Below are 57,671 nucleotides of genomic sequence, written 5' to 3'. Positions count from 1 at the left end.
GTGACCGGCTCCGACCGCGGCACCCCGGCCCAGTCGGTGCGGTCGAGCAGCACCGGATCGGGTCCGGAGCCCTCGGGCAGCGAGCCGACCAGGCCGGCGTGGGTGATCGTGGTGACCGGCGCGGCGTCCCGGACGATCCGGCCGAGGCGCTGGGCCGGCTGCTCCGGGTCGAACGGCACGTAGACCGCGCCGGCCTTGAGGATGCCGAGGATCGCCACGATCAGGTCGGCGGTCCGGGGCAGCAGCACGCCCACGGCGCACTCCGGCCCGGCGCCACGGGCGGTCAGCAGGGTGGCCAGCCGGTCGCTGCGGTCGTCCAGCTCGGCGTAGCTGAGCGTGGCGTCCACGCCGACGACCGCGGCCCGGTCGGGGTGGGCCGCGACCGCCTCCCGGAACGCCGCCACCGCCGACCCGTGGAACTCGGGACGGCTGCGGCGGTCCGGCGCCGGCCCGGCCTCGACCGGGGTGGGGAGGATCTGCGTCATGACCCGACCGCCTCGGCCCGCTGCTCGGCCACCCGGTCCAGCAGCGCCTGGGTGTCCTGCAACGGCCCGGCCTCGGTCTGCAGCACCACCTTCCAGGTGCCGTGGTCGCGCAGCCAGCAGGTGGCGTGCACGAAGGTGATGGTCATCTCGGCCGAGTCGAAGCGGACGACCTCGAGGATCTGGCCGCTGACGCACTGCTGGACCACGGTCTTGATCGGGGTGACCGTCAGCGTCCAGGTCGGCTCCTCGAAGTACTCCCGGAGGATCCGGCCCCAGGCGTCGCGGTTCATGCCGACGGTGCCGTCGGCACCGAGGCCGGTGGCGTTGGGGCCGATGAAGTGACCGATGAACCGCTCGTAGTCACGCTTGGCGAACGCCCCGACGAAATCGTCGCCGGCCTCGGTCAGCTCGGCCACGCACCGCTCGCATCCGGCGTCGCCCGCGTGACCGGCGGTGAACGCCGCTCCGGTCACGTCCGGGTCGACGAGCGCCAGCTTCTCCCTCATCCTCAGTCCTCACTCTCGGTTGGAGCGGCGCGGTCGTCGCGCGCCCGCGTCATCAGCAGCAGCACCCCGCCGGGGTGCTGCGGATCCGGGATCGTGCCGTCCGGGCGGAACCCCTCGGAGGTGTAGAGCGCCTGCGCCCGGTGGTTGTACGGCTTGACGTCCAGCCAGACGGCCCGGGCGTCGTGCCGCTCGAAGGCGTGGGCCACCGCGGCCCGGAACATCGCCCGGCCGTGGCCCCGGCCCCGGAGCTCGTGGGCCAGCACGACCCGGCGCAGCTCGACCCGGCCACCGCCGTCGCGCAGCCCGGCCAGCAGGACGAACCCACCGACCGTCGTCCCGACCACGGCGACCAGGTGTTCCTGGTCGGCGTCCGCGAACGCCGCCAGGTGGTAGTCCCGGCCGGTGACGCCGAGGTACGACGTGGTGTCCGGCCCGACCTCCATCCGGGTGATCCCGTCCAGGTCGTCCGGGACCGCCGGGCGTACCACGAGCGCCGGGCCGACGGAGGTGGTCACGGCGTCCCGACCGCCGCGTCCGACGCCTCGGCCATGGCGATGGCGATCTTCCGGGCCCCGGTGTACGGCTCCCGACCGTGCGCGGTCAGCATGTTGTCGATGACGACCAGGTCGTCGCGCTGCCAGTCGAAGCGGGTGCTGGCGGCCCGGTACGCCTCCTGGAGGTGCTTGGTCACCTCGGCCGGGATCTCCCCGCCGTCGCCGTAGTAGCTGTTGGTCGGCAGGTTCTCCGACCCGAACATGTCCAGCATCTCCTCGCGGTAGACGGCCGGCAGCGTGTCCACGTGGAAGAAGGTGGCGTGGTTGAACCACACGTCGGCACCGGTGACCGGGTGCCGGCGTACGGCGTCGCGTACCGCCCGGGTGCGCAGCCCGTCCGCGCCGATCCACTCGACCTGGATGTTCTGCGCCGCGCAGTACCGCTCGACCTCGGCCCGGTCGTCGGTGTCGTAGAAGTACTGCCAGGTGCCGCCCATCGCGCCGAAGTTGCGCACGTACGACCACTTGCGGCGGGTGAACTCCTCGACCACCGCCGGGTCGATGTGGTCGAGGACCCGGCGGACGTCGGCGAACGGGGTGGCGCCCTGCGTCGCGGCCGGGGTGAGGCAGTAGAAGTAGACCTTCATCGGCCAGTTCTGCTGGTACGAGCACTCGTTGTGCAGGAAGATCTCCTCGTTCTCCGGGTAGTCCGTCGAGGTGAAGACGTTCCCGGAGAGGCTGCTGCGCGGCGAGGACCGCTCGGTGTAGTCCAGTGGCTCGCCGGACAGCGCCCGCACCACGCGGTGCAGCCCCTCGACACCGCCGACGTCGAAGCCGCGGAACAGCACCGCGCCCTGCTCGGTGATGAGCGACCGGATGGCGGCACGGTTGTCGCGTACCGTGTCGAGGATCGCGCCGTTGCCGTCGTACTCGATGACGGTCGGAAGACCGTCGGGAAGCGCGGAGATCCGCATCATCGTCCCTCTCGTCGAATGCCTGCCGGTCGTCACAGCCGCCCGGCGGCTGCGATCCCGGATTCCTTCCACAGGTGCGACACCTCACCGAAGTTCTGCCGGACCCAGGTGTCGGAATAGATCGTGTTGAGGTAGCGCTCCCCGCGGTCGGGGAAGATGAGCACGCAGGTGGCCCCGGCCGGGATCTGGTCGCGGTAGCGCTCCAGCGCCGACACCACCGCGCCGGAGGACCCGCCGGCCAGGATCGCCTCCCGCGCCATCAACCGGCGACAGCCGACCACGGCGTCCAGATCGGACACGTGCACGACCGGCCAGGTGCTGGCCGGGTCGAGCAGCGGCGGCGGGGCCGAGGCCCCGTGGCCCGGGATCAACCGGCGGCGGCTCTCGTCACCGAAGATGGCGCTGCCCACCGCGTCCACCGCGACGACGGTGGTGCCCATCCGGTGCTCCCGGACGTACTCGGTGACCCCGGTCAACGTGCCGCAGGTGCTGGTGGCACAGAAGATGAAGTCCGGGTCGCCGGGCAGCGCGTCGACGATCTCCCGCATGGTGCGGTGGTGCGCCTGCGGGTTGCGCGGGTTGGCGTACTGGTTCGGCCAGAAGCTGTGCGGCTCGCGCGCCACCAGCTCGCGGACCCGTTGCAGGCGGATCGGCAGGAACTCCCCGGTGACCGGGTCGGGCTCCTCGATCAGCTCGATCTCCGCCTGGAAGGCGCGCAGGATCGCGAGGTTCTGCGGGGTGGTCTTGGCGTCCACCACGCAGATGAACCGCAACCCGAAGTAGCGGCAGATCTGCGCGATACCGACCGCCAGGTTGCCCGAACTGGACTCGATCACCACCGACCGGTGCGGGACCAGTTCGCCGCTGCGGATGCCGTGCAGCAGCATGTTCAGCGCCGTGCGGTCCTTGATGCTGCCGCCCGGGTTGGCCAGTTCGAGCTTGCCGAACACCCGGGCCGGCCGGTCACGCAGCAGGCCGTCGAGTTCGACCAACGGGGTGCCACCGATGCACCCGAGGATGCCCTGCACCGTGTTGCGGGTCATGACTGCGCCTCCTGCCGTCGATGGGGCCGAGTCTGTCCGGGCCCCCTTGAGCGGCTCTTGACGCTCCGCGGCCGGCACGGACCTCAGGGGGTCTCAAGAACACGTCGGTACGGTCCGCCCTAGTCGTGCACCGGCGCCGCGAGGCCGTCAGCGAAAAGCGAGGAGCGACGTGGATTCCACACAGTTGCGCGCCCTGGTCGAGGAGCAGTTACGGCAGTCCCGTGCCCTGCGGGCCCGCATCCGCGAGTTGGAGCAGGAGCGGCACACCCCCCTGGCGGTGGTCGGCATGGCGCTGCGGTTCCCGGGCGGGATCAGCACCCCCGAGGCGTACTGGGACCTGCTCGACGGCACCGGGGAGGTGGCATGCGAGATCCCGGCCGACCGGCCGGGGCTGCGCGCCGCGTACCACCCGGAAGTCGGCCGGGTCGGGCGGTCGTACGTGCGGCGGGCCGGCTTCCTGCGGGACGTGGCCGGTTTCGACGCCGACTTCTTCGGCATCTCCAACCGGGAGGCCGAGTCACTGGACCCGCAGCAGCGGCTGCTGCTGGAGACCTCCTGGGAGGCGCTGGAGCGGGCCGGCATCGCGGTCCGCCGTGGCGGCCGGCTCGACGCGGGCGTCTACGTCGGCATCATGGCCTCCGAGTACGGCCAGCGGTTCACCGACGGTGACCCGGAGCGACTCGATCCGTACTACGGCACCGGCGGCGGGCACTGCTTCGCGGCCGGGCGGATCAGCTACGCGCTCGGGTTGCGCGGTCCGGCCGTCAGCATCGACACCGCCTGCTCGTCGTCGCTGGTGGCGCTGCACTCGGCGGCCCGTGCCCTGCGCGGCCGGGAGTGCCGGTACGCCCTGGTCGGTGGCGCGAACCTGCTGTTCTCACCGCAGCTGATGGTGTCGCTGTGCCAGAGCCGCGCGGTCGCCCCGGACGGCCGGTCCAAGCCGTTCCTGGACGGTGCCGACGGCTACGGCCGGGGCGAGGGTGTCGCCACCGTGGTCGTGATGCGCCTCGACGACGCCCTCGCCGAGGACCGCCCGGTGCTGGCGGTGCTGCGCGGCACCGCGGTCAACCACGACGGCGCCTCGTCCGGGCTCACCGTGCCCAACGGCCCCGCCCAGCAGGAGGTGATCCTGGCCGCGCTCCGGGACGCCGACGTCGCGCCGGCGCAGGTCTCCTACCTGGAGGCGCACGGGACCGGCACCTCGCTCGGCGACCCCATCGAGGCGGCGGCGCTGCACGGCGTGTTCGGACGCGACCGTCCGGCCGGCGACCCGCTGCGGGTAGGCAGCGTCAAGGCCCGGCTCGGCCACCTGGAGGCGGCGGCCGGGATGGCCGCGCTGATCAAGGTGGTGCTCATGCTCCGGCACGGTCGGCTGGTCGCCGACGTGCCGCCGGGCGAGGGTCCGCTCAACCCGCTCATCCCCTGGTCGCGGCAGTGCCTGGAGGTGGTCCGCGCACCGCGTGACTGGACCGGTGAACGGTTCGCCGGGATCAGCGCGTTCGGGCTCAGCGGCACGAACGCGCACGTCGTGCTCCAGTCCGCACCGGCTCCGGCCGAGCACGACGAGCCGGGCGGGCCGGGCGGGCGGGCCGAGCTGCTGGTGCTCTCCGCCCGGACCGAACCGGCGCTGCGCACGCTGGCCGCCACGGTCAGCACCCGGCTCTACCGGGCGGACGACCGGACGGCCGGGTCGATCTGCCACACCCTGCGGTCCGGGCGCACCCCGATGGGGTACCGGATCGCGGTGACCGGTGGCACCGCGCGGGAGCTGGCCCGCGCGCTGAGCAACGCCGTCGACCTGCCGGCCACCGCCGTCACCGAGGTGCCCCGCGAGGTGCTGCTGCACACCGGCGACCCGGTTACGCTGGCCGCCGCCGTACGGTCGCTGGCGGACCGCTTCCCCGGCCTCGGCGAACCCGGCGGCGACCCGGCCGCCTGGCTGACGGCCGCGCTGGCCGCGCTGGGCGTACCGGTGCGGTCCGCTGCCGGGCCGACCGGCGCGGACGCCGCGGTGGTGAGCATCGGAACCCGCCGCGTGGTGCTCGTCCCGGCCGACCCGCTCCGGGCGGAGCAGGTGTTCCTGGACGCACTGGCCCAGCTGTTCCGCGCCGGTGTCGACCTGCACGGGGATCCGCTGCGGACGCCGGGCGTCCGGTACCTGCCGGACCTGCCGACCTATCCGTTCCAGCGTCGCCGGCACTGGGTCGACGAGCCCCGGACCGGCAGGTTCGAGGCGACCGCCCCGGTGGTGCCGCCCCTGTCGGCGGCCGTGTCCCCGGCGGCCATGGCCCCACCGACGGTGTCCCCGGCGGTTGTGTCCCCGGCGGCCGGCACCGACGCGATCGTCGCCTTCCTCCGCGACGAGCTGGCCGCCGCCCTCAAGGCCGACGAGCTGGACCTCGCGGCCACCTTCGCCGACCTGGGCGGGGACTCGTTCACCGCGATGCTCTTCGTACGCAGCGTGGAGGACCGTTTCGCGACGCCGGACATGCAGGCGGAGTTCGCCGTCGACCGCCCGTTGACCGAGCTGCTCGGCGAGCTGGCGGCGGCGATCGCGGCCCGGTCCGCGGCGGATCCGGTCAGCGCCGCAGCGGGGGTGGCCGGCGTCCGGATGGCACCGGTCGGTGCCGGGGCGGGGGCGGACCGGTGAGGCCGTTCATCCGCCCGCGCCCGGTCGAGAACCCCGCCCTGCGGCTCGTCCTGCTGCACCACGCCGGCAGTTCCGCGATGGTCTACTACCCGCTGGTCCGGCTGTTGCCGGCCGACTGGGACGTGCTGCTGCTCGACCTGCCGGGCCGGGGCTCCCGGCACGGCGAGCAGCCGGACCGGGAGATGACCCGGGTCGTCGACCGGGTGCTGTCCGACGTCGCGCCGCAGGCGGACGGCCGTTACGCGCTCTTCGGCCACAGCATGGGCGCGATCGTGGCCAGCGAGGTGGCCCGCCGGCTGGCCGGGCAGGGTCGACCGCCGGTGTGGGTGGGCGTCTCGGGCCGGTGTGCGCCGGCCAGCCCGGTCGACCACCCCGCCCGGCTGGTGACGCTGGACGACGAGAGCCTGCTCACCACGCTGGTCGGGCTGGGCGGCCTGCCGGCCCTGATCGGTGAGGTCCCGGAGCTCCGCGAGCAGTTCCTGCGGATCGTCCGGCCCGACCTGGAGGCGGTGGCGTCCTACCGGCCCCGGGTCGACCGGTCGCCGCTGCCCTGCCCGATCACCGTCTTCGGCGGTATCGACGATCCGTTCGCGCCGCTGGGCAGCCTGCCGGCCTGGCAGGACGAGACCGTCGCACCGCTGCGGCAGTGCCTGTTCCCGGGCGGGCACTTCTACTTCGCCGACGACGCGCTGCCCGAGTTCGCCCGGCAGCTGCGTGCCGAGTTGCACGCCGAGCTCGGCACGCAGGCCGCCCGAGCAGCAGGTTGATCGACCGGAGGACGGACTCACGTGAGATTTTCACGTGAGTCGGTGATTCCGTCACTGGCCCGGGACTCCCGCCCTGGGCAGGCTCTTGCTCGACCGAAGGTGCGTTTGCGCAGATCGGGGGAGCCATGCGAATCGATTTGTTAGGTCCGTTGTCCGCATCTCACAACGGGCGGTCGATCATGCCGACCGCCGCCAAACCGTGCCAGATACTCACATTGCTGGCACTCAACCCGAACCGGTTGATGACGAAGGCGGATCTATTCGAAGAACTGTGGGAGAACAGCCCTCCGCAGAGCGCGACGACAACTATTCACACGTACATTCATCAGCTCCGTCGACTCATCGACAGGGCGGTCGGCGACCAGCCGACGGGATCCCGGGACATCCTGGTGACCCACCGCAGCGGCTACTCGCTGAGCCACGCGGTCACCGACGCCCAGGAGTTCCGCCGCCTCTGCGCGGCGGGCACCCGGGCGTCCGAGGCGGGCGACCACCGGCTGACCAGCCAACTGCTGGGCTCGGCCCTGGGCCTGTGGCGCGGGCCGATGCTGCCGGACATCCCCCTCGGTCCGCTGCTCGGCCTGGAGGTGATGGCGCTCCAGGACGCCCGGGAGGCGGCGCTCAGCCGGCGGATCGCCGCCGACCTGCGCCTGGGGCGGCATCACGAGATCATCGGTGAGCTGCGTACGCTCTCCAACCGGCACCCGATCAACGAGCAGTTCGCCGCGCACTACATGGTCTCGCTGTACGAGTCCGGCCGGATCACCGGCGCGCTGCAGGAGTTCCAGCGCATCCGCAAGCTGCTCATCGACGAGCTGGGCGTCGAGCCGGCCCCCCGGCTGCGCCGCCTCCAGGAGGTCATGCTCAGCGGTGGCCAGCCGCTGCGCGACCCGGTCCTGACGGCCATGGCCTGACCCTTCGGTCGATCTTCTGTCATCTGATCGACCCGCCAGGGCCACCGACGGGCGATCCGGGCGTAGTGTACTGACACCAATAGATATCAGAACGTGTGCGAGCGGGCCGGGCCGGGTGCCAGGCCCGTCTTCGCATCGCCTTCGTTCCGCTCATCGACGAGGCTGTTCGGTCCCGCCAGGGTCGATGACAGAAAGGGTGCGATGTTGTCATCGTCGCGGTTGAAGATATTGCTGGCCGAGGACGTCCACATGATTCGGGGCGCGCTCGTCGCCCTCCTGGAGTTGCAGCCGGATTTCCAGGTCGTCGTCGAATTGTCGCGCGGCGACAAGATCCTGTCGGCGGCGCTCACCCACCTTCCGCAGGTGGCCATCATCGACGTGAACCTGCCGGGCCTGGACGGGTTGAGCGCGGCCCGGCAGCTGCACCACCGGGTGCCGACCTGCCGCACCCTCATCCTGACCGGCATCGGACGGCCCGGCATGCTGGAACGCAGCATCGAGGCCGGGGTGACCGGCTTCATCCTCAAGGGATCACCGCCGACCAGCCTGGCGGCGGCCGTCCGCGAGGTGGCGGCGGGACGCCGGGTGGTCGACTCGCAGATCGCCCTCGCGGCGCTGAACGAACGCGACTTCAGCCCGCTGTCACCCCGCGAGGCGGAGATCCTCACCCAGACCGCGCACGGCCACTCGGCCGGCGAGATCGCCTCGATGCTGCACCTGTCGATCGGCACGATCCGCAACAACCTCACGTCGATCACGTCGAAACTCAGCGCCCGCACCCGGGTCGACGCGGTACGCATCGCCCGCGACGCCGGCTGGATCTGAGCCGCGGCGACGCGGTGGGCCACGATCGGCGGCCCGACCATCAGCCGGGCGACCAGCGGCGGCCCGACGATCAGCCGGGCGACGAGCGGCGGCCCGACCATCGGCCGGGCCGCCGTCCGTCGCCTGCCGTCGGTCAGCTGGCGACCTTGACCGAACGGCTACCGGTGTCCGCGCCCGGCGCGGCGTCCGCCGCCGCCCGCGGCGGCAGCCCACGGAAGCCGATGATGCCGGTGAGCAGGCTCAGCCCGACCCAGACGAAGAGGGTCGCGATGCCCGCCTGGAGCGCGTCGTTGAGCGCCTCCGGGCCGACCCGGCCGTCCGCTGCGTACTCGGTGATGCGGTTCTGGAGCACGGTGGCCGCGACCGCCAGGCCGAGCGCGCCGCCGACCTGGGTGGAGACGTTGAGCACGGCCGAGGTGGTGCCGGCGTCCTCCTCCGTCGCCTCGGAGGTGCCGACCGTCGGGGTCGGGATGAGGCAGAGCACCAGGCCGACCCCGAGCAGCGTGGTGATCGGGAACAGCACCGACCAGTACGACCCGTCGACCGGCGTCCGCAGCAGCAGGACCAGCATGCCGGCCAGCAGGACGGCACCGATGACGTACGGCACCCGGGCACCGATCTTCGGGATCGCCTTGGACAGCGGACCCGCGACGATCATCATGGCGAGCGTGGTCGGCAGGTAGGCCAGCCCGGTCTCCATCGGCGTGTAGCCCAGGACGCTCTGCATGTAGATCGGCAGCAGCATGAAGCACGGGATCATGATGCCGGCGGTGAACAGCTCGCCGAGGCTCCCGGCGACCACCCCGCGCAGGCGGAACAGCCGCAGCGGCAGCAGCGGCGCCTCGGCCCGCATCTCGATCATCACGAACGCCGGCAGCATCACCGCCGCGACCAGGAACGACACCACGGTGCGCGCACCGGTCCACCCGTGGTCGTTGACGCTCACGATGGCGAAGACCAGCGCGCCGAGGCCGAGCGTGCCGGTCAGGCCGCCGAGCACGTCGGCCCTGGGGCGCGGCCCGTTCGGCGCACCGCCGGGGATGAGCGCGAACGCGGCGAACAGCAGCACCACGGCGATCGGCAGGTTGATGTAGAACGCGAGCCGCCAGTTGACGTCGACGATGGCCCCGCCGAGCAGCGTGCCGAGGCCCGCGCCGACCCCGATGACCGCACCCCAGACACCGAACGCCTTGGTCCGCTCGGCGGGATCCCGGAAGGCGACGACCAGGATGGACAGGCAGGCCGGCGAGAGACCGGCCGCGGCGACGCCCTGGATCGCGCGGGCGGCCATGATCTGCGTGTCGGTGTTCGCCATCGCGGCCAGCAGCGAACCGGCCGCGAAGAGCACCAGCCCGCCGATGAACATCCGGCGGCGTCCGATGACGTCGTTGAGCCGGCCGCCGAGCAGCAACAGGCCGCCGAACAGCACGATGTAGTTGTTGAAGACCCATTGCAGGCCGGTGGCGGAGAGCCCGAGATCCTTCTGCAGTTGCGGGCCCATCACGCTGGCGACCGTGGTGTCGAGCGCGATCATCAGCTGACCGACCGACACCACGGACATGATCAGCCAGCGGCGGCGGTGCAACGCCGACTCCCGCCCGGCCGCGACCTGGACTTGCTCGCTCATGGCGCTTCCTTTCGCCCTGCCCAGACGGATATGTCATGCGGCGGTATCGGAACCGATCATTCAGTGAGCACTGCTCTTTGTCAAGAGCATTGATTTTTTCCCGTGCCACTGATCTAATTCAGGCACCCTGATCTTGCCGAGCACACGGAGGGGCGCCCGGCACAGCGGGTTGACAAATGTCGATCAGAGCCGTGGACGGCCGACCGACCCGACAGCCGCCTAGGAGACCACGTTGCGGATCATCGCCGCCGTCTGTTCCGCCATCCTCGTCATGGAGTTCGTCCTGCACGGGCTGGCCATGTTCATCGGCATGGAGGCCGGCATCGATCCGCTGACCCGGCACTTCGGCTTCCGACCGGAACGCTGGCTGGTCCTGCTCATCGGGATGCTCGACGCCGCCGCCGCGGCGGCGCTGGTCGCCGGGTGGTGGCACCCGTGGGCCGCCGCGACGGGTGCCGCGTACGCCCTGGCCTTCTTCGGCATGATGCTGGTCCTGCGCTTCCACCGGCACCTCGGCGGCATCCTGCCCCCGGACTTCCCCCTGTTCTTCACCCTGGCGGCGGTCGTACTCGTGCTGAGCCTGCTGCGCTGACCCGTCCGGGCCGCCCGAACGATCCGGACCGCCACTCCCCGGGTACGGCACGGACCCCACCGTGCCGTACCCGCCTGGAGCGTCGCTTGGGCGAAGCGCTCCAGCGCCGGTGCAGCGCGCTCAGGCAGCCTCACCGCATGGCACGGCTGTGGTCCACCCTGGGCAGCATGATCCGACGGTTCGTCGGCGGGATCGCCCGCGGACTGGTCAGCGTGGGCGAAGCGGCCTCCCCGGTACCCCTGACGGTGCGCGCGGTCCCCCGGGCACGGTCGGCCCGACCACAGCCCTGCCTGCTGCGGTACGGCTCACTGGCGTCGCCTCCCCGCCGGGCGGCCCGCCGGCCGCCCGGCCGTGGCCGGATCCGCTGACCCGCGCACACCCCACTCCCACCACGCCGGACCCGCCGGCCCGCGCACGCCCCACCGCACCTGCGCACGCCCCGCCGTCAGGACGGCCGTCGTCGGCCGACGGCCGCCGCTCAAGGGCCGGTCGAGTCCGGACGGCCATGCTCGGAGCAAATGGTGCGACCACAAGGAGGCGCTGTGCGTTGGGACAACATCTACCTGGCCGGACTCGGGGTGCACCTGCCGGAGGACGTGTACACCGCCGAGCAGGCCGTCGCCGACGGCGTCTACGACGCGACCGCCGCGGTGACCAACGGCATCCGCGCGGTCCGGGTGGCCGGACCCGACGAGTCCGGTCCGGTGATGGCGGCCTCGGCCGGACGGCAGGCGCTGGCACGGTCGGAGCACCGGCCCGAGGACGTCGACGCCGTGCTGCACGCCTACGTGGGGCACCAGGGCCGGGAGTTCTGGAGCCCGGCACACTACGTGCAGCAGGAGACCGTGGGCGCCAACGGCGCGTCGGTCACCATGGAGATCCGCCAGGGCAGCAACGGCCTCCTCGGTGGCATCGAACTCGCCGCCGCGCACCTGACCGCCCGCCCGTCGGCCACCGCCGCGTTGATCACCTCGGGTGACGCCTTCCACCTGCCGTTCATCGACCGGTGGACCAGCGACGACCAGACCGTCTTCGGCGACGGGGCCGCTGCCGCCGTGCTCTCCAAGCGCGGCGGGTTCGCCCGGGTGGTCAGCACGGTCAGCGCCACCGAGCCCAGCCTGGAGCCGCTCTACCGCGGTCCCGAGCCGTGGTCGCGGACGCCGTTCGACGACGGGAAGCCGGTCAACCTGACCGCCCGCAAGGACGACTGGCTGATGAAGAACGAGGACGCCTACGACGACGCCGTGGGGCTGGTCGGCCAGAAGGTCGCCGGGGTGCTCGAACAGCTCCTCGACGAGGCCGGGATGACCCTCAAGGACGCGCAGTGGTTCGTCCACGCGACGCTCATCCGCCCGATCGCCGAGTGGAGCTTCTACAAGACGCTCGACCTCGACCCGGCCACCACCACGTACGAGTGGGGCCTGGACTACGCCCACATGGGAAACTGCGACCAGTTCGCCGGGATCAACCACCTCTACGAGACCGGTCGCCTGAAGTCCGGCGACCGGCTGGTCACCATCGGCGCGGGCATCGGCTTCATGTGGACCGCCGCGGTACTCGAGATCGTCTGAACCGGGGGCCGGACACCACGACAGCGGCACGGCGCAGACGCGCCGTGCCGCTGTCGTCGCTGGCGGGCCGCACCCGCCCCCGGCGGGCTACCGCCGAGCGGTGGTCGTCACGGCCGCAGGGCCTGCGCCGCCGGCGTCCAGGTCGACTCGTCCCGGACGTCGGCGACGGTGATCCCCCGGGCGATCCGCTCCAGTTCGGTCAGCGGCAGCCGGTTGCCGAGGCCCACGCCGCTGACCTGGACGACGACGGTGCCGTCGGCGCTCCAGACGTTGCAGAAGCCGCCACCTGCGGCGTCGCCGCCCGGAACCTGCCGGTCGGGGCCGGGGTGGCACTTCGTCACACCGGGCTCCGGCGACTGGTTGGAGCTGCCGCTCGGCGTGACGAAGATGTGGAACCCGTCCTTGATGCCGCCCTCGACCGCGTCGTACGGCGCGGTCAGCCCCGAGGTAGGCGCGGCCGGCCGGGTGAAGGTCGCGCCGCCGTGGTCACCGGCGCGGGCCGCGGCGATGCCGCTCAGCCCCGGCATCGCGTGCGTGCCGGTCTGCAACGGCCGGTAGCCGTTCGGCAGGTAGCCCACCCGGAACGGCAGCAGGGCCGGCGTCGGCCGGCTGGGCTTCAGCCCGCCGACCAGGCCACCGAGGTCCTGGAAGCTCGGCGTCGCCGGGTCGCTGGAGACCGACGTGACGGCGGCCCAGGCGTCGGGGGCGTACTCCCAGGCGAACAGCTTGTTGCCCGCGGCGATCGGCTTGCCCGGGTCGAGGCCGACCGGCAGGTTCGCCTGCACGGCCCGGTGCCCGGCCACCGTCACCTGCTGGGCGTTGCGGATCCCGGCGGGGTCGAAGACGCCCGGCCGGTAGACGGTCAGGTACGCCCACAGCGTGGGCTTCCCCCCGGCGGCCCGCTTCTTCTGCTCGACGGAATCGCCCCCCGCCTCGATCTCCTCCGCCGTGACCGGCCTGTCGTTCGAGGTGTGCCCGTCGGAGTAGACGGAGGCGATCTGGTAGCCGGTGGACGTGACGATCGGGTTCTGCACGTGCAGCGTGCCGGCGTCGTACCCCCGGAAGGTGAAGCTGAACGGCTCGGCCTGCGGCCACCCGGCCTCGGTGGTCCCGGTCGTCGCGCCGGCCGGGGCCGGCGCGGCCGTGGTGCCGCGCTCGGCGCCCAGGGTCGGCAGGGTGAACGCCCCGGCGACCGCGACCACGACGAGACCGGCCACGCCGGCCGAGGCGAAGCCGGCCCGGCGACGCCGCTCGGCCCGCCGCCCGGCCGCGACGATGTCATCGGCGGTACGGGTCATCGGCGGCTCCTCGGCCGTCACGACGTCCACCACTTCATGCAACTGCATTGACCCACTCCTCCATCGGCTTCCCGGTGAGATTGATGTGTTCGCGGGCGAGCGCCTCGCGCAGCTTCGCCAGCCCGCGGGAGGCCTGGCTCTTGGCCGTGCCCACCGTGCAGTTGAGGACACCCGCGGTGTCCTCCAGGCTCAGACCCAGGTAGTGCCGGAGCACGACGGCGGCCCGCTGCCGTGCCGGCACGGTGTCGAGCGCCGCCCGCAGGCGCATCCGCTCGTCGGTCGCGCCGGCCGGATCCCGCAGCGCGACGTCCGGCATGGCGTCACCGGCCGACCGCTCGCGTCGCCAGGGCCGGCGGGTCTCGTCGATCGCGGCCCGGTAGACCATGGTCTTGACATAGAGATCGGGCCGCTCCAGCCGCCGCCAGCGGGGGTAGAGCTTGACCAGCGCATTGGCCACGGCGTCCTCCGCCGCGTGCCAGTCACCGCAGGTCACGTACGCCAGCTTGCGCAGCGACGGCATCTGCGCCGTCACGAACTCGCGGAATGCCTGCTCGTCTTCGGCTTTCACGTCGACTGCCTCCTCGTGCCGGAGGTAGAACGGAGCCACCGGCCCGACGAGTTGCACGGCCCGGAAAAGTAGTTATCTGATCACTATGAGCGACGACTCGGTGTGGCCGGCGGCCCCGGAAGATCCACCACCCGGGTCGCCCAGCGGGCCAGCAGCGCCGGGTCGTGGGTGATCAGCAGCACGCCGGCGGAGTGCCGGCGTTGGTAGTCGGTGACGACGGCGGCGACGTGGGCCTGGGTGGAGGCGTCGAGCATGGCGGTGGCCTCGTCGCAGAGCAGGTGGTCGGGCCGGTGGGCGAGGGCACGGGCCAGGCAGGCGCGTTGCAGTTGCCCGTCGCTGACCGCGTGCGGACGCCGGGCCAGCAGGTCCGGGGTGAGCCCCACGAGGTCGGCCAGCTCGGCCGTCCGGGCGGTCGCCTGCGCGGTCGGGGTGCCGACGGCGCGCAGCGGTGCGGCGATGAGGTCGGCCAGGCTCAACCGGGGGTCGCTGGCGGCCCGGGGGCTCTGGAACAGGATCGCCACGCGGGTCCGCACGGCGGCCGGCACCCGGTACCGGACGCCCCCGACGGGCCGCCCGTCGAGGGTGACCCGACCGCCGTCCGGGGCGTGCAGGAGGGCGAGGACCCGGGCCAGGGTGGACTTCCCACTGCCGGACGGCCCGCGCAGCCCGACCGTCTCGCCGGGGGCGACGTGCAGGTCGACGCGGTCCAGCACCCGGTGCCGGCCGTAGCGGACGGTGACCTGGTGCGCGGCGAGGCCGGGGGACGCGACGCCCCCGGGGCCGGCGGTGCCCGTCGGGTCGTCGACCGTGCTCGTCATGCCGGTGCTCCCGGGGTCAGCGGGTGGTGACAGGCGAGTCGCCCCACGCCGTCGTCGGCGAGCCGGGGCGGGGTGTGGCAGGAGTCGGTGGCCCGGAGGCAGCGCGGGGCGAAGGGGCAGCCGGCGGGCAGGTCGGTGAGCATCGGCGGGTGGCCGGGCACGGGGGTGAAGGCCCGCTCGGGCAGGGCGTCGAGCAGCCCGGCGCTGTACGGGTGGCCGGGCTGCCCGAACAGCGCCGGGGTGGGCCGGTGTTCGACGATGCGGCTGGCGTACATCACGGCCACGGTGTCGGCGACCCGGCGGGCGGCGGCGAGGTCGTGGGTGATGAGCAGCACGGCGGCCCCGGTGTCACAGCGGCGGCGCAGCAGGTCCAGGGTGTGGTCGACCAGCGGCCGGTCGAGGCCGGTGGTGGGTTCGTCGGCGAGCAGCAGCGGCGGGTCGGGGGCCAACGCGAGGGCGGTGGCCAGCCGCTGGGCCATCCCGCCGGACAGTTCGTGGGGGTAGCGGTCGAGGTCGGCCGGGTGCAGGCCGACGTCGGCGGCGACCCGTTCGGCGGCGTCGGCGGCGACCCGGCGGGAGTGACCGTGGGCGCGCAGGGTCTCCTCCAGCAGCCGCCGGCCGGTGCGTACGGGGGTGAGGGCGGTGGCCGGGCTCTGCGGGACGAGACCGACGGCCCGACCCCGTACCTGTCGGGCGAGGTGCCGCTCCCCCACCGTGACCAGGTCGACCGGTTCGCCCGCCGCCGGGCGCAGGTGGGCCTGCCCGGTGACGGTGGCGTTGCGGGGCAGCAGACCGAGCAGGGCGTGCGCGAGGACGGACTTGCCGCAGCCCGACTCGCCGACCACGGCCAGCAGTTCGCCGGGGTGCAGGTCGAGGCTCAGATCGGTGACGGCGTGCACGACGGCACCGGGGAGCCGGAAGCGGACGGTCAGCCCGTCGACCGACAGCAGGGCGGGCCGCCGACCGGTGCCGGCGGGGACGCTGGTGGGGGCGCTCGTGGTCACAGCTGCAGCTCCGCTCGCACCCGGGGGTCGAGGCGGTCCCGCCAGCGGCCGGTGAGCGCGGCCAGGGCGAGGGTCACGGTGACCAGGGCGAGACCGGGCACGATGCTGGCCCACCACGCGCCGGTGAGCAGGGACCGCTGACCGTCGTTGATCATGTTGCCGATGGAGGCGAGGTGCGGCGGCAGGCCCAGGCCGAGGAAGGACAGCGCGGTCTCGTGCCAGACGGCATGCGGCACCATCAGCGTGGTGGCCAGCGCGAGACGCGGGAGCACGTGCGGCAGCAGGTGCCGGGTGAGCACCCGAAAGCGACCCGCGCCGCCGGAGATCGCGGCCTCGACGAACGGGCGGCTCCGCAGGCTGAGCAGTTCGGCGCGGACGATCCGGGCGGTGGACAGCCAGTGCGTCAGCGCGATGGAGGCGACCACCGCGCCGAGGCCGGGGCGCAGCATCGCCACGATGAAGATGCCCAGCAGCAGGTGCGGCAACGCGGCGATGGTGTCGACGACCCGCATCAGCGCCCGGTCGACCCGGCCGCCGACGCTGCCGGCGACCGCGCCGACGAGGCCGCCGATGACGGTGGCGACCAGGGCCGCGACCACCCCGACCAGCAGCGAGACGCGTAGTCCGTAGAGGCTGCGCAGCGCCACGTCGCGGCCGAGGTCGTCGGTGCCGGCCGGGTGCTCGGCGGAGGGGGCGAGCCGGATCCGGCCCAGGTCGACCGCGCTCTGGTCGAGCGGCCAGAGAATCGGAGCGAGCAGGCCGGCGGCGACTGCGCCTACGAGCACCACGACGGCCAGCACCACGCCGGGACGGCCTGCCCGCAGCAGCGCCGACGGCCGGCGCGGCGGCAGCGGCCGGGCCGGTGTGCTGGTCGGTGGTGGGGCGAGGTCAGTCATCGAGGCGTACCCGGGGGTCGGCGGCGGCGTAGCCGAGATCGGTGGCCAGGTTCGCGGCCAGCACCACGACGGTGGTGGCCAGGGTGGTGGCGGCCAGCAGCGGGAAGTCCGCGCCCAGCGCGGCCTGCACGGTGACCGCGCCCAGGCCGGGCAGCGAGAAGACGGTCTCCACCAGCACCGCTCCGCCGACGAGTTCGGGCAGGTGCGTGCCGACCAGGGTGAGGAAGGGCAGCAGCGCGGTCCGCAACGCGTGGCCGAACAGGACGGTACGACCGGGCAGCCCCCGGGCGCGGGCGGCCAGCACGTGGTCGTCGCGCAGGCTCTCGGCGACGGCGTCCCGGACGAACAGCACGAACCACGGGGCCTGCGCGACCGCCAGCACCGTCACCGGGAGCACCAGGTGACGGGCCAGGTCGGCGACGTCGGTGCCGGTGGCGGTGAGGTCGGTCAGCCCGCCGGCCGGCAGCCAGCCGAGGGTGAGGGCGAACAGGGCGATCGCGGCGAGCCCGAGCCAGAACACCGGCATCGACTGCACGGCGTAGGCGGTGGACCGTAGGGCGCGGTCGAACCAGCCGCCCCGCCGGTACGCGGCGAGGGTGCCCAGCAGCACGCTGGCCACCAGGACCAGGGCGAGGGCCAGCCCGACGAGCAGCAGGGTCCAGCCGGCGCGGGCGGCCAGCACCGAGGTCACCGGCTCGTGCCGGCTGGTCGACCAGCCGAGGTCGCCGCGCAGCAGGTTGCCCACCCAGCGGGCGTACTGCACCGGCAGCGGGTCGTCGACGCCCCAGTTGGCGCGCAGCTGCGCGAGGTTCTCCTCGCTGGTGGTGAAGGCCGCGGCGCCCGCGTACTGCCGGGCCGGGTCGATCGGGGAGGCCGCACCGAGCGCGAACATGCCCATGCTGGTCGCGGCGAGCACGGGTACGGCGACCAGCAGCCGGCGGCGGACGGCCACCCCGGCCCCGGCCAGCCGCCGCCGACGGACCGGCGGGGTCGTCGTCACGATGTCTTCGTCCAGGTGTGCACGTTCCACCAGAGGCTGTTGGCGACGTCGTGCTCGTGCGGCTCGACCCGGGGCGTCACCCCCGCCACGGCGTCCCGCACCACGTAGGTGTGTTGCAGGTAGGTGAGGAACACCCACGGCACGTCGGCGGCGAGCTGCCGCTGGAAGGTGGCGTACGCGGCCCGGCGGGCGGCCGGGTCGGCGCTGTCCCGGCCGGCCTGCAACGCCGTGTCGACGGTCGCGGACCGGTAGGAGCCGGGGTTGAAGAAGCCCTGCCCGGCGAAGGCCGAGCCGAACAGCTTGTAGGAGACGAAATCCGGGTCGTACGGCGTGCCGTACCCCATGATCAGCGCGTCGGTGCCCATCCGGGGGGTGATCGCGTCCCAGGTGAGGCCCTGCGGGGTGACCGCGATGCCGATCTTCCGGGCGTCGGCGGTGACCGCGAGGGCCAGCTCCTTGCGCAGGCTGTCGGCGGCCGGGTACATCAGCGTGAACGCCGCCTTCCGCCCGGCTCGGGCCCGGATGCCGTCCGGGCCCGGCGTCCAGCCGGCGGCGTCCAGCAGCGCGGTGGCGGCGGCCGGGTCGGCGGCGGGCCGGCCGGTGACCGACGGTTCGGCGAACTCCGACGAGGGTGGCACCGGCCCGAACGCCGGCTCCCCCGCGCCGCCGAGCACCCCGTCCACCATGGCCTGCCGGTCCACCGCCGCGTGCAGCGCCCGTCGGACCGCGAGGTCGCCGAGGACCGGATTGCCCATCGGGAGCATCACCCCCCGGTAGTCGGCGGTGGGAACGCGCTGCACCCGGTGACCGTCCCGGTCGGCGAACCCGGTGGCCAGCTTCGGCGGCAGTTCGGCCGCGTCGAACTCCCCGGCCCGCATCCGCTGGGCACGGACGTTGTCGTCGGCGACGAACGCCACCACCACACCCGGGTTCGCCGGCCGGCCACCCCAGTACCGGTCGTTCGCCGCCAGCACCAGCCGGTCCCCCGGCGTCCACGACGTCATCCGGTACGGGCCGGTGCCGATCGGCCGGCGGTTGAACTCCGCCCTGTTGACGTCCTGCCCGGCGAACGCCTTCGCCGGGACGACGCCCAGCGCCAGCCGTTGCAGGAACGGCGCGTACGGGTGCTTCAGCGTGAACACCACGGTGGCCGGGTCGGGGGCGGTGACGGAGGCGAGCATGTCGAGGTCGGAGCGGAGCGTCGAGTCGACCTTCGGGTCCAGCACCGCCTGGTAGGTGAAGACCACGTCCTGCGCGGTCAACGGGCTGCCGTCGTGGAACAGCACCCCCTCGCGCAGCTTCGCCGTCACGGTCCGGCCGTCCGCCGACACCTGCGGCAGCTCCCGCGCCAGGGCCGGCACGAGCTGGTTGCGGGCGTCCCGGGCGACCAGCCCGTCGAAGATCAGCGACGCGCCGTCGGGGCCGTAGTTCAGCACCGGGTTGAGGGTGTCCGGCTCGCCCGCGGTGGCCACCACGATCGTGCCGCCGCCGCTCGTACCGGCCGGTGACGGTCCTGCGGACGAGCAGCCGGCGACCACGAGCAACGCGACGCCGATCACCGCCGACACCCGTACGGACCGGGGCTTGACCATGACGTACTCCTGGGGATGGCACGTGTGCGGGGGCCGCCCGGCGTGCGCCGCCGGGGCGGTCGGGTACGCGGGGACGCCTCGCGCGGCGTGGGGTGGATCAGGGGGCGGGCGGCGGGGGTGTGTCGGCCACGAGCAGGGTGAGCTGCCGTACCAGGTCGTCCAGGGACTCGCCGGTGTGCGCGCGGACCAGCCCGAGGGCGAGGTCGGCGAGCAGGTAGAAGCCGAGGGTGCGGGCCGCTTCGGAGTCGAAGGAGGCCAGCAGCGTCTCCGCGCCGGCGAGGTCACCGCGACGGCGTGCGGCGACGACCCCGGCGGCGCGTTGGACGAGGTCCGCGGCGACCGGAACCGGACCGGTCACGCGGTCAGAGCTTCGGCGTGACGGCGCGGGCCGCGTCGAAGCGGGCGGTGACGTCGGCCCAGTCGACCAGGTTCCACAGACGGTCGACGTAGTCCGGGCGGACGTTGCGGTACTGCAGGTAGTAGGCGTGCTCCCAGGCGTCGAAGACCAGCAGCGGCGTCGAGCCCTGCCCCACGTTGCCGTGGTGGTCATAGACCTGCTCGACGATCAACCGCTGACCGAGCGGTTCCCACGCGAGGACGCCCCAGCCGGAGCCCTGCACGCTCTTGGTCGCCGCGGAGAGCTGCCCGGCGAAGCCGTCGAACGAGCCGAAGTGCTCGTCGATCGCCGCCGCCAGCTCCCCGTCGGGGCGGTCTCCGCCGTCCGGGGAGAGGTTGTTCCAGAAGATCGAGTGCAGCACGTGCCCGGACAGGTTGAACGCGAACGTCTTCTCCAGCCCGACCAGCGCCGCGAAGTCGCCCTTGTCCCGGGCCTCGGCGAGCTGTTCCAGGGCATCGTTGCTGCCCTTGACGTACGCCGCATGGTGCTTGCTGTGGTGCAGCTCCAGGATCTCACCGGACATGGCCGGCTCCAGCGCACCGTAGTCGTACGGCATGTCGGGCAGCGAGTAGAGGCCCACCAGCAGCTCCTTGAATCGTGGGTCGACAGCGGGGCGGGCACTCGGGCCAGGTCGGATCATCGCAGGCCCGGGCACCCGCCACTGCTGCCAGCATTGCGCAATTGCCAGTTCTTGGCAATAACACCCGGCACGCCGCACCCGCGATACCGACCGGGCCCGGAACGGACGGCGGGCCCGGAGCCGGCCGGCTCCGGGCCCTGAGGGCGTCCGTGATCAGGAGATGGCGCAGGTGATGTTGCCGGGCGGCGGAGAGCCGTTGCCGGTGGCGGTGAACCCGAACGTGGTCGAGCCGTTGGCCGCCAGCGCGCCGTTGTAGTCGGCGTTGCGGACGGTCACGTTACCGGTGCTGCCGGTGTTGACCCCGTTCCAGACGCTGCTGATCGCCTGGCCGCTGGCCAGGCTCAGGCCCACGGTCCAGCCGGTGCTGGTCCGGCTGCTGGTGTTGGCCACGGTGACCTCACCCTGGAAGCCGCCGGGCCAGCTGTTGACCGCCCGGTAGGTGGCGGTGCAGCCGCCGGGCCCGCTGGTCGGCGGCGGGGTGGTCGGCGGCGGAGTGGTGGGCGGAGGAGTCGTCGGCGGCGGAGTGGTGGGCGGGGGCGTGGTCGGCGGCGGAGTGGTCGGCGGGGCCGTGGTAGGCGGCGTGGTGGACTGGAACTGGCTGAAGAAGCGCCAGATCTCCCCCGACGTCCAGGTCCGGGAGTCGTTGGGGGTGCCCGACCCGTCGACCGGGCTGGGGGTGTGGTCCCCGTCGAACGCGGCCCACTGCACCGGGTAGCCGGAGCGGCAGCCCGAGTAGGTGGTGGTGATGTGGGTGAAGGTGTTCAGGCCCGGTTCGCGCGGGCTCTGCGCGGTGCAACCGTTGTTCCGGACGAACGTGTCCCGCAGCGACCGGCCCATCGAGATGTTCAGCACGCTGTCGTGGGTGCCGTGGATGCCGAAGTAGGGGACCGGCTGGGTGCCGCCGCTGCAGCCGCTCAGCTGGGCGCCGGAGAGCACGGCGACCGCGCGGACCACGGTGGGCCGGGCGCAGGCCACCGCGTAGCTCATCGCTCCGCCGTAGCTCCAGCCCAGCACGAACCGCTGGGTGGTGTCGACGCACAGGTCGTTCTCGACCTGCCGGAGGATGTCGTCGAAGAGGGTCAGGTCCCGACCGTTGGTGTTGGCCCAACCGGCGTCGATCCCCTGGGGGGCGACGAAGATCGTGCTGTTGTTCGACAGCGGCAGCAGGCCGTAGTAGCCGGCCGAGGAGACGTTCTGGGCCGAGCCGTTCAACCAGTGGAAGCCGACCACCAGCCGGTACTGGCGGTTGCGGTCGTAGCCGTCCGGGATCCGCAGGATATAGCTGCGGTTCTGGCCGCTGCTGGAGATGGTGCGCGTCCCGTTGGTCAGGGTGGGGGCCTTGCCGCAGCCCGCGGTCGCCGCGAGGGTGCCGTTCGTCGCGGCCTCCGCCGTCGCGGACAGGCCACCGTTCAGCGCGCCGCCGACGGTCGCCGCGAGGAGGACGGCCGCGGCGGCGATGGTGGGTAGTAGCTGTCTGTGTTTCACCATTGCTTGGCTCCTTGCCAGGGGTCTTCTGTCCCAGTGGTGGTGGTGGCGAGGTCGACCCGGCGGGTGCCGGCTGCCCCGCGGGGGCAGCCGGGTGCGGATGACGGCTCGCACCTCGTCTCCTCGCGGTCGGCGAGTCGACTCGGATAGGCGGACGCGCCCGTTCGGCGCAGGCGGCACGGCGGCTCGGTGGGGCGGCCCGGACTGGTCGTCGACCGGCGGCACGGCGGGAGGGGGTGCCCTCGGATGCCGCTGCCGACTGACTGAGGCGACGGGGAGCGTGCCCTTCGCTCCCGCGGCGAAAGATAGCAGGTTATCGATAACATACTCAACCGGGCGAGCGGCGTCGGTGGCCCGCCGGGGCACCGTTTTCGCAACTCCCGAACCGCCCATCGCCATCCCACGACCGCCCCGACCAGCACCGCAGCCCTCGGAAGCCGACCGCAGCGCGTCGAAACTATCGATTGCGGAACCCGCAACTTTGCGAAATCCGTACCCGGTCGGGACGGAGCGTGACGCCACCCGCCGGGCTCGGCCCGGGGGCCGGACCCGGCGGGTCGCCCGGTGCGGGGCACTCCTCAGACGCTGGCGAGCGCTTCGGTCGGCGGCAGCGCGGCGGCCCGCATCGACGGGTACACGCCGGCCACCACGCCCACCACCACGGCACCGCCCAACCCGGCCAGCGTCGCGGAGAGCGGCACCACCACCGGCCAGTGGTGGTACCCGGCATAGGCGACGGTGCCCGCCAGCCCGAGCAGCGTCCCGGCGACACCGCCCAGCGTCGCCAGGGCCACCGACTCGGTGAGGAACTGGCCCCGGATCTGGCCCCGGTTCGCCCCGAGCGCCCGGCGCAGCCCGATCTCGGACCGCCGTTCAAGCACCGAGATGACCATGGTGTTGGCCACCCCGATCCCGCCCACCAGCAGCGCCACCCCGGCGAGGGCGAGGAAGAGCGCGGAGAAGGCGTTCTCCGTGGCGCGTTTCGCGGCCAGGGCTTCCGAGGGGCGGCTGACCAGCACGTCGGCCGGGCGTTGCGGGCTCACCGTCTCCGGCAGCACCGCCCGGACCTGCTCCACCGCGGGCTCCAGGGAGCGGACGTACAGCACGGTGGGGTGCCCGTCGAAGCCCAGTTCGGCCTGCGCGGCCGGCCAGCCGACCAGCACGGACCGGTCGATCTCCGGCAGCAGGGGTACGGCGGCCAGGATGCCGACGACGGTGAACCACCGGTCACCGATCATCACCTGCTGGCCGGGGCCGTCCCCCGGGGACACGTCGAGCACGCCCAGCCGGGTCGCCGCCACCGAGCCGAGCACCACGGTGGGGAAGCGGGCGGTGGCCGGGGTGAGCCAGCTGCCGTGCTCGACCCGGGCGTTGATGATCGGGAGCAGGTCGAGCTGGCTGGCCAGCACCGTCAGGCCGGAGCCGTCACCCGGGTCGGTACGGTCGGAGCGGCGGATCACAGCGTGCGTGTTGGCTACCGCGCTGACGCTGGTCACCGGGCCGATCCGGCGGACCATGCCGGGCGATTCGGCCGGCAGCAGTGCCGGTGGATCCTGGTCGGGCAGCGCGTTCACCTGGAGCAGGTTCGTGCCGAGCGCGGAGAGCTCCCGCATCAGCTGGGCCTGGCTGGAGGCGGGGATGCCGGTGACCACGATCATGGTGGCGATCCCGATGGCGATGCCGAGGGCGGACAGCGCGGCCCGGGTCCGCCGGGTGCGGATGCCCAGCAACCCCAGGCCGAGCAGGTCGATCACGGCCAGCCGGACCGGCCGGGCGGCGGCGGACGCGGTACGCGGGTGCGACGGCCTACCCGCCTCGGTGGGTCCGGTCATCGGGGCCTCACCACCGGGCCGGAGTCGGCGACCAGGCTGCCGTCGCGCATCTCGATCCGGCGGGGCAGCCGGGCGGCGATGTCCCGGTCGTGGGTGATGACGGCGAGGGTGGTGCCCTCCGCGTGCAGCCGGTACAGCAGCTCCAGGACGGTCTGGCCGGTGCGGGTGTCCAGGGCGCCGGTGGGCTCGTCGGCGAGCAGGAGAGCGGGCTGGTGGACCAGCGCGCGGGCGATCGCCACCCGCTGCCGTTCCCCGCCGGAGAGCTGGTGCGGCAGGTGGGTGACCCGGTGCGCCAGGCCGACCCGGTCGAGCGCCGCGAGGGCCAGCGGCCGACGGTGCCGGCGGGGCACCCCGGCATAGAGCAGACCGGTGGCCACGTTCTCGGCGGCGGTGAGCCCGGCGGTGAGGTGGAACTGCTGGAAGACGAAGCCCAGCCAGCGCCCGCGCAGCGCGGAGAGCTGCCGGTCGGAGAGCCCGGCGACGTCGAGCCCGCCCAGGTGCACCGTGCCGGAGGTCGGCCGGTCCAGGGTGCCCATGATGTTGAGCAGGGTCGACTTGCCGGAGCCGGACGGCCCGACGATGGCCAGCATCTCGCCCTCGGCGATGTCGAGCGAGACGCCCGCCAGCGCGGTGACCCCGCCGGGATAGCTCATGGTGGCGTCGCGTACGGCCAGCACGGTCACGAGGTGGTCACCACCCGCAGGTCCTCGCTGAGGCCGTCCCCGCTGACCTCCACCATCCCCTTGGCGAACATGCCGGTGGTGACGGCGACGAGCCGGCCATCGGTCAGTTGCAGGGCGTAACCACCCTCGCTGAGGGCCACCAGCGCGCCGACCGGTACGGCGAGCACGCCCGACCGCGTCTCACCGGCCAGGTCGACCTGCACGTCGGCGGCGTCGATCCCGGCCAGGTCGTCGTCCACGGTCACCGTCACCGCCCGCTTCGGTGCGGCCCCGCCCGGGCCGGCCGCCTCGCCGTCCTGCTGCACCGTCGTGCTGACGGCGGAGACCGAGCCGTCCACCGTCTCGTCCCCGGGCAGCGTCACCGTCACCTGGTCGCCCCGCTGGATCGTGCCGGCCTCGGTGGCCCCGGCCAGCACGGTGATCACCTTCGCGGTGGGCGTGACGGTCAGCAACGGCGTGGCGGCGTCGTCCCCCCGCAGGGCGGTGACGCTGTCCACCCGTACCGCGCCGGGCAGCACGGCGACGTCACCGACCGCGATCCGGCCGGTCACCGGCAGCTCGGCGTCCCGCTGCCAGCGTTTGACGGCCCGGATCAACGATCCGGTCAGCACGCCGTCCCCCTTGCGGACGACGACCGTGGGCCGGCCCGTCGCCGCCGTGCCGCCCACGGTCGGCGTGGCGTCCGTCGCCGGTCCGCCCGCCCCGGACGCCGGCCTCCCCGACCCCGCCGTCGACTTCCCCGACGGTGCCGTCGACTTCCCCGCCCCCGCCCCCGACGCCGGCTTCTCCGGCGGTGCCGTCGGCTTTCCCGGCGCGGCGGGACGGTGGACCTTCTCCCCCGGAGCGGGCTGGCTGCCGATCTCGTAGCCCAGCGCCTTGAGGTTCGTCGCGACGATCCGCACGTCGCGGCCCACCGTGCCGGGCTCGGCCAGGTCACGGTAGAGCGGCATGCCGCCGTAGAACAGCGGCACCGGTTGGTCGTCGACCCGGTAGAGCTGCCGGCCCCGACTGACCGTCGCCCCGGCCTCCGGCAGCCAGGTGACCGTCCCGCTCCGGCCGCCCTTCACCGGTGCCGCCCGGCCGTAGCCGAGGGTGCCGGTCAGTGACACGGTGGCGGAGAGGTCGGTCCGGACGACGGCCACGGTCTCCACCGCGACCGGCGGACGCGTCGACGATTCCGGCGGGACACGGTGGACGGCCCAGACGACCCCGGCCCCGACGGCCGACACCATCAGGACCAGCACCGCCGGGACGACGACCCGTCGGCCGATGCGGCGTCGGGGGCTCTGCGCTGGTGGCTGTTCTGCTGACACGCCGACAGCGTGGCCGGAGTTCTTCAGGAACCTGTCAGGATTCCGGATCCGCACAGGTTCCTGACATCGCGCCACGAAGCTGACCCGCATGTCGAACTCGCTCGTCACCAGGACCCGTCGCCTCGCCGTGCCCCTGCTCGTGGCCGGCTTCCTGCTCGGGGGCTGCTCCACCGGGGACGGCGACGACCGCTCCGGCGGCCCACCGGCCGACGGTTCCGGGGTCGCCTCGCTGCGCAGCCCGGCCGCCACCACTGGCGCACCGACCCGGTCCGTCGAGGACCAGCGCCCGCTGATCCGCCTCGACGCGACCACCGACGAGATCGAGGCGCTGCGGAAGGTGTGGAGCGAGTGCGTGGCGCGGGAGGGTGGTCCCGGCTACCCCGACGGCCGCAGCGTCATCTGGCGGGAGAGCCAGCACGACCCGAAGGCGAAGCTGGTACGGGCGGCGTGCCGCGCCCAGGAACCGGAGTTCTTCGAGGAACGCCAGAAGCGTACGGACAACGCCACCTTCCGCGACAACCAGCGCCAGTGGTACGAGTGCGCCAAGAAGGCCGGTTACCGGCTCACCACGCCCGACGAGGACGGCGAGTTCGGCATCACGGAGGTCGGCCCGAACGGTGACTTCCAGTCGCCGAAGATGACGGCGTGCCGCCGGGAGGCGTTCAGTCGATAGCACCGGCCGCCGGTGAGTAGGGCCGGACACCCCGGGTATCCCGCGCCCATGGCGCGGTACACGAAACCCGAGCTGCGGGAACAGCTGAAGGAAGAGATCAGGGCGGGCGACCGGGGCGGCCGGCCCGGCCAGTGGTCGGCGCGCAAGTCACAGCTGCTGACCCGGGAGTACCAGCAGCGCGGCGGTGGTTACCAGGGGCCACGGGACGAGCGGCAACAGTCCCTGCGGCGGTGGGGTGAGCAGAAGTGGCGGACCAGGCGGGGCACCACCCGGGCCCGCCACGACGGGGAGACCGACCGTTACCTGCCCGACCGGGCCTGGAACCGGCTCACCCCGCAGCAGCAGCGCGCGACCGACGCCAGGAAGCGCCGGGGGTCGAGATCCGGCCGGCAGTACGTCGCCAACACCGGGCCGGCCAGCCGCGCCCGCCGGGCCGCCGGACCGGCCGGGTCACTCACCGGGCTGCCCGTCGCCGAGGCCGTCCGGCACGTCCGCGACCTGGACACCGCCCAGCTCAGGGCGGCACTGCGCGCCGAGCGCGGCGGCAAGGGGCGCAAGACGCTGATCCGCCGGCTGGAGTCCGCCCTCGCCCGCCGCTGAAACGGCCCGTCCGGCGACCGGCACGCGGGGTGCCTATGCTCGACGGGTGGAGGACAGCGAGCAGGCCGTACTGGCCGAGATGCTGCAGTCGGCCGAGGACGCCGCGCCCGTCGAGGCGGTCGAGGCGGTCACCGGGGCCATCGCCGCGTCGTTGCACGCCCTCGGTGTCTCGCTGCTGGTCGCCGATCTCAGCGGCCGGGCGCTGGTCCGGCTGACCCACCAGCCGACCGCCGACGGCCCCGGCCGCCTCCAGGACGGGGAGTCCGCCGAGGTGCTGCCCTTCGACGGCGGCCCCTACGAGCAGGTGATCCGCCAGCAGGCACCCCGGGTGCTGCCCTTAGCCGGCCGGTGGCGGCTGCTCGCGCCGGTCACCGAACGCGGCGAGTCCATCGGCCTGCTGGAGATCGACCTGCCGGACGAGCCGGACGCCGAGGTGATCGCCCGGGTCGCCCGCACCGCGCACACGCTGGCGTTCGTGGTGATCGCCAACCGTCGGCACACCGACCTGTTCGAGTGGGGACAGCGCAGCACCCCGTTCACCCTCTCCGCCGAGATCCAGCGTCGCCTGCTGCCCGCCTCGTTCACCTGCGAGGCCGGCGCGTTCACCCTCTCCGGCTGGCTCGAACCGGCCGCGAGCGTCGGCGGGGACACCTTCGACTACAGCGTGGACCGGGACCTGCTGCACGTCGGCGTCACCGACGCGATGGGCCACGGGGTCGCCAGCGCGTTGACCGCCACCCTCGGGGTGGGCAGCCTGCGCAACACCCGCCGCCGTGGCCTGGGCCTGGTCGAGCAGGCCGACGAGGCCAACCGCGCCATCGCCGAGCACGCCAACGTCCGGGGCGCGTACGTGACGGCCGTGCTGGGCCGGATCGACCTGCCGACCGGGCGCTGCGAGCTGCTCAACGCCGGGCACGTCCCGCCGATACTGGTCCGCGACGGCCGGATCACGACGCTGGACCTGCCCGGCAACTTTCCGCTGGGCATGTTCCCCGAGGCGGGCTTCCGCAGCGGGGAGGTCCTGCTGCGGCCCGGCGACCGGCTGGTGGTGGTCACCGACGGGATGCGCGAACGCAACGCCGCCGACCTCGACCTGCCCGCCGCCCTGCTCGACATCGCGGGGCTGCACCCCCGGGAGGCGGTCCGGGCGCTGTCCGACGCGGTGCTGTCCATCGCCGGGCCGGTGCTGGCCGACGACGCCACCCTGCTGATCGTCGACTGGTACGACGGCCACGGCCCGCGCCGCAGCACAGCCGGGGCCGACACCAGCCGGGCCAGCGCCCCGCCCCGGTGAGGTGCCCTACGAACCGGGTGCCGCCCGCTCGGCGTCCCGTACCGTGTCGTAGATGCCGATGACCTGGTCGACCGAGGTGATCGACAGCACCGTGCGGACCGACCGGCGGACCCCGGCCAACCCGAGCCAGCCGTTGCGCTCCCGCAGGTCCCGGTAGGCGACCACGAGCGCGCCGAGGCCGCTGGAGTCCATGAACCCGACGCCGGCCAGGTCGACCACCACCACCCGGTTGCCGCCCTCGACCACCTCGCGTAACCGTTCCCGTAACTGTGGTGTGGTGCTCATGTCCAGGTCACCGGCGATCTCCACCACCGTGCCGGCGCCCTGTTGCCGGGTCGACATCGTGAACTCCATGTGAACCCCCTCGATCTGGCGTACCGATACGTCGGGTGACGCAGGATGCCGTACCCACGGTGCCAGATCCCGCCGTGGAGCGCGCGGCGACGGGTGGCGCGGCCGACGCCCGGGGGCGCGGTGCCCGACCCCGGCGGGCGGCGGCCCGACGCGCTGCCGGCAGCGGCCGACGGGTGACGGGCGGCGGCCCGACGGGTGACGGGCGGCGGCCCGACGAGTGGCGTAAGGAACGGGCCGTCGGCTCCTACGACTGTCGTGAGCTGCGCGATCGTCCAACGAAAACTGCGCCGGGCTTGCCGCGCAAACATGCACATAGCTCACATGCGTGTCTTGACCAGCGACTGATCATCGGTACGGTCCATCTCACGTGACGCGATTCTCCCCGATGTGGACGTCGCAACTGGTCCTTCGATCGGAAGGCGATACATGACAAATCCCTCATCCCCCAGGGTCCGTCGGGGTCGACGGTCCCTCGGCCTGATAGCCGCCGGGCTGCTCCTGGTCGGCATGGTCCCCGGCACGGCCTCGGCCGCGGAGCCCGACCCACGCGTCGGCCTCGGCGCGGGCTGGCTCGACGCCCAGTCGGCGATCAGCAACCTGGAGCAGGTGGCGCACCGCGACAAGCCGGCCGGCTTCGTCGACCCGGCGAACCCGGGCAACGGCGGGTACTACAACTCGGACCTCGCCTTCGGTGGCCGGTACGTCTTCCAGGGCAACTACAACGGGTTCACCGTCACCGACGTCGCCGACCCGGCCGACCCGACGCTGGTCACCAGCGTGGTGTGCCCGGGCGGGCAGGGCGACCTCTCCGTCCACGGCAACCTGCTCTTCATGTCGGTCGAGGAGACCCGGGGCCGGGTCGACTGCGGCACCAACCCCAACGTCGGCACCCGGTTCCAGGGCGTCCGGGTCTTCGACATCACCGACGTGCGCAACCCGACGCAGGTGGCGGCGGTGCAGCTCTGCCGCGGCTCGCACACGCACACCGTGGTGACCGACCCCCGGGACGCCGCCAACGTCTACGTCTACGTCTCCGGCACCACCTCGGTGCGCCCGGCGACCACGATGGAGGGTTGCAACAACAACGCCGCCGACGGGGAGAACCCGTCGCGGTGGCGGATCGACGTCATCAAGGTGCCGCTGGCGGCCCCGCAGGACGCCGCCGTGGTGAACCAGCCGCGGCTGTTCCGGGATCCCGCCACCGGTCGGGTCGACGGGCTCCAGAACGGCCCGGTCACCCCCCGCCACCCGTCCGGGTCCACCTGGTCGCCGTCGCCGAACACCAACGCCTGCCACGACATCACCGCGTACCCCGAGATCGGGCTGGCGGCCGGCGCGTGCCAGGGCAACGGCATCCTGATCGACATCTCGGATCCGGCCAACCCGCAGCGGATCGACGAGGTGGCCGACCCGAACTTCGCGTACTGGCACTCGGCGACGTTCAACAACGACGGCACCAAGGTGATCTTCACCGACGAGTGGGGCGGTGGCAGCGGGGCCCGTTGCCGCGACACCGACCTGCCGCAGTGGGGCGCCAACGCCATCTTCGACATCGTCGACCGGAAGCTGACCTTCGCCAGCTACTACAAGCTGCCGGTGCCCCAGTCGCTCCAGGAGAACTGCGTCGCGCACAACGGCTCGCTGATCCCGGTGCCCGGCCGCGACGTCATGGTGCAGGCCTGGTACCAGGGCGGCATCTCGGTGTTCGACTTCACCGACTCGAAGCACCCGCGTGAGATCGCCTACTTCGACCGGGGGCCGGTCAGCCCGACCGCGCTCGTGCTGGGCGGTTTCTGGTCGGCGTACTGGTACAACGGCAACCTCTACGGCAACGAGATCGCCCGTGGCCTCGACGTGTTCGCGCTGACCCCCAGCGCACACCTGTCGGCGGCCGAGATCGAGGCCGCCGCCCAGGTGAAGCTGGCCGGGTTCAACGCCCAGGGCCAGCCCAGGATCACCTGGACGCCGAGTTTCGCGCTCGCCCGCGCGTACCTCGACCAGCTCGTCCGGGCCGGTGCGATCGACCCGGCGCTGAGCACCGAGGTCGACACGGTCCTGCGCCGGGCCGGCGAGTTCGCCGCCGCCGGCAGGCGGTTCGCCGCCGAGGAGCAGCTGCGGACGCTGGCCGACAGGCTGGACACCGCACCGCACCGGACGCTCCGACAGGCCCTGGTGGACCTGGCGGACACCTTCAACCCCCGGGTCGCGGCCACGGTCGGCCCGGCCGAGCCGACCGGTAGCAACGGCTGGTACACCGGTCCCGTCACGCTCACCCTGACCGGCCTGCCCGCCGGCCTCTGGACCGGCCAGTACTCCGTCAACGACGGCGTGACCTGGGTGGACGTGCCGGCCAGCGGGGTCGCGACGATCGACGCCGAGGTCAAGGGCACGGTGCGGTACCGGGCGTTCGACGGTGCCGGCAACACCTCCCGGGAGGGCAGCCGGTGGCTCAAGATCGACCGGACCGCGCCCGACGTGCAGGTCTCCGGGCTGACCGGGGGGACGTCGTACGGTGACTCCGGCACGGTGACGGTGGACTGGACGGTCACCGACGGCGGCGCCGGGCCGGGCATCAACCCGGACAGCGCACTGCTGGACGGCAAGCGGGTGGCCCGGGGGGCGACGGTCGCCCTGTCCAGCCTCCCGCTGGGTGGTCACACCCTGGTGGTGACCGCGAAGGACAAGGCCGGTAACACCACCACCCGGTCCGTCGCGTTCACCACCACGACGTCGTTCGCCGACCTCCAGGCGCTCGTCGACGGTTACCGGGCCGCCGGAATCGTCAGCGCGGGCAACGCCGACAAGCTGACCACCAGCCTCGGCAGGGCCGGCGTGGCGGCCTCCGCAGGCCAGCCGGCGGAGGCGGTCGGGCACCTGACCACCTTCCTCGACCAGGCCCGCGCGCTGAACGCCGTCGGGGCGCGCACCCTGCTGGTCCGTGACGCCCAGGCGCTGATCGACCAGTTCGACAGGTGAGCCGCCCGGCCCGACCGGGCCGCCGGAACCCCTGAACCCGGGGCCTGCCCAGCACCGCTGGGCAGGCCCCGGCCGTTCCCCGGCCGGGCCGGCCCGGGCCGGCGCCGGGGCCCTCGCCGGGCGGGCGCGGCCCACGGCCCGGTCAGCCGAGCTTGACCAGCATCTGCTGCATCCGCTGGATCTCGATGCCCTGGTCGGCGTTGACCTCGCGGGCGAACTGGTCGCTGGCCGGCTCCAGACCGCCGCCGGTGGCGTAGAGCTGCTCCACCATGGACAGCGCCCCCTGGTGGTGGCGGATCATCGCGGTCAGGAAGAGCCGGTCGAACTCCGCACCGCGCGCCTGCCGGAGCTGGTCGAGCTGCGCAGGGGTGAGCATCCCCGGCATCAGCGCGCCGTGTGCCGCGTCGCCGTGCGGCCCGGCGGTCGGCACGTTCCGCTCGGCTAGCCACTGCCGCATCCGCGCGATCTCGTCGCCCTGTGACACCTCGATCCGCTTGGCCAGCAGCGTCAGGTCCGGGCTGGTGGTCCGCCCGGCCAGTAACGCGGTCATCTCCAGGGCCTGCGCGTGGTGCGGGATCATGCCCTGGACGAACAGGCTGTCGGCGGCGGTGAACCCGGGCGGCGAGACCTGCGACAGGTCGGTGCCGGACAGTTGCCGGGCCGGCTGGCCGGGCGCTCCCGGTTGCACCACCCGCGACGTCGGCGGCTGGTACGCCGGGTCGTCCCGACCCGCCCAGAGGGCCGCGCCCACCACCGAGCCGAGAACGACGGTGGCGACTACACCGGATACGACCACGCGACGGGGCAGCGGCACGATTCACCTACCAGTCCGGGCTTGAGCTGCGCATAGTCCATGGGCATAGTGCCTGAAACGCGGCCCACCCACCAGCCCACGAGCCGGTGCGATCCGGCCCACTCCGGGCCACTTTTGTCGCCGCATCGAAAAGTTTCCCCGAATCGATCAAAAGTGCTAGGGTCTGCGATCAATCTCCGATGTGACGAGTTCCACACCGGAGCACCACCGGGAAACAGTGGCGCGGTCCCTCCCGGCCGGGCCAGGCCCCACCCACAGGAGGCACCGTGACCACCCCGCACCGTCGGCGCTGGCGTCCCCGATCCGTCCTCGTGGCCGCCGGCACCGCCCTGGCCACCGTCCTCGCCAGCGCCTCCGTCACCCCGGCCACCGCCGCGCCCGCCGCCGACGTCCCCCCGCAGGAGCCCGGCGTCACCCTGCGCGCGTACGACATGGGCACCCCGCTGTCGGCACTGTGCACCCTCAAGCCCGCACAGACCCCGAACGTCGACAAGCTCATGCCGCAGATCAACTGGACCAGCACCGGCGACTTCGGGCTCGCCGACCGGTTCGTCACCGACGTCACCGGCAACCTCGCCGTACCCGTGGACGGCAGCTACGCCTTCCGCCTCACCAGCGACGACGGCTCCCGGCTGACCATCGGCGACACGGTCGTCGTCGACCACGACGGGCTGCACGGCGAAACCGCCGAGGAGGGGTCGGCCACCCTCACCGCCGGCCTGCACCCGTTACGCGTCGAGCACTTCGACGACGGGGGCGGCCAGGTACTGCGCCTCGAATGGCGGCCACCGGGGGCCGCCGGCTTCACCCTGGTGCCGACCTCCGCGTTGAGCACCGACGCCGGGGTCGTCCGGGTCACCGCCCCGGGCTGGAAGTACTGCGAGGGGGCCACCGACTCGGCCGGCGACGGCCTGCCGCTCGACCGGGTGCACCCCGGCTACACCCTGACCGACCTGCGCCCCGACGGGTTCCGGCCGCAGGTCACCGGGATGGCGTTCCGCCCCGACGGCACTCTGGTGCTGAGCACCTGGGGTGGCACCGACAACGCCACCGGCGAGATCTACCTGGTCGAGGGGGCCACCGGTGCGACCGGCCCCGACCGGGTGACCTATCGCAGGTTCGCCGACGGGCTGCGCGAGCCGCAGGGCGTCGCCGTGGTCGACGGCACCGTCTACGTCAGTCAGAAGCACGAGCTGACCGCGCTGCGCGACACCGACGGCGACGGCGTCGCCGACGACCGGCGGACGGTCGCCACCTGGCCGTGGGGCGGCAACTTCCACGAGTTCGCCTTCGGCCTGCTCTACCGGGACGGATTCTTCCACCTCAACCTGTCGGTCGCGATCAACCAGGGCGGCGCCACCACCGTGCCGCAGCCCGCACCGAACCGGGGCACCTCGATCAAGGTCAACGCCCGGACCGGCAAGATCACCTACCTGGCCGGCGGGCTGCGTACCCCGAACGGGATCGGCTGGGGGCCGCGCGGCGAGGTCCTCGTCACCGACAACCAGGGCGGCTGGCTGCCCGCGTCCAAGCTGGTCCAGATCCGGCAGGGAGCCTTCTTCAACCACTACACCAGCCCCGACGGGCCGTTCGACGACAAGCCGGTGACCCGACCGATCGTCTGGCTGCCGCAGAACGAGGTCGGCAACTCGCCGTCCACCCCCGTGCTGCTCGCGCAGGGGCCGTACGCCGGGCAGCTCCTCATCGGCGACGTCACCTACGGCGGCCTGCAACGGGTCTACCTCGACGAGGTGGAGGGGCAGTACCAGGGCGCGGTGTTCCGGCACACGCAGGGCCTGGAGGCCGGCGTCAACGAGGTCACCCTCGGCCCCGACGGCGCAATCTACGTCGGCGGCGTCGGTGCCGGCGGCAACTGGGGCCAGGAGGGCAAACTCAGCTACGGCCTGCAGAAGCTCACCCCCAACGGCACCTCGACGTTCGAGGTCAAGCAGATGCGGGCCACCGCCAACGGGTTCGACCTGGAGTACACCGAGCCGGTCTCCGCCGAGACCGCCGCGCGGCTCGCCGGGGCGTACCAGGTGACGCAGTGGCGCTACGGGGCGACCAGCCAGTACGGCGGTCCCAAGCTCGACCTGGAGAAGCTCACCGTGACCCGGGCGGTGCTGGCGGCCAACGGTCGCACGGTCCGGCTACGGATCCCGGGCCTGAAGGAGAACCGGGTGGTGCACGTCCGCTCCCCGCGCCCGTTCTCCGCCGCCGACGGCGAGCAGCTGTGGAACACCGAAGCCTGGTACACGCTCAACGAGATCCCCGGCCGGGTGGCCCAGCCGCAGACCTTCTTCGAGGCCGAGGAGGGCCGGACCGTCGGCGTCGGCATGGCCACCGACCACGCCGCCTACTCCGGCGCCGGGTTCGCCGCCGGGTTCGCCGACGACGGCGCGTCGACCCGGATCTCCGTGGACGTCCCCGAGGCCGGCAACCACGACCTGGCGATGCGCTACAGCAACGGCCCGAACCCGTTCTCCGGCCCGAAACAGCTCAGCCTGTACGTCAACGGCAAGCGGATCGGGCAGACCGTCTTCCCCTCCACCGTCACCTGGGAGGAGTGGGGCACCGTCACCACCAGGGCGCACCTGCGGCGGGGCCGCAACATCGTCGAGTACCGCAAGGAGAGCGCCGACTCCGGGCACGTCAACCTGGACGTGCTCGCCGTCCGGCCACGCGGGGAACGGATCACCCTGTTCGACGGCGGCGACCTCACCGAGTGGCAGCACACCGACGGGCGCGAACCGGAGTGGACCCGCGACGGCAACACCATGACCGTCCAGGGCGGCGACCTGCGGACCGTGCAGGCGTTCGGCGACTTCCGGCTGCACGTCGAGTTCAACCTGCCGCTCTACCCGCCGGAGGTGACCGGCCAGCAGCGCGCCAACAGCGGGGTCTACCTCCAGGACCGCTACGAGATCCAGGTGCTCGACTCGTTCGGCGTCGACCCGCCGCAGAACAACGACGCCGCCGCCATCTACACCCAGAAGGCGCCCGACGTGAACGCGGCCCGACCGCCGCAGACCTGGCAGACGTACGACATCGAGTACCGCCAGGCGCGCTACGACGCGGCCGGCGTCAAGGTGGCCAACCCCCGGGTCACCGTGGTGTGGAACGGCGTCACCGTGCACGACGACGTGGAGATCCTCGGCCCGACCGGCGGCAGCCGGCCGGAGGGTCCGGCGGCCGGCGCGATCCGGCTCCAGGACCACGGCAACCCGGTCCGGTACCGCAACATCTGGATCAAGCCGCTCGACGGGTAGCCCCCGGGCAGGAGCCGCGGCCGGGACCGTCACGGCGGTCCCGGCCGCGTCGCGCGCACGGCTCGCCCTACCGTCACCGGTGATCGTGGTACGCGGAGAGTCGGTCCCGAATGACCTTCCGCTGCGGATCGTTGGTGTCGTCAAGGATGGCGAGGGCCTCTCGCCCGTGGCTGGCGGCACCCGCACGGTCTCCTGCCGCGCTGAGGGCGTCCGCCAGCACGGCGATGGCACGCGCCGTACGCACCGGATCGGCCAGTTCGTCACCGACGGCCCGCGCGAGAGCCGCTTCAGCCAGCGCCTCGCGGTACCGGCCCCGGCGGAGCTGGGCCTCGGCCGAGATGGTGAGGGCGTCACAGCGGATGCTCTCGTCGGTGACCCGGTCGTGCAGGTCGAGGGCCATCCGGGTCTGCGCGAGCGCGGCCTCGGGTTGACCGGTGTCCAGCCCGAGCCCGGCGAGCCCGACGTGGTTGAGGCTCTGCCCCCGCAGTGAGCCGATCCGATCACAGATGGCGAGCGCCTGCTGGTAGAGACGGCGGGCCTGCCCGTGATGTCCGAGCTGACGGTAGGCGTCGCCGAGGTGGTACAGGGTGAACGCCTCACCGGTCGCATTCCCGGCGGACCGGCAGTCGGTCAGGACCTGGCGGAAGGTCTCGATGGCGGTGCTGGTCGCACCGGACCGCAGCTGAACCGAGGCGAGGTTGTGCCGGCAGACCGTCTCCAACTCGGTGAAGCCCTTCTCCCGAGCGAGTTGCAGCGCCTGGGCGAACAGGACACCGGCCTGCTGGTGGTCGTGGCTGGTGAAGTAGGTGGCACCGAGGTTGGCAAGCGTCCCCACCAGGGCCAGGTCGTGACCGTCGACAGTCGCGGCATCAAGCGCGATCTGCAGCATCTCCCGCATGTCCTCCTGACTGCCGGACCGGTCGAAGACCTCGTGGACCGTGTCGACGATCTGCCAGGCGTGCCGGTGGAACCCCTCCGCCGCCGCGCTGCGGACCAGAGCGAGCAGATTGATGCGTTCCGCTTCACACCAGCGCAGAGCGGTGCAGTCGGAGTCGAAGGCCATCGGCGTCACCGCACCGGGCGCGGGCAGGTCAGGGACAGGTGGACGGTCCGGTTCCAGCTGGCTGACGGCGTGGAAGGCCGTCAGCAGATACCAGTCCCACAGCCGGTGCAGTGCGGCCCGCCGCTGTTCGGCCGGCTCGTCCACCCGTGCCCGATCGGCGGCGTACTTGCGCAACAGATCATGCATCCGGTAGCGACGGGCGGTGTCGTGGTTGACCAGGTGCGCCCTCACCAGTCGGTCGAGTGCCCGCTCGGCCTCGGCGGGCTCCACCGCCAGCATCGCCGCCGCCGCCTCGGCCCCGATGGTGCTGCTCGGGCAGAGGCCGAGGAGAAGGAAGAGCCGGGCCGGCAGCGGGGCGAGCGCGTTGACCGACCAGGCGAAGACCGTGCGCAGGGTCATCTCGTCGGTCTCGTCGCCCTCGATGTCGAGCAACCGGTTCGCCAGTTCGTCGGCCAGGTCACTCAGTCGCGCCTCGGGGTGGGAGCCGACGTGCTCACCGATGACCCGTAGCGCGAGCGGCAGGCCGCCCGACAGCCTGGCCAGCGTCTCCAACGCCGCAGGCTCCGCGTCGGCGCGCTCGGCCCCGATGATCCGGCTGAGCATCCGATGGCGCTCCGGCCCCGACAGTGGAGCGACGGTGAGGCTCCGGATACCGTGTCGGACGCCGAGCCCACGGAGCCGGTTACGGCTGGTCACGATCGTGAAGCTGGTGTCGGAGCGGGGAAGGAGCTGCTGCGCCTGGTCGGAGTCGACGACATTGTCCAGCACCACGAGCATCCGTCGGCCTGCCATCAGCCGGTGGTAGAGAGCGACGCGTCGGTCTGGATCGTCGGGCACCCGGTCAGCCGGAACACCGAGGGCGACCAGAAAACGGTGCAGTGCCTCCTGCGGACGCACCGGCGGCACCGGGCCGTGCGCCTCCGCACGCAGGCACAGCTGACCATCGGGAAACCAACTCTGCCGGCGATGTCCCCAGTGACCGGCGAGGGTCGTCTTACCCACCCCGGGCATCCCGGTCAGCACGACCACCTTCGCGGTACCACCTTCGGCGGCGAGGGCGTCCAGTTCCTCCAGCAGCCTCGTATTGCCGGTGTAGTCGGGCACGTCGTTCGGCAACTGCCGGGGTACCGGCACCGCTTCGTCCACGGCCGAAATTCCGTTGCTGGCCGAAGGAGCCGGCAGGGAGCCACCGACATCCAGCGCCGGCTCGGTCCGCATTATGCGACGAAAACGGCGACGAAAGCCGGCAATAAAGTCCCGGGCGTCGTAGCTGCGCCCGGCCGCATGCAACGCGGTGGCCCACAATCCGGCCAGCCCCTCGTCGAGTTCATGCTCGATCAGCAGCGGTTCCAATCGGGTCAGTGCCCGGTCGTGCCGACCTACGGCCAGCTCGCTCCTCGCCAGAAGTTTCGTCGCCCTGAATTGCTTCTCTCGCATATCCCGCCGAAGGTGCTCACACCGCGCACCTCGAAGGTCGGCAAGGGGATCGTCCCGCCATAACTCCACCGCAGTGCCGAGCAAGGCGACAGATCGATCATGCTGGTTCCGCTCGATCGCCTGGTGCGCCTCGTCAGTCAACCGCAGAAAACGGTGGTAGTCGACTATTTCCGGATCGACGGTCAACCGATAGGCACCGGTCCCGGGTACCCGCACCAGGGCGTCCTGCAGACCGACAGCCCGCAGGACCGCCCGCAACCGACTGGCCAACGTGTAGAGCAGCGGGCGGCGAGCGTCCACGCCGGAGCCCTGCCATAGAAATTCCACGATCGTTTCGACCCGCACCGGATCACCTGCGTGATAAAGAAGGATGGCGAGCAGCCCACGCTGCTTAGCCGCGCCCAGTGGGATCAGCCGCCCCTCGATCCGGAGTTCGGTAGGACCCAGAATCGCAAACTCCACCAGCTCGCCCCCCGCCCACTCTTGATCGACATTCGACTATTAGATTCTTGTTCCAGCGGACCCACCACTTCAAACCTTTCTCCGTAAAGTCCAAAATCAGACATTCTCCTTCCAGCTCGCTGCAAGCCCACTGCAAGGCCGTCGGCAAGGTGATCACAACCGGCTCCTCGACGCTGAATCACGTCCACATTCAGCACAGGAGGCATGCCAATGACATCGCTGGAATGGTCATCCACCCCCGTCGGCATCGACGCCAGCCGCTGGGTGAGCCGGTCGGGCTGCCGGACGGTGCTCGTGGTGGCCCACACGATCGCGAGCTGCCACCGGTTGCTGGACGTGGTCGAGCACATCGAGAGCGACCCCCGGATCCAGTTGGTCTTCACGGTGGCACCGGACGTCTTCAACCACCACGTGACGCGGCTCCTCGATCGGCTGGGCGCGCTCGTCCTGCCTTGGCACCAGGCTGTCCGGGAACGCTTCGACCTCGGTCTCGCTGCCGCCTACGGCGGCCTGCACCAACTACACGCGCCCCTCCTCCTGATGGCTCACGGGGCCGGGCACGGAAAACGGGTGAGACCCGGGCCGTACGGCGGACCGGTCCTCACGGACCCACCGGTGTACGGCCTCGACGCGCAGCGGCTGACCCATGGCGGGCGGGTGCTTCCCGCAGCCCTCGCCCTCGCCCACGACCACGAGGTGGAGGTACTGCGCCGCCAGTGCCCGGAGGCGGTCGAGGCGGCGGTGGTCGTCGGCGACCCCTGCGCCGACCGGCTCGTCGCCAGCCTTCCCTGGCGAGCGGAGTACCGGCACCGCATGGGGATGGACGAGCAGGAACTCGTGGTGGTCTCCTCCACCTGGGGCCGCGATGGCGTCTTCGGACGCTGGCCCGACCTGCTGCCACAGCTCATGACACAGCTGCCACCGGACCGGTACCGGATCGCCGCGCTGCTGCACCCGGCGGTCTGGGACGCGCACGGACACCGCCAGATCCGGGCCTGGCTCCGGGACTGCCTCGATGCCGGGTTGCTGTTGCCCCGCCCCACCGAGGACTGGCGCGGGCCGGTGGTCGCCGCCGACCACGTCATCGGTGACCACGGTTCCGTCACCGCCTACGCCGCCGCCATCGGACGGCCGGTCCTGCTGCTGCCCGGACTGCGCTCACTGCCCGCCGCCGGCACGCCCCAGCACCTGCTGGACACCACCGCCAGCCGGCTGGACCCGCGCCGACCGCTGGCACCCCAACTCGCCCTGCCCGGCGAGATCGACCGGCAGGCGGTGATGGGTGCGCTGACCGGCCGCCCAGGTGAGGCGGGCATGCTGTTGCGACGCACCATGTACCGGCTGCTCCGACTGGCCGAGCCCGGGCGACACCGGCAGACCGGCCCGGCACCGATGCCGGATTGCGGGAGGGCCAGCAATGACCTCGCCAGCTGAACCCGTCGTGGTCGCACTCGCAGCCGGTCGGTCGGTACCCCGCTCGGCTCGACTGGCCGACGTCGTGGTGACCGTCGCCGACTCCGAAAGCCCGGCAGAGGTAGCCGCGGGCCTCCTCAGCGCCTACCCCGGACTGGCCCTCGCCGTCGTCGGCAGCCCGTCGGGCGACGTCGCCGTCGGCGTACGCAACGGCCCACCGCTATGCCTCGGCCCGCTGGCCACCCCCGGCCTACTGACGGTCGGGCTGCTCACCGCCGTGGCCCGGCTGCTGTACTCCCGCTGGGTCGCCGGAGCCCTGTACCGCCGGTGCACCATCCTGGACGCGTCGCTGCTCGCTCGCGTCGCCGACCAGTTCGTCGAGCTGACGGAGCACGTCGGGCAGCCGGGGTGAGTCGAGGGCGGTGAAGACGTCGGCGGCCTCCCGCAAGTGCAGGCGGGCGGCCTCGGCGTCGCCGCGCTGCCGGGCGATTCGGCCGAGCAGCCACACCGCCTCCGCCCGTTCATTGTCCGCGCCCAGCTCGGCCATCCGGAGTGCCGCCTCGGTGGCGGATTTCTCGGCGGCGTTCAGATCGCCGGTGCCGAGATGGGCGCCGGCCAGGGCGACCAGCACCCGGGCGGTATTGTAGGGGTCGACCTCGGTCAGCTCGGCGAAGATGCTCCGCGCCTCCGCCAGCAGCGGTAGCGCGTCGGCCGGGCGCCCGGTCCGGGTCTGGAGCATGCCCAGGTTGAGACAGGACAGTCCTACGCTCCGCGCGTCCGGCAGCGTCCGCCGTTCGGTCAGCACCCGGGCGTACGCCTCCGCCGCCAACTCCTCTCGGCCGGTGTCGGCGTACAGGGTGGCCAACCCCTCCTCAGCGTCGATCACGCCCTGGATGTCGCCCGCCTGTCGATACCGGTCGACCGCCGCCTGCCCGTGTTGCTCGGCCGCCTCCTGTTCACCCACGCGGCTGCACGCCCGGCTCAGCCGCTTGAGCATGTCCGCCTCGGCCCACACGTTTCCCCAGGCCTGTGCGGCCGCCACGCCGCGCCCGTCGATCTCCAGCCGGTCCCGATAGTTCTTCACGTAGAGCAGCAAGGGCCACATCACATCGCTGAGTTGCCAGGCCAGCTCGTGGTAGCCCAGGTCGAGGGCGACCCGACCAGCCGCCATCAGGTTTCTCCGCTCCCGCTCCAACCAGCCCAGTGCCGCAGCCCGGTCGGAGAACTCGGGCGGTCCCTCCAGGGTCCGCTCGAAGACGTACGGCAGTCGCCGCCGATAGGGGGTCACCACGAGGTCCGCGCGCCGGGCCGCAGCGAGATAGAACTCCAGCATCGTGCGAACCGTGGCCCGCCGGCTGTCCTGCGGGTCGTGCCGCTCTGCCAGCTCCCGGGCGTGCAGCTGGATCAGGTCGTGGTACCTGAAGCGATCCTCGGACACCTCCTCCAGGAGACTCGCCTCCAGCAATTCGCCCACCACCGCGTCCACCCGGGTTCCCGGGTCCTGGTCCGGCCCGGCCACCGCCACAACCAGATCCCTCCCGAACTCCGTCCCCGGATGCAGAACCAGCCTCCGGTACAACGCCGCCGCCTCCGGAGTCAGAGCCCGGTAGGAGAAATCGAATATCGTTCTCATCGACACTTCGCCCTCCAACGACAGGCCGGCCAGTCGCTGTGCCTCGTCGGCCAACTCAGCTGCCATCCGCCGCACTGTCAACTTGGGCCGGGAGGCCAGGCGTCCCGCCGCCACCAGGAGTGCGATCGGCAGGCCCCCACAGAATCGCGCCAGCTCCTCGGCCGGCTCGGGTTCCCTGAGAATCCGCTCCCGGCCTACCGCCCTGCCCAGCAGCTCGACCGCCTGCCGAGCCGGCAGCGGACCCACATCGAGCAGACGCGCACCCTCGGGTATCAATCCGGCCAGCCGGCGGCGACTGGTCACCAGGACCACCGTTGACGTCGAAGCGGGCAACAACTGCCTGACCTGACCCGCCGAGAAGGCGTCGTCCAGCAGCACCAGCAGTGACCTGCTCGCGGTCACGGTGCGGTACAGGGTGACCTGCTCGGCCAGGTCCACCGGAATCCGCTCCGGGGCCACCCCCAGCGCCCGGAGGAAGGCCACCAACGCCGTACCCGGATCCAACGGCTGACCATCACTGAAACCACCCAAACCAGCGTAAAGCTGTCCATCTGGGAAGCGGGTCTGCCTACTGTGCGCCCACTGCCTCGCCAGCGCCGACTTACCCACGCCACCCGGCCCACAGAGTAGGGCGACGACATTTCCCCCCTGATCGAGGAGATGATCCAGTTCAGACAGCTCACGTGACCGGTTGGTGAAATTCGGCGAGGGGGCGGGCAACTGTCGGGGAACCGGTGGACGCTCGGGGGCACCAGCGATGAAGTGCACCCCACCATGAATGGCGCCGGCCTGGACACTCGGGCCGGTCACGCTCCCCGACAACGCGTTCGAGGCGCCGAACGGCATTACCCCTTCGGCTTCACAGGAATTCGGTCCCACTCGTCCACGCCCCCACCCATCCCGCCGCGAATCCCATCGACGGGAGCTAAAAGACGATGCCCCCCCGCACGTCGCGCGCCTGCACCACCTTTTCGGCTGTCCCGCTGAAGTGGTTGGCCACCTGCCCCTGAGCAGCGACGATGCCTGGCCCTGCGAGTCGCTGCCATTCACTCTTGAGAGCTGTGGCGAATTGCGGGTCCCGCGCCATCACCTCAGCCAGGGCCGAGGCGAGCGCCGTGTGTCGCCACTGCTCCTGCGGGTGTTCCACCGCACCGTCGAGTACCGCCGCCTCGCGGGTGCCCACGCCGAACCGGTTGCGGACCATACGGAACAGGGATCCGATCGCCTCCCGCGCTCCCGCCCCGAAAGCTTCGGCACCCTTGGTCGCCAACGTCGTCGCGACCGCAAGGACTAACTGATCCTCCACACCGGCCTCCCGAGGCTTACAGCCAAGACATAGACGACTCGCATTTACCTATACCGCCAAGCCTAACGCCTTGAAGCGTCACAGTAAATTTCACAATCACCACAGAGATAAACAAGTATTATTATTATTCTATTTAATATTTATAGCTGTAAAAACTAGACAAATTCCTGCAAAACTACCCAACTTTTTAATATCAGGCATTGATCCAAATACCTGGCGCTGTTTGCCTTTTGACTGAGTGCCGAGTTAGCCTGCGGCGTGCTCTTGATCATTTGGGCCGCACAGCTCCTCGCCCACTCACCCTTCTCGCTGCAACTACCTTCTGCCGAGGCACTGCTCGGGAGCCTGCTGGAGACACTGGAAAATCCGACAAACATCACAAATTGGGTCAAGTGGGTCGCGACCCCACTAGCATCTGTTCAACCCCTGTTGAACGCATTGGTTACGTCCATGCCCCGCGCGTGGTGACGAAGCATCTTCTGCCACCACCTCGTCCAGCTATCTGAGCCTTTTTGGTCGTGGTTCAGAAGCCCGGGGCCGGGTGCCCGTCCAGGTGGGCCAGTGGGGTACGCGACGGACGCCACTCCAGCAGCAGCGCCGTCGCGTCGTCGTCGAGCTGCCCCTCCTGGTAGGCGACCACCGCGCGGACCAGCCGGCGCATCGTCTCCGGGGTGGCGAGCTGGTCGTTGAGGGCACGGTTGACGAAGTCGACCAGCCGCTTCAACCCGAACCGTTCCCCGTCGCCGCCCCGCGCGTCGGTGACGCCGTCGGTGTAGGCGAGGATGCGGTCCCCGGGGTGCAGCTCCTCCTCGTACACCTCGGGGCGGCGGGTCGCCAGGTGGCCCAGGCCGAGCGGGAGCGCGGTCGGGCCGGGCAGCTCCCGGATCGCCTTGTCGTCGCGCAGCAGCAGGGCTCCCGGGTGACCCGCGTTGATCACCCGGAGCCGGCCGGTGCTGCGCTCCAGCTCGACCAGGAGCGCCGTGGCGAACAGGTGCGGATGCTCCGAACGTACCCACTTGTCGATGCTCAGGGCCGTGTCGACCAGGTCGAGGCCGCACCGGCGGGCGTTGCGGTAGGCGCTGACCACGAGTGAGGCCAGGGTGCTCGCCCTGATGCCGTGCCCGCAGGTGTCGAACAGCCCGATACTGAGCACGTCGCCGTTGAGCGCGTAGTCGAAGATGTCGCCGCCGACGTCGTAGCACGGTTCGAGGATGGTGGTGAGCACCGTGTCCTCGGTGGCGAAGGTCAGCGGGGGCAGCAGGCCCCAGACGATCTCGGCGGCGACCTGCATCGGCAGCCGACGCCGCAGCCGCTCGACCACGTCGCCGTACGGCCGGCGGTTCACCACCAGTTGCCCCACGCAGGTCGCCAGCTCCCAGGCCGGCCCGTCGATGGCCCGCTCCCCGGCGGCCGGCGAGACGATCTCCAGCACACCCATCCGCTCGCACCCGACGAGCAGCGGCACCCAGACCCGGTCCGGGCTGTCGGCCGCCCGCTGCACGTCGAGACCGGTGAACGCCCGACCGGCGAGGGTCGTCTCGATCGACAACTCACCCCGGTCGAGACCGGCACCGAGCAACGGTACGAGGCTGGCCTGCTGGTAGTCCGCCAGGTAGATCACGATCTCGGTGGCGTCGACGGCTGGCGCGACCTGGTTCACCAGCATCGGCAGGTCGTCCGGCCCACCGCGGGGTGCGGCGAGTTGGAGCCAACGCACCGCGTCACCCGCGTCGAGCAACCTGAACCTCCCCCATGTCTCCCCCACCGTAGGAGGCGCACGGGAAACCCGCCACCACCTGATTCGGGGGCACGGCGGACAGGAAGAATGACGGTGGCGGACATCTCCGTTCCGCGCGCACCGAGGAGGCAGCGTCGTGGTCGTCGCAGGGCTCATCTTGGCCGGCATCGCCGGCCTCATCCACGTCTACATCTTCTACCTGGAGTCCGTCGTCTGGACGACCGCCCGCGCCCGCGCGGTCTTCGGCACCAGCCGCGAGGAGGCGGAGGCGACCCGGCAGCTCGCCTTCAACCAGGGCTTCTACAACCTCTTCCTGGCGGTCGCGATCGTCGTCGGCATCGTCGCTTACGCCGTGGGCGCGCACACCGTCGGCGCGACCCTGGTCTTCGTCGGCGCCGGGTCGATGGTCGCCGCCGGGCTGGTGCTGCTGGTCTCGGCACCGTCGAAGGCGAGCGCCGCGCTCAAGCAGCTCGTCCCCCCGCTGCTCGCCGTCGTCGCCCTGGCGATCGGCCTCGTCCTCCGCTGAGCCGGCGGGCCACGACCCGGCGCGGGGAGCCCGGCCGGGCCACGCCGGTCAGGGGCGGTAGCGGTAGCCCATCCCCGGCTCGGTGACCAGGTGCCGGGGCCGGGCCGGGTCGTCCTCCAGCTTGCGCCGCAGCTGCGCCAGGTACTGCCGCAGGTAGTTGGTCTCCTGCTGGTACTCCGGCCCCCACACCTCGTGCAGGAGCTGGCGCTGGCTGATCAGCTTCCCGGGGTGGCGCAGCAGCCGCTCCAGCACCGCCCACTGGGTCGGGGTGAGCCGGACCTCGACGCCGTCGTCGCGCACGACGGTACGGGCGGCGAGGTCGACGGTGTGCCGTCCCACCCGGGCCACGGCGGTGGCGTCGACCGGCGCGGCGGTGAGCCGACGGGTGACGGCGCGGATCCGGGCGAGGAGTTCGTCGATCCCGAACGGCTTGGTGACGTAGTCGTCGGCCCCCGCGTCGAGGGCGGCGACCTTGTCCGCGCTGCCGGCCCGGCCGGAGAGCACGATGATCGGGATCGTGGTCCAGCCGCGCAGTCCCCGGATGACCTCGACGCCGTCGAGGTCGGGCAGGCCGAGGTCGAGCACCACCAGGTCCGGTGGGTGGCTGGCGGCGGCCTTCAGCGCGGCCGTGCCGGTCCCGGCGACCTCGACGTCGTACCCCCGGGCGCGCAGGTTGATCCGTAGCGCGCGGAGGATCTGCGGTTCGTCGTCGACGACCAGGATGCGGGTCACCGGTCCGGCCTCTCGTCGGCGGCGGGCAGCCGCAACACCATGGTCAACCCCCCGCCGGGGGTGGTCTCCGGGGTGATGCTGCCACCCATCGCCTCGGCCAGCCCCCGGGACAGCGCGAGCCCGAGCCCCACCCCGGTCTGGTTGTCCCGGTCACCGAGCCGCTGGAACGGCAGGAAGACGTGCTCCCAGCGGTCCTCGGGGATGCCGGGACCGGTGTCGATGACCCGTAGCTCCACCTGCCCGGCGTGGGTGCTGGCGGTGATCGTGGGCGGCCGTCCCGGCGGACTGTGCCGCAGGGCGTTCGCAACGATGTTGACCAGCACCCGTTCCAGCAGGCCCGGGTCGGCGTCGACCGCCGGCAGGGCGGCGGGGATGTCGGTCCGCACGTCGGCGGCGGCCGGTCCCAGCTCGTCCAGGGCCAGCGGTACGGCGTCCTCCAGGCCGATCGCGGTGCGGGTGACCCCCAGCGCGCCGGCCTGCAACCGGCTCATGTCGAGCAGGTTCGCCACCAGCCGGCCGAGCCGGTCCAGCGACTCGTCGGCGGTGGCGAGCAGCTCCGCCCGGTCCTCCGGGTCGAAGTCGACGTCCGGGCTGCGTAGGCTGCTCACCGCGGCCTTCGCCGAGGCCAGCGGGGTACGCAGGTCGTGGCTGACGGCGGCGAGCAGCGCGGTGCGCAGCCGGTCGGCCTCGGCGAGCGGGCGGGCGGTGGCCGCCTCCTCGGCGAGCCGTTCCTGGCGCAGCGCGACGGCGGCCTGGGCGGCGAACGCCTCGACGATGCGCCGGTCGGCGGCCTCCAGCCGCCGACCGCTGAGCACCACGGTCAGCCGGTCGTCGACCGGTACCGTGGTCTCCCCCGCGCCGGGGCTGCCCGCCGGGTCCACGCCGACACCGGCGACCCGACGCCAGGCGCCCTCCTCGTGGATCCGGCCGGGCCGCCCCCGCGCGTCGGGGTCGAGTTCCAGCACGCTGACCGCGCGCAGCGCGAAGGTCTCCCGCAGCCGGTCCAGCAACGCCGGCAGCGGTCGTTCGCCGCCCAGCACGCTGCCGGCGACGGTGGCCAGGGTCTGCGCGTCGGCGGCGGCGCGGGCCGCCTCCCGGGTACGCCGGGCCGCCACGTCCACCACCCCGCTCACCGCGACCGCCACCGCGACGAAGACGCCCAGCGCGAGCAGGTTGTCCGCCTCGGCGATGGTCAGCGTGCGGTACGGCGGGGTGAAGAACCAGTTCAGCAGCAACGATCCGCCGAGCGCGGCGACCAGCGCCGGCCACAGCCCACCGACCAACGCCACCCCGACCACCCCGGCCAGGAAGATCAGGATGTCGTTGGTCAGGGTGAGGTCCGGCAGCACCGACAGCAGCAGGGTGAGCAGCGGCAGGCCCAGCCCGGCCAGGGCGAACCCGAGCAGTCGACGCCGACGGGACAGCGCGGCCGGCACCCCGGCCCCGCGCCGGCCCCGCCCGGCCTGCGGATGGGTGACCAGGTGCACGTCGATCGCCCCGGAGCGGGCCGTGGTGGTGACGCCGACGCCCCGGGCGAACAGCTGGGCGAACCGGCCGCGCCGGCTCGCCCCGAGCACCAGCTGGGTGGCGTTGACGCCCCGGGCGAAGTCGAGCAGCGCGGCCGGCACGTCCCCGCCGAGCACCTGGTGGTAGCTGCCGCCGAGGCTCTCCACCAGGACCCGCTGCCGGGCGAGCTGGGCCGGGTCCACGCCGGTCAACCCGTCGTTACGGGCCACGTGCACGGCGAGCAGGTCGGCCCCCTTGCTCCGGGCGGCGATCCGGGCGGCCCGGCGGATCAGCGTCTCCCCCTCCGGGCCGCCGGTGAGGGCGACCACGACCCGTTCCCGGGCCTCCCAGGTGGCCGAGATGCCCTGCTGCGCCCGGTACCGGTCGAGCTGGTCGTCGACCTTGTCGGCCAGCCAGAGCAGGGCCAGCTCGCGGAGTGCGGTGAGGTTGCCGACCCGGAAGTAGTTGCCCAGCGCCGCGTCGATCCGGTCCGGCCGGTAGATGTTGCCGTGCGCCATCCGGCGGCGTAGCGCCTCCGGGGTCATGTCGACCAGTTCGACCTGCCCGGCGGCGCGGACGACGGCGTCGGGAACGGTCTCCCGCTGGGTGGTGCCGGTGATCCGGGCCACCACGTCGTTGATCGACTCCAGGTGCTGGATGTTGACCGTCGACAGCACCGAGATGCCCGCGTCGAGCAGCTCCTGGACGTCCTGCCAGCGCTTGTCGTGCCGGGAGCCGGGCACGTTGGTGTGGGCCAGCTCGTCGACCACGACCAGCTCCGGGCGGCGGGCCAGCACGGCGTCGAGGTCCAGCTCGGTGAACTCGGTGCCCCGGTGCAGCAGCGTGCGGCGGGGCACCACCGGCAGGTCGCCGATCATCGCGGCGGTGTGTGGTCGACCGTGCGTCTCCACCAGGCCGATCACCACGTCGGTGCCGCGTTCGGCACGCCGTCGGGCCTCCTCCAGCATGGCGTACGTCTTGCCGACACCGGGGGCGGCACCCAGGTAGATACGCAGTTCACCTCGGGGCACGGGACCATCCTCTCGCTAGGCGTACCGCCCCGGGGCGCGACCGCCGGGCCGGCACCCCCCGGGGCGGGGGTGCCGGCAGCGGGGTCAGCGGACGGCAAGGTTCCGGTCGAGGGCCACGTTCAGCTCCAGCACGTTCACCGCGGGGGCGCCCATGAAGCCGAGCGTCCGACCGGTGGTGTGCTCCCGGACCAGCCGCCGGACCACCGCCGGGTCCACGCCCCGCTCCCGCGCCACCCGGGCCACCTGGATCCCGGCGTACGCCGGACTGATGTGCGGGTCGAGGCCGCTGCCGCTGGCGGTGACCGCGTCGGCGGGGACGGCGGGGTGCTCCGGGGCGTCCCCCCGGACCGGGGTGACCAGTCCACCGGCGGCCCGGTAGTCCTCGCCGGGCTGCGCCAGCTCCACCGGCACCCCCAGCCAGGAGGAGACGAACGGGGTGGCCGGGGCGGTCTGGTTGACGCTGACCACCCGGGTGACCGGGCCGGTCAGCCCGTCGGCGCGGAACACCGCCAGCACCGCCCCCACCCCGTCCGGCGTGCAGTACGGCCGCCGGCCGTCCACGCCGTCGAGGGCACCGACCGCCAGGCTGCGGGCGCAGACCTGGCTGAGCAGGCTCCGGGTCGAGTCCTCCGGGTCGACGGCGAGGGTGTCCAGCACGCTCTCCGGGCCGAGGTTCGAGGCGGCGGAGGCGGTCGGGTCGTAGCCGTCGCCGGCCGCCGAGGGGCGGGACTGGAAGTAGCGCGGGACGGGATTGCCGTCGGCGTCGGTGAAGGACTGCCCGACCAGGGCGCTGCCGACGCTGCGGCCGTCCACGGTCAGCAGCGAACCGTCCGCCTTCGCGTCGAGGCCGGGGAGCCGACCGACGGCGACCAGGGTGAGCGGGTAGGCGACGCCGAGCAGCGCGGTGAAGACGAGCAGGGCACGCAGGGCGGCGAGGTGTTGGGCGAGCCAGGCGGGTAGACGCATCACGAGATCCCCGGGACGTACTGGACGAGCAGGTCGATGAGCTTGATGCCGAGGAACGGCGCGACGAGGCCGCCGACGCCGTAGACCAGCAGGTTGCGGCCGAGCAGCGTCGACGCGGCGGCCGGCCGGTACCGCACGCCGCGCAGGGCCAGCGGGATGAGCGCGACGATGACCAGGGCGTTGAAGATGACGGCGGACAGGATCGCCGATTCCGGGCTGGCCAGCCGCATGACGTTCAGCGTGTCCAGGGCCGGGTAGATGCCGGCGAACATGGCCGGGATGATCGCGAAGTACTTCGCCACGTCGTTGGCGATGCTGAAGGTGGTCAGCGCGCCCCGGGTGATCAGCAACTGTTTGCCGATCTCGACGATCTCGATCAGCTTGGTCGGGTCGGAGTCCAGGTCGACCATGTTGCCGGCCTCCTTCGCCGCCGACGTGCCGGTGTTCATCGCGACGCCGACGTCGGCCTGGGCCAGGGCGGGGGCGTCGTTGGTGCCGTCCCCGGTCATCGCGACCAGCCGGCCACCCTCCTGCTCCCGGCGGATCAGGGCGAGCTTGTCCTCCGGGGTGGCCTCGGCGAGGAAGTCGTCCACCCCGGCCTCGTCGGCGATCGCCTGCGCGGTACGCGGGTTGTCGCCGGTGATCATCACGGTCCGGATGCCCATCCGGCGCAGCTCGGTGAACCGCTCCCGCATCCCGGCCTTCACCACGTCCTTGAGGTGGATGACGCCGAGCACCCGGGCCGGCTCCCCGGCCACGTGTTCGGCCACCACCAGCGGGGTGCCGCCGTCTCCGCTGATCCCGTCGACGATCCGGTCGGTCCCGCCGCCCGGCTCGCCGCCGTGCTCCCGTACCCAGGCCAGCACCGCCGTCGCCGCGCCCTTGCGGACCTGGCGGGCCGGCGCGGCCGGTGGCGTCAGGTCGACGCCGCTCATCCGGGTCTGCGCGGTGAACGGCACGAAGTCGGCGTACGACGGTGGGTCCGGTTCCGGCGCACCCGGGTCGACCCGCGTGGCCAGCGACACCACCGACCGCCCCTCGGGCGTCTCGTCGGCGAGGCTGGACAGCCGCGCGGCGGCGGCCACCTCGCCGGCGGTGACCCCCTCGACCGGCAGGAACGCGGTGGCCTGCCGGTTGCCCAGGGTGATCGTGCCGGTCTTGTCGAGCAGCAGGGTGCTGACGTCCCCCGCCGCCTCCACCGCCCGGCCGCTCATCGCGAGCACGTTGCGCTGCACGAGGCGGTCCATCCCGGCGATGCCGATCGCCGACAGCAGCGCGCCGATGGTGGTGGGGATCAGGCAGACCAGCAGGGACACCAGCACCACCCCGGTCACCCCGGTGCCGGTGACCGCCCCGGTGTCCGGGGCGGCGGCCTGCCAGCCCTTGGCGAAGATCGCCAGCGGTTGGAGGGTGACCACGGCCAGCAGGAAGATCAGGGTGAGCGCGGCGAGCAGGATGTTCAGCGCGATCTCGTTCGGTGTCTTCTGCCGGTCGGCCCCCTCGACCAGGGCGATCATCCGGTCGATGAAGCTCTCCCCCGGCCGCTGGGTGATCCGCACGACGATCCGGTCGGAGAGCACCCGGGTGCCGCCGGTGACGGCGCTGCGGTCGCCGCCGGACTCCCGGATCACCGGGGCGGACTCGCCGGTGATCGCGGACTCGTCGACGCTGGCGATGCCCTCGACGACGTCGCCGTCGCCGGGGATGACCCCGCCGGCGCTCACCAGGACGACGTCCCCCTGCCGCAGCTCCGGTGCGGGCACCGCCTCGTCGGTGTAGGTGTCGGCGCGGGCACCCGGTGCCCAGCCGACCAGGCGGGTGGCGATGGTGTCCCGCTTGGCCCGCCGCAGCGAGGCGGCCTGCGCCTTGCCCCGACCCTCGGCGACCGCCTCGGCGAGGTTGGCGAAGATCACGGTGAGCCAGAGCCAGCCGGTGATCGCCCAGCCGAACACCGACGGGTCGGCGACCGCCAGGACGGTGGTGAAGACCGCGCCGACCGCCACGATCAGCAGCACCGGGCTGCGCCACAGGGTGCGCGGGTCGAGCTTGCGCAGCGCCCCGGGCAGCGACCTGACCAGTTGCCGAGGGTCGAGCAGGCCGCCCCCGGCCCGGCGGGCGGGGTTGTCGACGGCCGGGTTGTCGACGGCCGGCCGGTCGTCGTCGGTGGTCACGGACGCAACGGACATGTCCTCGTTCCTCATCCGGGTCACAACCCTTCGGCCAACGGGCCGAGCGCGAGTGCGGGCAGGAAGGTCAGCGCCACCAGGACCACCGTGACGCCGACGACCATCCCGACGAAGAGCGGTCGGTGCGTCGGCAGGGTGCCCTCGGAGGCGGGGACGGGTGCCTGGCGGGCGAGCGAGCCGGCCAGGGCGAGCACGAAGATGATCGGCAGGAACCGGCCCAGCAGCATGCACAGGCCCAGCGCGGTGTTCCACCACGCGGTGTTCACGGTGATCCCGGCGAACGCCGAGCCGTTGTTGTTGCTCGCCGAGGTGAACGCGTAGAGCACCTCGGTCAGGCCGTGCGGGCCGGTGTTCAGCGCGGTCGCGTCGTTGCCGGTGGCGAAGGCGGTGGCGGTTCCCGTCAGCACCAGGGCCGGGGTGACCAGGAAGTACAGCGAGGCGAAGGTGATCTCCCGGGGGCCGATCTTCTTGCCCAGGTACTCCGGCGTCCGGCCGACCATCAGGCCGGCGACGAACACCGTGATCACCGCGAGGACCAGCAGCCCGTACAGGCCCGCGCCGACCCCGCCGGGGGCGACCTCGCCGAGCATCATGTTGCCCAGCGTCATCATTCCGCCCAGCGCGGTGTACGAGTCGTGGAACGAGTTGACCGCACCGGTCGAGGTCAGCGTGGTGACCGCCCCGAACGTCGCCGAGTCCGACACGCCGAAGCGGACCTCCTTACCCTCCAGTGCCGCGCCGACCGCCTGCGGCACGGTGCCCTGCCCGGCCAGCTCGAAGCCGGTGGTGAGGGCGACGCTGCCGAGCGCCAGGACGGCCATCACCACGACGACGGCGTAGCCCTGCCGCTGCTGCCCGACCATCCGGCCGAGGACCCGGGGCAGGCTGAACGGGATCAGCAGGATCAGGAACAGCTCGACCCAGTTCGTCCAGGCGGTGGGGTTCTCGAACGGGTGGGCGCTGTTGGCGTTGTAGAAGCCACCGCCGTTGGTGCCCAACTCCTTGATCACCTCCTGGCTGGCCACCGGGCCTCCGGGGAGGCTCTGGCCGCCGCCGGTCAGGGTGGTCACGTCGGTGCCGGCGGAGAGGTTCTGGACCACGCCGCCGAGCATCAGCACCAGCGCGCCGAGCACCGCGACCGGCAACAGCACCCGCAGCACGATCCGCACCAGGTCGACCCAGAAGTTGCCCACCTCGCCCGTACGGCTGCGGGCGAAACCCCGGATCAGCGCCACCGCCACGGCGATGCCCACCGCGGCGGAGACGAAGTTCTGCACCGCCAGCCCGGCCATCTGCACCAGGTGCCCCATGGTCGACTCGCCCGAATACCACTGCCAGTTCGTGTTGGTCACGAAGGACACCGCGGTGTTCCAGGCCCCGTGCGGGACCACCGGGTCGAAGCCCAGCGACAGCCACAGGTGGTTCTGCCACCGCTGGAGGGCGTAGAGGAACAGCACCGAGACGGCGGAGAAGGCCAGCACGCTGCGGGCGTAGACGCCCCACGACTGTTCGGCCGCCGGGTTCACCCCGACCAGCCGGAACACCCCACGCTCCACCCGGGACTGGCGGGGGCCGGCGACCGACCGGTACAGGTGGTCGCCGACCGGGCGGTACGCGACGGCGAGCGCCACCACCAGGGACAACACGAAAACGATGCCGGCTGTCCTCGTGGTCATCAGAAGCGCTCCGGAAACAGCAGCGCGACGACCATGAACACACCCAGACCGATCGCCAGCACCAGGCCGACGGCGTTGACGGCGTTCACCGCTTCTCCACGCCCCTCACCACGAGGGCGAGCGCCGCGAACAGCACCACCGTCACCAGCACGAACACCACGTCAGACACGCGGACTCCCTCAACGGACGCGTACGTCGTGACCGCCTTCCGGCCACGCCGGGCAATCACAACGCGCCGTCGTCCGGACGGGCAGGGTCCATAACGCGACCGTGACGGGCAACCCCGGTTTCTTGACGCGTTCTTCACGCCGGCCGCCCGGGGCGGTGGCGCTGGTCACGACGATGCCGGGGTAGCGACGGTGGTCACGGCGGTGCCGGGGCGGTGGCGGGGCGGTGCCGGGGCGGTGGCGCTGGTCACGACCGTGCCGGGGCAGCGACGGTGGTCACGACGGTGCCGGTCCCGCTGCGGGCGGGCCGGGCCGGGTCGGCGGGGTGGCCGCCGGACCGGTCAGCGGCGGATGGCCCGCCGGATCGACTCGGGCACCCGGCGGGCCACCGCCCGGCGCAGCCGGAAACGCAGGCTGCCCGGATGCGGCACGACGACCGGTGGGGCACCGTCGGCCGCGCAGCGGAACGCCACCGGGAGCAGGGTGTCCTCGGTCCAGCCGCAACTGGTGACCCGGACCTTCAGATCCCAGGTGCCCCGGCTGCGGCCCCCGTTGAGCGTGCCGCTGTCGAGCCGGGCGGTGCCGTGCTGGACCAGCCGCACCGTGCCGTCGTCCGACGGGACCAGCTCCACCGTGCCGGTCACCGGCACGAAGAACTCCTCCCGGGTGTCCCGCCGTCGGGCCACCACGTCGAGCCGGGACTGCTTGACCCCGGTGGTTGCGTCCCGCAGGTCGGCCGGCAGGTCGTCCACCGGAACCACCAGCAGCCGCTGTTCACCGTCGGCGGTGAGGGTGAGCGGCCGGTCGCCGGAGCACAGCTCGGCGGTGAGGGAGACGGTCAGGGTGGTGCCCGCCGGCGCGACCCGTTGCACGGTGGCAGTGGCCCGGACGGCCGTCTCCCACCGGGCCAGCCGGCGCAGGTCGGCCGTGCGGCCCTCCTCGATCAGCCGGGTGATGATCCGCTGCAGCGGCGGCAGGCCGGCGGCGACGCCCGGGGCGAACCGGTCCCGGATCACCCGCCGCGCCTCGTCCACCAGCTGGTCCACCCAGTCGGCGGGCGCGTCGAGCAGCCGCCGACCGCGCAGCCGGGAGACCATCTCGTTACGCAGCCACCGCCGGTGCAGCCGGTCGCGCAGCGGACCGGGGTCGGTGTGGGCGTCGACGATGTCGAGCGCCTCGCGGAGGTTGACGAAGTAGCCGGCCGGCTCCAGCGCGGTGGCGGTGACGTTGCCGGCGTCGGTGCGCCGCTGGTGGTGGTAGCAGACGTAGTCGGCCAGCACGCAGGTGCGTCGGGACAGGAAGTAGGCCCGGGTGACCAGTACGTGGTCCTCCAGCCGCCGCTTGCCCTCCGGGAAACGCAGGTCGTGCTCGACGAGAAAGGAGCGCCGGAACAGCTTGTGCGCGGTGAGGCTGTCGATCAGGGGCGCGTTCTCCAGGGTGGCGTCGAACCGGTTGCGCCGGAACAGCTCGCGCGGCACCGACCGACGGTGTCCGGCCATCTTGCCGATGACCAGGTCGGCGTCGTGCGCGGTGGCGCAGGCGTAGAGGCGTTCCAGGGCCTCCTCGCCGAACCAGTCGTCGTCGTCGGCGAAGAAGACGTACTCGCCCCGGGCGTGCTGGACACCGAGGTTGCGGGGCCGCGACGGCCAGCCGGAGTTGTCGATGTGCAGCACCCGGAAGTGCGGGTGGGCGGCGGCCAGTTCGTCGAGCCGGGCGCCGGTCGAGTCGGTCGAGCCGTCGTCGACGAACATCGCCTCGAACTCGCCGGCCGGCAGCGACTGCCGCAGCAACGAGGTGACGAGCTTCTCGATGTGCGGTCCCGAGTTGTACGCGGGGACCACGACGGTCACCTTCGGGGCATTCGTACTGGCGGTCATGGCTCTTCCTGAGGCGGTCCGCGAGCCGGCGCGGGGGTGCGCCCAACCGTGCGGACGGGCACCCGCAACCGGGGCGTTCCGTCGCCGAGATGGCCCGTTCAGTTTGCGGACTTTACGCGACCGTGAGCGCTGACGGCAGGGCGGCACCGGCTGATTCCTCCGGTAGTCGGCGGACCGGCGGAGCACCACCCGTTCCGGCCTGGCCGACCATCCTCGACAGTGGTCCGAACCACATTTTCCCGCCGCACCCCGACGCCCGGCGGGCCGCCCGCCGACCGACCCGGACGGATGTCGTACGACGCACCTCCCGGCGGCCCGGAGACGACGAATCCCCGACCGCCGGGGCCGGCATAGGAGACCGCTACGCAGGGTAAACCGGTGTCATGGCACAGCTGCTCACCTCGCCACCCCCGCCGCAGGCCACCGAACTGCGCCGCTGGGAGCTGGCCGACCCCGCCGGTCTGCGGGACCTGCGGGCGTCCCTGCACGAGGCCCTGACCGGCGAGCGGCTCCTCGACGGGCAGCGCATGGACGAGGTGCCCGAGCTGATCGTCCTGGTCGCCACCGAACTGGCCACCAATGCCCTCAAGCATGGTATTCCGCCGACGATTGTCCGGTTACTCACCGTCGACGACTCGCTCATCCTCGACGTGGCCGACCACGATCTCAGCACCATCCCCGAGCTGGCCGACACCCGGCCGATGGGAGCGGGCGGCCGGGGGCTCCAGATCGCCATGGCGGTCTCCCTGGAGGTCGGCTGGTACGCCACCGACCGCACCAAGAACATCTGGGCGTCCTTCCCCCGCCGCTGACCGGCCCCGGGCGGCTCAGCCGCTGACCGGGACCGGGCGGCTCAGTCGCCGGCCGGGATGGGGTGGCTCAGCCGCCGGCCGCTGGCCGGCCCCCGGACGGCTCAGTCGCCGGCCGGGATGGGGTCGTCGTACTCCCCGGCGGGGCCGGTGAACAGGCTGCCGCCCACCGTCGGCCAGGGGTTCGGGCGGCAACCGTGCAGGCCGAGGGTCTGCTGCTGCATCACCGGCGCCGGTCCGCCCGCCGCCGGGCAGCGTTCGTGGCCCCGGCCCAGCCGGTGCCCCACCTCGTGGTTCAGCACGTACGACCGGTAGCTGCCGAGGTCGCCCCGGAAATCCGGCACCCCGCGCGCCCACCGGGCCACGTTGATCACCACCCGGTCGCCGTTGCGGCAGGAGGTGTACCGGTCCGAGGTGTCCCCGCACAGCTCGCCCCGGGTGACCGGGGTGGTCAGCAGCACGGTGAAGTCGGCCGGGGCGTCGGCACCGACCCGCTGCAGCCGCCACCGGCCGTCGGCGGTCCAACCCCGGCGGTCGGCGAGCACCACCGCCACCTCCCGGCCGAACCGTTCCGGGTCCACGTCGTCGATGCCGCCCTCCACCGCCACCCGGTAGCGCAGCAACTGGCCGCTCCGCCCGGCGACCGCACCCTGGGCGGTCGCCGTCCGCCAGGTGCCGGTGCCGCGCTGCGGGTAGCGCACCGCCGGGGCGGGGGCGGGCGATCCGGCCGCGGCCGGGGCCTCCCCCCGGGTCGGCGCGGGCGGCACCGCGGCGGCGGCCGGCCGCACCGGTTCCCGGCGTACGTCGCCGACGAGTGCCCCCAGGTCGACGCCCTGCCGTTGGGCCACCACCGCGCCACCGGCGGCCAGTGCGGCCACCACCAGCACCGCCGTCAGCACACCGGCCGGGGTGGCGCCCCGGCGGCGTCCCCGGTGCCGGCCCCGGTCGGCGGCCTCGCTCACCGTCAGGGTGCTCACCGTTCGCCTCCCCGTCCACCTCGGTCCACTCCGGGCAGGAGTACGGGCGGGAGGGCCGTACGGATGAGTCCCCGGGGTAGGCAATCCGGGTACGGGTACCGTGGCCGGGCAGACACTCCCGACGATCCGGACATCACCCGGTCGCCAGCTCCGAGGAAGGACCCCGTGGACGCCGACGCCCTCATCACCGCCGCGGTCGCGGCGGTCCGCGG

The 57,671-nt window shown here is 72.5% G+C and carries 49 protein-coding genes (2 of these 49 cut by a window edge); 16 read left to right on the top strand and 33 right to left on the bottom strand.

The features are described 5' to 3' along the window. The 5 genes in view from O7625_RS10625 to sbnA are tightly spaced (at most 32 nt apart) and all read right to left on the bottom strand, a layout consistent with a single transcriptional unit that may run on beyond the window. A protein-coding gene (locus O7625_RS10625) for a non-ribosomal peptide synthetase (RefSeq protein WP_282345641.1) crosses the window boundary here: on the bottom strand, positions 1 to 485 show its 5' end (the start). 1,372 nt of this gene lie to the left of the window's left edge; only the first 485 of its 1,857 coding nucleotides appear in the window; its start codon is at positions 483 to 485; its stop codon lies beyond the left edge, outside the window. Beyond that, positions 482 to 991 (bottom strand): nuclear transport factor 2 family protein, encoded by a 510-nt coding sequence (locus O7625_RS10620; RefSeq protein WP_067303208.1) that lies wholly within the window; start codon positions 989 to 991, stop codon positions 482 to 484. Before O7625_RS10620 ends, O7625_RS10625 begins: the two co-directional genes overlap by 4 nt. A gap of 2 nt (positions 992 to 993) precedes the next feature. Next, positions 994 to 1,506 (bottom strand): N-acetyltransferase, encoded by a 513-nt coding sequence (locus tag O7625_RS10615; protein ID WP_282345640.1) that lies wholly within the window; start codon positions 1,504 to 1,506, stop codon positions 994 to 996. Next, the gene (locus O7625_RS10610; protein WP_067303240.1) at positions 1,503 to 2,459 is read right to left on the bottom strand and encodes a TauD/TfdA family dioxygenase; all 957 of its coding nucleotides are present in this window, start codon (positions 2,457 to 2,459) and stop codon (positions 1,503 to 1,505) included. Before O7625_RS10610 ends, O7625_RS10615 begins: the two co-directional genes overlap by 4 nt. A gap of 32 nt (positions 2,460 to 2,491) precedes the next feature. Further along, positions 2,492 to 3,502 carry a 2,3-diaminopropionate biosynthesis protein SbnA gene (sbnA, locus tag O7625_RS10605; protein ID WP_067303214.1) on the bottom strand — a complete coding sequence of 337 codons (1,011 nt, stop codon included), beginning with the start codon at positions 3,500 to 3,502 and terminating at the stop codon, positions 2,492 to 2,494. A 169-nt stretch (positions 3,503 to 3,671) separates the two neighbouring features. On the opposite strand from sbnA, the gene O7625_RS10600 reads away from it, so the two are divergent. The 4 genes from O7625_RS10600 (at position 3,672) to O7625_RS10585 (ending at position 8,658) form a co-directional block, all read left to right on the top strand. After that, positions 3,672 to 6,152: a beta-ketoacyl synthase N-terminal-like domain-containing protein gene (locus O7625_RS10600; protein ID WP_282345639.1), complete on the top strand. Its 2,481-nt coding sequence runs from the start codon at positions 3,672 to 3,674 to the stop codon at positions 6,150 to 6,152. Continuing rightward, a complete protein-coding gene (locus O7625_RS10595) occupies positions 6,149 to 6,919 on the top strand; it encodes an alpha/beta fold hydrolase (protein ID WP_282345638.1) in 771 nt (256 codons plus the stop codon). Before O7625_RS10600 ends, O7625_RS10595 begins: the two co-directional genes overlap by 4 nt. A 125-nt stretch (positions 6,920 to 7,044) precedes the next feature. Beyond that, positions 7,045 to 7,833 (top strand): AfsR/SARP family transcriptional regulator, encoded by a 789-nt coding sequence (locus O7625_RS10590; protein WP_348773997.1) that lies wholly within the window; start codon positions 7,045 to 7,047, stop codon positions 7,831 to 7,833. A gap of 93 nt (positions 7,834 to 7,926) precedes the next feature. Next, positions 7,927 to 8,658, top strand: coding sequence for a response regulator transcription factor (locus O7625_RS10585; RefSeq protein WP_231932372.1), 732 nt, complete (start codon positions 7,927 to 7,929; stop codon positions 8,656 to 8,658). Positions 8,659 to 8,791: 133 nt separating this feature from the next. Here the strand turns inward: O7625_RS10585 and O7625_RS10580 are convergent, their stop codons facing one another. Next, positions 8,792 to 10,285, bottom strand: coding sequence for an MFS transporter (locus O7625_RS10580; protein ID WP_282345637.1), 1,494 nt, complete (start codon positions 10,283 to 10,285; stop codon positions 8,792 to 8,794). A gap of 232 nt (positions 10,286 to 10,517) precedes the next feature. Between O7625_RS10580 and O7625_RS10575 the strand changes: the two genes are divergently transcribed. The 3 genes from O7625_RS10575 (at position 10,518) to O7625_RS10565 (ending at position 12,448) form a co-directional block, all read left to right on the top strand. Then, a complete protein-coding gene (locus O7625_RS10575) occupies positions 10,518 to 10,877 on the top strand; it encodes a hypothetical protein (RefSeq protein WP_282345636.1) in 360 nt (119 codons plus the stop codon). A 137-nt stretch (positions 10,878 to 11,014) separates the two neighbouring features. Then, positions 11,015 to 11,245, top strand: coding sequence for a hypothetical protein (locus O7625_RS10570; RefSeq protein WP_067314343.1), 231 nt, complete (start codon positions 11,015 to 11,017; stop codon positions 11,243 to 11,245). Positions 11,246 to 11,419: 174 nt separating this feature from the next. Continuing rightward, entirely contained in the window at positions 11,420 to 12,448 is a 1,029-nt protein-coding gene (locus tag O7625_RS10565; RefSeq protein ID WP_067314341.1) for a ketoacyl-ACP synthase III family protein, read from the top strand. Between the two features lie 107 nt (positions 12,449 to 12,555). On the opposite strand, the gene O7625_RS10560 is transcribed toward O7625_RS10565, so the two are convergent. From O7625_RS10560 to O7625_RS10500, 13 genes are all read right to left on the bottom strand, one after another. After that, positions 12,556 to 13,794 (bottom strand): hypothetical protein, encoded by a 1,239-nt coding sequence (locus tag O7625_RS10560; protein ID WP_282345633.1) that lies wholly within the window; start codon positions 13,792 to 13,794, stop codon positions 12,556 to 12,558. Then, positions 13,781 to 14,314: a SigE family RNA polymerase sigma factor gene (locus tag O7625_RS10555; protein WP_067314353.1), complete on the bottom strand. Its 534-nt coding sequence runs from the start codon at positions 14,312 to 14,314 to the stop codon at positions 13,781 to 13,783. The genes O7625_RS10560 and O7625_RS10555 overlap by 14 nt, the downstream gene beginning before the upstream one ends. A gap of 83 nt (positions 14,315 to 14,397) precedes the next feature. After that, positions 14,398 to 15,132: a dipeptide/oligopeptide/nickel ABC transporter ATP-binding protein gene (locus O7625_RS10550; RefSeq protein ID WP_282345632.1), complete on the bottom strand. Its 735-nt coding sequence runs from the start codon at positions 15,130 to 15,132 to the stop codon at positions 14,398 to 14,400. Continuing rightward, the gene (locus O7625_RS10545; RefSeq protein ID WP_282345631.1) at positions 15,129 to 16,136 is read right to left on the bottom strand and encodes an ABC transporter ATP-binding protein; all 1,008 of its coding nucleotides are present in this window, start codon (positions 16,134 to 16,136) and stop codon (positions 15,129 to 15,131) included. Before O7625_RS10545 ends, O7625_RS10550 begins: the two co-directional genes overlap by 4 nt. Beyond that, positions 16,133 to 17,032: an ABC transporter permease gene (locus O7625_RS10540; protein ID WP_282345630.1), complete on the bottom strand. Its 900-nt coding sequence runs from the start codon at positions 17,030 to 17,032 to the stop codon at positions 16,133 to 16,135. Before O7625_RS10540 ends, O7625_RS10545 begins: the two co-directional genes overlap by 4 nt. Further along, positions 17,025 to 18,032, bottom strand: a complete 1,008-nt coding sequence (locus tag O7625_RS10535) for an ABC transporter permease (RefSeq protein WP_282345629.1) — start codon at positions 18,030 to 18,032, stop codon at positions 17,025 to 17,027. The genes O7625_RS10540 and O7625_RS10535 overlap by 8 nt, the downstream gene beginning before the upstream one ends. Then, positions 18,029 to 19,624 carry an ABC transporter substrate-binding protein gene (locus tag O7625_RS10530; RefSeq protein WP_282345628.1) on the bottom strand — a complete coding sequence of 532 codons (1,596 nt, stop codon included), beginning with the start codon at positions 19,622 to 19,624 and terminating at the stop codon, positions 18,029 to 18,031. The genes O7625_RS10535 and O7625_RS10530 overlap by 4 nt, the downstream gene beginning before the upstream one ends. A gap of 97 nt (positions 19,625 to 19,721) precedes the next feature. Continuing rightward, entirely contained in the window at positions 19,722 to 19,982 is a 261-nt protein-coding gene (locus O7625_RS10525; RefSeq protein WP_282345627.1) for a superoxide dismutase, read from the bottom strand. Positions 19,983 to 19,986: 4 nt separating this feature from the next. After that, complete coding sequence (locus tag O7625_RS10520; RefSeq protein WP_282345625.1) at positions 19,987 to 20,601, bottom strand: superoxide dismutase; 615 nt, start codon at positions 20,599 to 20,601, stop codon at positions 19,987 to 19,989. Positions 20,602 to 20,814: 213 nt separating this feature from the next. Further along, the gene (locus O7625_RS10515) at positions 20,815 to 22,149 is read right to left on the bottom strand and encodes a cellulose binding domain-containing protein (RefSeq protein ID WP_282345624.1); all 1,335 of its coding nucleotides are present in this window, start codon (positions 22,147 to 22,149) and stop codon (positions 20,815 to 20,817) included. A gap of 575 nt (positions 22,150 to 22,724) precedes the next feature. Further along, positions 22,725 to 23,978, bottom strand: a complete 1,254-nt coding sequence (locus tag O7625_RS10510; RefSeq protein ID WP_282345622.1) for an ABC transporter permease — start codon at positions 23,976 to 23,978, stop codon at positions 22,725 to 22,727. Next, positions 23,975 to 24,631, bottom strand: a complete 657-nt coding sequence (locus tag O7625_RS10505) for an ABC transporter ATP-binding protein (protein ID WP_282346890.1) — start codon at positions 24,629 to 24,631, stop codon at positions 23,975 to 23,977. The genes O7625_RS10510 and O7625_RS10505 overlap by 4 nt, the downstream gene beginning before the upstream one ends. 26 nt (positions 24,632 to 24,657) lie before the next feature. Beyond that, entirely contained in the window at positions 24,658 to 25,974 is a 1,317-nt protein-coding gene (locus O7625_RS10500; RefSeq protein WP_282345620.1) for a hypothetical protein, read from the bottom strand. 88 nt (positions 25,975 to 26,062) lie between these two features. On the opposite strand from O7625_RS10500, the gene O7625_RS10495 reads away from it, so the two are divergent. Genes O7625_RS10495 through O7625_RS10485 form a run of 3 tightly spaced genes read left to right on the top strand, consistent with a single transcriptional unit; the run spans position 26,063 to position 28,541 of the window. Then, positions 26,063 to 26,647 carry a hypothetical protein gene (locus tag O7625_RS10495; RefSeq protein WP_282345619.1) on the top strand — a complete coding sequence of 195 codons (585 nt, stop codon included), beginning with the start codon at positions 26,063 to 26,065 and terminating at the stop codon, positions 26,645 to 26,647. A gap of 48 nt (positions 26,648 to 26,695) precedes the next feature. Next, the gene (locus O7625_RS10490) at positions 26,696 to 27,247 is read left to right on the top strand and encodes a hypothetical protein (RefSeq protein ID WP_282345618.1); all 552 of its coding nucleotides are present in this window, start codon (positions 26,696 to 26,698) and stop codon (positions 27,245 to 27,247) included. 46 nt (positions 27,248 to 27,293) lie between these two features. Next, on the top strand, positions 27,294 to 28,541 hold the full coding sequence (locus O7625_RS10485; RefSeq protein ID WP_282345617.1) for a PP2C family protein-serine/threonine phosphatase: 1,248 nt from the start codon (positions 27,294 to 27,296) through the stop codon (positions 28,539 to 28,541). Positions 28,542 to 28,547: 6 nt separating this feature from the next. On the opposite strand, the gene O7625_RS10480 is transcribed toward O7625_RS10485, so the two are convergent. Further along, positions 28,548 to 28,895 (bottom strand): STAS domain-containing protein, encoded by a 348-nt coding sequence (locus O7625_RS10480; protein WP_282345616.1) that lies wholly within the window; start codon positions 28,893 to 28,895, stop codon positions 28,548 to 28,550. 426 nt (positions 28,896 to 29,321) lie between these two features. On the opposite strand from O7625_RS10480, the gene O7625_RS10475 reads away from it, so the two are divergent. Next, complete coding sequence (locus tag O7625_RS10475; RefSeq protein WP_282345615.1) at positions 29,322 to 31,871, top strand: hypothetical protein; 2,550 nt, start codon at positions 29,322 to 29,324, stop codon at positions 31,869 to 31,871. Positions 31,872 to 32,013: 142 nt separating this feature from the next. On the opposite strand, the gene O7625_RS10470 is transcribed toward O7625_RS10475, so the two are convergent. Next, positions 32,014 to 32,685 (bottom strand): DUF305 domain-containing protein, encoded by a 672-nt coding sequence (locus O7625_RS10470; protein ID WP_282345614.1) that lies wholly within the window; start codon positions 32,683 to 32,685, stop codon positions 32,014 to 32,016. Positions 32,686 to 32,951: 266 nt separating this feature from the next. On the opposite strand from O7625_RS10470, the gene O7625_RS10465 reads away from it, so the two are divergent. Continuing rightward, a complete protein-coding gene (locus O7625_RS10465) occupies positions 32,952 to 35,954 on the top strand; it encodes a family 16 glycoside hydrolase (RefSeq protein WP_282345613.1) in 3,003 nt (1,000 codons plus the stop codon). A 73-nt stretch (positions 35,955 to 36,027) separates the two neighbouring features. Here O7625_RS10465 and O7625_RS10460 read toward each other — a convergent pair whose 3' ends face one another. Beyond that, complete coding sequence (locus O7625_RS10460) at positions 36,028 to 38,916, bottom strand: tetratricopeptide repeat protein (RefSeq protein WP_282345612.1); 2,889 nt, start codon at positions 38,914 to 38,916, stop codon at positions 36,028 to 36,030. Positions 38,917 to 39,126: 210 nt separating this feature from the next. Between O7625_RS10460 and O7625_RS10455 the strand changes: the two genes are divergently transcribed. Continuing rightward, positions 39,127 to 40,350, top strand: coding sequence for a hypothetical protein (locus O7625_RS10455; RefSeq protein WP_282345611.1), 1,224 nt, complete (start codon positions 39,127 to 39,129; stop codon positions 40,348 to 40,350). Between the two features lie 229 nt (positions 40,351 to 40,579). On the opposite strand, the gene O7625_RS10450 is transcribed toward O7625_RS10455, so the two are convergent. The 3 genes from O7625_RS10450 to O7625_RS10440 form a co-directional block, all read right to left on the bottom strand. Next, positions 40,580 to 42,808, bottom strand: coding sequence for an NB-ARC domain-containing protein (locus tag O7625_RS10450; protein WP_282345610.1), 2,229 nt, complete (start codon positions 42,806 to 42,808; stop codon positions 40,580 to 40,582). Between the two features lie 79 nt (positions 42,809 to 42,887). Next, positions 42,888 to 43,268 (bottom strand): hypothetical protein, encoded by a 381-nt coding sequence (locus tag O7625_RS10445; RefSeq protein ID WP_282345609.1) that lies wholly within the window; start codon positions 43,266 to 43,268, stop codon positions 42,888 to 42,890. Between the two features lie 523 nt (positions 43,269 to 43,791). Continuing rightward, positions 43,792 to 45,006 carry a PP2C family protein-serine/threonine phosphatase gene (locus O7625_RS10440; RefSeq protein WP_282345608.1) on the bottom strand — a complete coding sequence of 405 codons (1,215 nt, stop codon included), beginning with the start codon at positions 45,004 to 45,006 and terminating at the stop codon, positions 43,792 to 43,794. 136 nt (positions 45,007 to 45,142) lie between these two features. Between O7625_RS10440 and O7625_RS10435 the strand changes: the two genes are divergently transcribed. Beyond that, a complete protein-coding gene (locus O7625_RS10435) occupies positions 45,143 to 45,532 on the top strand; it encodes a DUF1304 domain-containing protein (protein ID WP_282345607.1) in 390 nt (129 codons plus the stop codon). A 48-nt stretch (positions 45,533 to 45,580) separates the two neighbouring features. On the opposite strand, the gene O7625_RS10430 is transcribed toward O7625_RS10435, so the two are convergent. The 7 genes from O7625_RS10430 to O7625_RS10400 form a co-directional block, all read right to left on the bottom strand. Then, on the bottom strand, positions 45,581 to 46,264 hold the full coding sequence (locus O7625_RS10430) for a response regulator (RefSeq protein WP_282345606.1): 684 nt from the start codon (positions 46,262 to 46,264) through the stop codon (positions 45,581 to 45,583). After that, positions 46,261 to 48,801, bottom strand: coding sequence for a DUF4118 domain-containing protein (locus O7625_RS10425; protein ID WP_282345605.1), 2,541 nt, complete (start codon positions 48,799 to 48,801; stop codon positions 46,261 to 46,263). Before O7625_RS10425 ends, O7625_RS10430 begins: the two co-directional genes overlap by 4 nt. An 84-nt stretch (positions 48,802 to 48,885) precedes the next feature. Then, positions 48,886 to 49,767 carry a potassium-transporting ATPase subunit C gene (locus tag O7625_RS10420; RefSeq protein WP_282345604.1) on the bottom strand — a complete coding sequence of 294 codons (882 nt, stop codon included), beginning with the start codon at positions 49,765 to 49,767 and terminating at the stop codon, positions 48,886 to 48,888. After that, positions 49,767 to 51,953, bottom strand: a complete 2,187-nt coding sequence (kdpB, locus tag O7625_RS10415; RefSeq protein WP_282345603.1) for a potassium-transporting ATPase subunit KdpB — start codon at positions 51,951 to 51,953, stop codon at positions 49,767 to 49,769. The genes O7625_RS10420 and kdpB overlap by 1 nt, the downstream gene beginning before the upstream one ends. 20 nt (positions 51,954 to 51,973) lie before the next feature. Then, positions 51,974 to 53,629 (bottom strand): potassium-transporting ATPase subunit KdpA, encoded by a 1,656-nt coding sequence (kdpA, locus tag O7625_RS10410; RefSeq protein WP_282345602.1) that lies wholly within the window; start codon positions 53,627 to 53,629, stop codon positions 51,974 to 51,976. After that, positions 53,629 to 53,718 carry a K(+)-transporting ATPase subunit F gene (kdpF, locus tag O7625_RS10405; protein WP_067312053.1) on the bottom strand — a complete coding sequence of 30 codons (90 nt, stop codon included), beginning with the start codon at positions 53,716 to 53,718 and terminating at the stop codon, positions 53,629 to 53,631. The genes kdpA and kdpF overlap by 1 nt, the downstream gene beginning before the upstream one ends. A 419-nt stretch (positions 53,719 to 54,137) precedes the next feature. After that, entirely contained in the window at positions 54,138 to 55,673 is a 1,536-nt protein-coding gene (locus tag O7625_RS10400) for a glycosyltransferase family A protein (RefSeq protein ID WP_282345601.1), read from the bottom strand. Positions 55,674 to 56,056: 383 nt separating this feature from the next. Here O7625_RS10400 and O7625_RS10395 point away from each other — a divergent pair, with 383 nt between their 5' ends. After that, the gene (locus tag O7625_RS10395) at positions 56,057 to 56,485 is read left to right on the top strand and encodes an ATP-binding protein (protein WP_067312060.1); all 429 of its coding nucleotides are present in this window, start codon (positions 56,057 to 56,059) and stop codon (positions 56,483 to 56,485) included. Positions 56,486 to 56,586: 101 nt separating this feature from the next. Here the strand turns inward: O7625_RS10395 and O7625_RS10390 are convergent, their stop codons facing one another. Next, positions 56,587 to 57,459, bottom strand: a complete 873-nt coding sequence (locus O7625_RS10390) for a DUF3152 domain-containing protein (RefSeq protein WP_348773996.1) — start codon at positions 57,457 to 57,459, stop codon at positions 56,587 to 56,589. Between the two features lie 165 nt (positions 57,460 to 57,624). Between O7625_RS10390 and O7625_RS10385 the strand changes: the two genes are divergently transcribed. Then, positions 57,625 to 57,671, top strand: partial view of a DUF2786 domain-containing protein gene (locus tag O7625_RS10385; protein ID WP_282345600.1) — the 5' portion only. The gene runs 1,198 nt beyond the window's last position; only the first 47 of its 1,245 coding nucleotides appear in the window; its start codon is at positions 57,625 to 57,627; its stop codon lies off the right edge, out of view.

The sequence above is a fragment of the Micromonospora sp. WMMD714 genome (assembly GCF_029581315.1).
Taxonomy (GTDB): domain Bacteria; phylum Actinomycetota; class Actinomycetes; order Mycobacteriales; family Micromonosporaceae; genus Micromonospora; species Micromonospora rifamycinica.
The sequence above is the reverse complement of the archived record's forward strand: the minus strand, read 5'-3'. Positions and strand labels throughout refer to the sequence as shown.

Bases quoted from the DNA above. Each gene is read 5' to 3' on its own strand.
- O7625_RS10620 (WP_067303208.1), bottom strand. From the start codon at position 991: ATGAGGGAGAAGCTGGCGCTCGTCGACCCGGACGTGACCGGAGCGGCG.
- O7625_RS10610 (WP_067303240.1), bottom strand. From the start codon at position 2,459: ATGCGGATCTCCGCGCTTCCCGACGGTCTTCCGACCGTCATCGAGTAC.
- sbnA (WP_067303214.1), bottom strand. From the start codon at position 3,502: ATGACCCGCAACACGGTGCAGGGCATCCTCGGGTGCATCGGTGGCACC.
- O7625_RS10590 (WP_348773997.1), top strand. From the start codon at position 7,045: ATGCGAATCGATTTGTTAGGTCCGTTGTCCGCATCTCACAACGGGCGG.
- O7625_RS10580 (WP_282345637.1), bottom strand. From the start codon at position 10,285: ATGAGCGAGCAAGTCCAGGTCGCGGCCGGGCGGGAGTCGGCGTTGCAC.
- O7625_RS10570 (WP_067314343.1), top strand. From the start codon at position 11,015: ATGGCACGGCTGTGGTCCACCCTGGGCAGCATGATCCGACGGTTCGTC.
- O7625_RS10560 (WP_282345633.1), bottom strand. From the start codon at position 13,794: ATGCAGTTGCATGAAGTGGTGGACGTCGTGACGGCCGAGGAGCCGCCG.
- O7625_RS10550 (WP_282345632.1), bottom strand. From the start codon at position 15,132: ATGACGAGCACGGTCGACGACCCGACGGGCACCGCCGGCCCCGGGGGC.
- O7625_RS10540 (WP_282345630.1), bottom strand. From the start codon at position 17,032: ATGACTGACCTCGCCCCACCACCGACCAGCACACCGGCCCGGCCGCTG.
- O7625_RS10530 (WP_282345628.1), bottom strand. From the start codon at position 19,624: ATGGTCAAGCCCCGGTCCGTACGGGTGTCGGCGGTGATCGGCGTCGCG.
- O7625_RS10515 (WP_282345624.1), bottom strand. From the start codon at position 22,149: ATGGTGAAACACAGACAGCTACTACCCACCATCGCCGCCGCGGCCGTC.
- O7625_RS10510 (WP_282345622.1), bottom strand. From the start codon at position 23,978: ATGACCGGACCCACCGAGGCGGGTAGGCCGTCGCACCCGCGTACCGCG.
- O7625_RS10505 (WP_282346890.1), bottom strand. From the start codon at position 24,631: ATGAGCTATCCCGGCGGGGTCACCGCGCTGGCGGGCGTCTCGCTCGAC.
- O7625_RS10495 (WP_282345619.1), top strand. From the start codon at position 26,063: ATGTCGAACTCGCTCGTCACCAGGACCCGTCGCCTCGCCGTGCCCCTG.
- O7625_RS10490 (WP_282345618.1), top strand. From the start codon at position 26,696: ATGGCGCGGTACACGAAACCCGAGCTGCGGGAACAGCTGAAGGAAGAG.
- O7625_RS10480 (WP_282345616.1), bottom strand. From the start codon at position 28,895: ATGGAGTTCACGATGTCGACCCGGCAACAGGGCGCCGGCACGGTGGTG.
- O7625_RS10475 (WP_282345615.1), top strand. From the start codon at position 29,322: ATGACAAATCCCTCATCCCCCAGGGTCCGTCGGGGTCGACGGTCCCTC.
- O7625_RS10455 (WP_282345611.1), top strand. From the start codon at position 39,127: ATGACATCGCTGGAATGGTCATCCACCCCCGTCGGCATCGACGCCAGC.
- O7625_RS10450 (WP_282345610.1), bottom strand. From the start codon at position 42,808: ATGCCGTTCGGCGCCTCGAACGCGTTGTCGGGGAGCGTGACCGGCCCG.
- O7625_RS10420 (WP_282345604.1), bottom strand. From the start codon at position 49,767: ATGCGTCTACCCGCCTGGCTCGCCCAACACCTCGCCGCCCTGCGTGCC.
- kdpB (WP_282345603.1), bottom strand. From the start codon at position 51,953: ATGTCCGTTGCGTCCGTGACCACCGACGACGACCGGCCGGCCGTCGAC.
- kdpA (WP_282345602.1), bottom strand. From the start codon at position 53,629: ATGACCACGAGGACAGCCGGCATCGTTTTCGTGTTGTCCCTGGTGGTG.
- O7625_RS10400 (WP_282345601.1), bottom strand. From the start codon at position 55,673: ATGACCGCCAGTACGAATGCCCCGAAGGTGACCGTCGTGGTCCCCGCG.
- O7625_RS10395 (WP_067312060.1), top strand. From the start codon at position 56,057: ATGGCACAGCTGCTCACCTCGCCACCCCCGCCGCAGGCCACCGAACTG.